46 protein-coding genes and 1 pseudogene (1 of these 47 cut by a window edge) are annotated in these 57117 nt (G+C 72.4%); 27 read left to right on the plus strand and 20 right to left on the minus strand.

Annotated features, from left to right (window positions below):
- From AC3ET3_RS23100 to AC3ET3_RS23110, 3 genes are all read left to right on the plus strand, one after another.
- A protein-coding gene (locus tag AC3ET3_RS23100) for a sensor histidine kinase (protein ID WP_432136339.1) crosses the window boundary here: on the plus strand, positions 1-755 show its 3' portion. It extends 499 nt beyond the left edge of the window; 755 of the gene's 1254 nt are visible here — the last part of the coding sequence; the start codon falls outside the window, past its left edge; the stop codon is at positions 753-755.
- A 394-nt stretch (positions 756-1149) separates the two neighbouring features.
- A complete protein-coding gene (locus tag AC3ET3_RS23105; RefSeq protein ID WP_003993510.1) occupies positions 1150-1446 on the plus strand; it encodes a DUF4193 domain-containing protein in 297 nt (98 codons plus the stop codon).
- Positions 1447-1459: 13 nt separating this feature from the next.
- Positions 1460-2503 carry a hypothetical protein gene (locus tag AC3ET3_RS23110; RefSeq protein WP_435612807.1) on the plus strand — a complete coding sequence of 348 codons (1044 nt, stop codon included), beginning with the start codon at positions 1460-1462 and terminating at the stop codon, positions 2501-2503.
- A 13-nt stretch (positions 2504-2516) separates the two neighbouring features.
- On the opposite strand, the gene AC3ET3_RS23115 is transcribed toward AC3ET3_RS23110, so the two are convergent.
- Positions 2517-2975: a DUF3093 domain-containing protein gene (locus AC3ET3_RS23115; RefSeq protein ID WP_432136341.1), complete on the minus strand. Its 459-nt coding sequence runs from the start codon at positions 2973-2975 to the stop codon at positions 2517-2519.
- Positions 2976-3087: 112 nt separating this feature from the next.
- Between AC3ET3_RS23115 and AC3ET3_RS23120 the strand changes: the two genes are divergently transcribed.
- From AC3ET3_RS23120 to AC3ET3_RS23145, 6 genes are all read left to right on the plus strand, one after another.
- The gene (locus tag AC3ET3_RS23120; RefSeq protein WP_435612808.1) at positions 3088-3672 is read left to right on the plus strand and encodes a PaaI family thioesterase; all 585 of its coding nucleotides are present in this window, start codon (positions 3088-3090) and stop codon (positions 3670-3672) included.
- Complete coding sequence (dut, locus tag AC3ET3_RS23125) at positions 3669-4220, plus strand: dUTP diphosphatase (RefSeq protein WP_432136343.1); 552 nt, start codon at positions 3669-3671, stop codon at positions 4218-4220. The genes AC3ET3_RS23120 and dut overlap by 4 nt, the downstream gene beginning before the upstream one ends.
- A 1-nt stretch (position 4221) precedes the next feature.
- Positions 4222-4983 (plus strand): DUF3710 domain-containing protein, encoded by a 762-nt coding sequence (locus tag AC3ET3_RS23130; RefSeq protein ID WP_432136344.1) that lies wholly within the window; start codon positions 4222-4224, stop codon positions 4981-4983.
- A 249-nt stretch (positions 4984-5232) separates the two neighbouring features.
- Entirely contained in the window at positions 5233-5931 is a 699-nt protein-coding gene (locus tag AC3ET3_RS23135) for an ABC transporter ATP-binding protein (RefSeq protein WP_435612809.1), read from the plus strand.
- 395 nt (positions 5932-6326) lie between these two features.
- Complete coding sequence (locus tag AC3ET3_RS23140; protein WP_432136346.1) at positions 6327-6725, plus strand: OB-fold nucleic acid binding domain-containing protein; 399 nt, start codon at positions 6327-6329, stop codon at positions 6723-6725.
- 3 nt (positions 6726-6728) lie between these two features.
- Positions 6729-7448, plus strand: coding sequence for a DUF3159 domain-containing protein (locus AC3ET3_RS23145; RefSeq protein ID WP_432136347.1), 720 nt, complete (start codon positions 6729-6731; stop codon positions 7446-7448).
- A gap of 143 nt (positions 7449-7591) precedes the next feature.
- On the opposite strand, the gene AC3ET3_RS23150 is transcribed toward AC3ET3_RS23145, so the two are convergent.
- The gene (locus AC3ET3_RS23150; protein ID WP_432136348.1) at positions 7592-8269 is read right to left on the minus strand and encodes a potassium channel family protein; all 678 of its coding nucleotides are present in this window, start codon (positions 8267-8269) and stop codon (positions 7592-7594) included.
- On the minus strand, positions 8269-8937 hold the full coding sequence (locus tag AC3ET3_RS23155) for a potassium channel family protein (RefSeq protein WP_432136349.1): 669 nt from the start codon (positions 8935-8937) through the stop codon (positions 8269-8271). The genes AC3ET3_RS23150 and AC3ET3_RS23155 overlap by 1 nt, the downstream gene beginning before the upstream one ends.
- Before the next feature lie 227 nt (positions 8938-9164).
- On the opposite strand from AC3ET3_RS23155, the gene AC3ET3_RS23160 reads away from it, so the two are divergent.
- The 6 genes from AC3ET3_RS23160 (at position 9165) to AC3ET3_RS23185 (ending at position 21363) form a co-directional block, all read left to right on the plus strand.
- Positions 9165-11216 carry an APC family permease gene (locus AC3ET3_RS23160; protein ID WP_432136350.1) on the plus strand — a complete coding sequence of 684 codons (2052 nt, stop codon included), beginning with the start codon at positions 9165-9167 and terminating at the stop codon, positions 11214-11216.
- A gap of 90 nt (positions 11217-11306) precedes the next feature.
- A complete protein-coding gene (locus AC3ET3_RS23165; protein WP_432136351.1) occupies positions 11307-12635 on the plus strand; it encodes a class I SAM-dependent RNA methyltransferase in 1329 nt (442 codons plus the stop codon).
- A 424-nt stretch (positions 12636-13059) separates the two neighbouring features.
- Positions 13060-14592 carry a TIGR02677 family protein gene (locus AC3ET3_RS23170; protein ID WP_435612810.1) on the plus strand — a complete coding sequence of 511 codons (1533 nt, stop codon included), beginning with the start codon at positions 13060-13062 and terminating at the stop codon, positions 14590-14592.
- Entirely contained in the window at positions 14589-15935 is a 1347-nt protein-coding gene (locus tag AC3ET3_RS23175) for a TIGR02678 family protein (RefSeq protein ID WP_432157285.1), read from the plus strand. The genes AC3ET3_RS23170 and AC3ET3_RS23175 overlap by 4 nt, the downstream gene beginning before the upstream one ends.
- Positions 15932-20074, plus strand: a complete 4143-nt coding sequence (locus AC3ET3_RS23180) for a TIGR02680 family protein (RefSeq protein ID WP_432157284.1) — start codon at positions 15932-15934, stop codon at positions 20072-20074. Before AC3ET3_RS23175 ends, AC3ET3_RS23180 begins: the two co-directional genes overlap by 4 nt.
- On the plus strand, positions 20071-21363 hold the full coding sequence (locus AC3ET3_RS23185) for a TIGR02679 family protein (protein ID WP_435612811.1): 1293 nt from the start codon (positions 20071-20073) through the stop codon (positions 21361-21363). The genes AC3ET3_RS23180 and AC3ET3_RS23185 overlap by 4 nt, the downstream gene beginning before the upstream one ends.
- A 214-nt stretch (positions 21364-21577) precedes the next feature.
- Here the strand turns inward: AC3ET3_RS23185 and AC3ET3_RS23190 are convergent, their stop codons facing one another.
- Together AC3ET3_RS23190 and AC3ET3_RS23195 are read right to left on the minus strand one after the other, a co-directional pair.
- Positions 21578-22696 carry a fatty acid desaturase family protein gene (locus AC3ET3_RS23190; protein ID WP_432136356.1) on the minus strand — a complete coding sequence of 373 codons (1119 nt, stop codon included), beginning with the start codon at positions 22694-22696 and terminating at the stop codon, positions 21578-21580.
- A gap of 7 nt (positions 22697-22703) precedes the next feature.
- The gene (locus AC3ET3_RS23195) at positions 22704-23759 is read right to left on the minus strand and encodes a ferredoxin reductase (RefSeq protein WP_432136357.1); all 1056 of its coding nucleotides are present in this window, start codon (positions 23757-23759) and stop codon (positions 22704-22706) included.
- Between the two features lie 87 nt (positions 23760-23846).
- Here AC3ET3_RS23195 and AC3ET3_RS23200 point away from each other — a divergent pair, with 87 nt between their 5' ends.
- Complete coding sequence (locus AC3ET3_RS23200) at positions 23847-24986, plus strand: PucR family transcriptional regulator (protein ID WP_432136358.1); 1140 nt, start codon at positions 23847-23849, stop codon at positions 24984-24986.
- Positions 24987-25390: 404 nt separating this feature from the next.
- Entirely contained in the window at positions 25391-27178 is a 1788-nt protein-coding gene (locus tag AC3ET3_RS23205) for an ABC transporter ATP-binding protein (protein ID WP_432157281.1), read from the plus strand.
- A 597-nt stretch (positions 27179-27775) separates the two neighbouring features.
- On the opposite strand, the gene AC3ET3_RS23210 is transcribed toward AC3ET3_RS23205, so the two are convergent.
- Together AC3ET3_RS23210 and AC3ET3_RS23215 are read right to left on the minus strand one after the other, a co-directional pair.
- Positions 27776-29050: a DUF418 domain-containing protein gene (locus AC3ET3_RS23210; protein ID WP_432157280.1), complete on the minus strand. Its 1275-nt coding sequence runs from the start codon at positions 29048-29050 to the stop codon at positions 27776-27778.
- 111 nt (positions 29051-29161) lie between these two features.
- Entirely contained in the window at positions 29162-29743 is a 582-nt protein-coding gene (locus tag AC3ET3_RS23215; RefSeq protein WP_432136361.1) for a TerD family protein, read from the minus strand.
- A 583-nt stretch (positions 29744-30326) separates the two neighbouring features.
- Between AC3ET3_RS23215 and AC3ET3_RS23220 the strand changes: the two genes are divergently transcribed.
- The 4 genes from AC3ET3_RS23220 (at position 30327) to AC3ET3_RS23235 (ending at position 34782) form a co-directional block, all read left to right on the plus strand.
- Entirely contained in the window at positions 30327-32054 is a 1728-nt protein-coding gene (locus AC3ET3_RS23220; protein WP_432157279.1) for a phosphatidylglycerol lysyltransferase domain-containing protein, read from the plus strand.
- 355 nt (positions 32055-32409) lie between these two features.
- Positions 32410-33090 carry a response regulator gene (locus tag AC3ET3_RS23225; RefSeq protein WP_432136363.1) on the plus strand — a complete coding sequence of 227 codons (681 nt, stop codon included), beginning with the start codon at positions 32410-32412 and terminating at the stop codon, positions 33088-33090.
- Complete coding sequence (locus AC3ET3_RS23230; protein ID WP_432136364.1) at positions 33087-34208, plus strand: sensor histidine kinase; 1122 nt, start codon at positions 33087-33089, stop codon at positions 34206-34208. Before AC3ET3_RS23225 ends, AC3ET3_RS23230 begins: the two co-directional genes overlap by 4 nt.
- 181 nt (positions 34209-34389) lie before the next feature.
- On the plus strand, positions 34390-34782 hold the full coding sequence (locus AC3ET3_RS23235; RefSeq protein WP_432157278.1) for a hypothetical protein: 393 nt from the start codon (positions 34390-34392) through the stop codon (positions 34780-34782).
- A 14-nt stretch (positions 34783-34796) separates the two neighbouring features.
- On the opposite strand, the gene AC3ET3_RS23240 is transcribed toward AC3ET3_RS23235, so the two are convergent.
- From AC3ET3_RS23240 to AC3ET3_RS23300, 13 genes and pseudogenes are all read right to left on the minus strand, one after another.
- Positions 34797-36113, minus strand: a complete 1317-nt coding sequence (locus tag AC3ET3_RS23240) for a phytase (RefSeq protein WP_435612812.1) — start codon at positions 36111-36113, stop codon at positions 34797-34799.
- Between the two features lie 186 nt (positions 36114-36299).
- Positions 36300-36389, minus strand: a pseudogene (locus AC3ET3_RS23245) (helix-turn-helix domain-containing protein); the annotation flags it as partial.
- Between the two features lie 145 nt (positions 36390-36534).
- Positions 36535-37326, minus strand: coding sequence for an ABC transporter permease (locus tag AC3ET3_RS23250; protein WP_432136367.1), 792 nt, complete (start codon positions 37324-37326; stop codon positions 36535-36537).
- A complete protein-coding gene (locus AC3ET3_RS23255) occupies positions 37323-38315 on the minus strand; it encodes an ATP-binding cassette domain-containing protein (protein WP_432136368.1) in 993 nt (330 codons plus the stop codon). The genes AC3ET3_RS23250 and AC3ET3_RS23255 overlap by 4 nt, the downstream gene beginning before the upstream one ends.
- A gap of 55 nt (positions 38316-38370) precedes the next feature.
- Complete coding sequence (locus tag AC3ET3_RS23260) at positions 38371-39213, minus strand: DUF4097 family beta strand repeat-containing protein (RefSeq protein WP_432136369.1); 843 nt, start codon at positions 39211-39213, stop codon at positions 38371-38373.
- A gap of 82 nt (positions 39214-39295) precedes the next feature.
- Complete coding sequence (locus AC3ET3_RS23265; RefSeq protein WP_432136370.1) at positions 39296-39811, minus strand: toxin-antitoxin system HicB family antitoxin; 516 nt, start codon at positions 39809-39811, stop codon at positions 39296-39298.
- Positions 39812-40394: 583 nt separating this feature from the next.
- Positions 40395-41555, minus strand: a complete 1161-nt coding sequence (locus AC3ET3_RS23270) for an acyl-CoA dehydrogenase family protein (RefSeq protein ID WP_435612813.1) — start codon at positions 41553-41555, stop codon at positions 40395-40397.
- Positions 41556-41577: 22 nt separating this feature from the next.
- Positions 41578-42711: a zinc-binding alcohol dehydrogenase family protein gene (locus AC3ET3_RS23275; protein WP_432136372.1), complete on the minus strand. Its 1134-nt coding sequence runs from the start codon at positions 42709-42711 to the stop codon at positions 41578-41580.
- An 81-nt stretch (positions 42712-42792) separates the two neighbouring features.
- Complete coding sequence (locus tag AC3ET3_RS23280) at positions 42793-43731, minus strand: ketoacyl-ACP synthase III (protein ID WP_432157275.1); 939 nt, start codon at positions 43729-43731, stop codon at positions 42793-42795.
- The gene (locus AC3ET3_RS23285; protein WP_432136374.1) at positions 43728-43976 is read right to left on the minus strand and encodes a phosphopantetheine-binding protein; all 249 of its coding nucleotides are present in this window, start codon (positions 43974-43976) and stop codon (positions 43728-43730) included. The genes AC3ET3_RS23280 and AC3ET3_RS23285 overlap by 4 nt, the downstream gene beginning before the upstream one ends.
- The gene (locus AC3ET3_RS23290; RefSeq protein WP_432136375.1) at positions 43973-44293 is read right to left on the minus strand and encodes a biotin/lipoyl-containing protein; all 321 of its coding nucleotides are present in this window, start codon (positions 44291-44293) and stop codon (positions 43973-43975) included. The genes AC3ET3_RS23285 and AC3ET3_RS23290 overlap by 4 nt, the downstream gene beginning before the upstream one ends.
- Positions 44290-45270 (minus strand): alpha-ketoacid dehydrogenase subunit beta, encoded by a 981-nt coding sequence (locus tag AC3ET3_RS23295; RefSeq protein ID WP_432157274.1) that lies wholly within the window; start codon positions 45268-45270, stop codon positions 44290-44292. Before AC3ET3_RS23295 ends, AC3ET3_RS23290 begins: the two co-directional genes overlap by 4 nt.
- Positions 45267-46106: a thiamine pyrophosphate-dependent dehydrogenase E1 component subunit alpha gene (locus AC3ET3_RS23300; RefSeq protein WP_488191837.1), complete on the minus strand. Its 840-nt coding sequence runs from the start codon at positions 46104-46106 to the stop codon at positions 45267-45269. Before AC3ET3_RS23300 ends, AC3ET3_RS23295 begins: the two co-directional genes overlap by 4 nt.
- 633 nt (positions 46107-46739) lie before the next feature.
- Between AC3ET3_RS23300 and AC3ET3_RS23305 the strand changes: the two genes are divergently transcribed.
- The 6 genes from AC3ET3_RS23305 to AC3ET3_RS23330 form a co-directional block, all read left to right on the plus strand.
- Positions 46740-46955: an MbtH family protein gene (locus AC3ET3_RS23305; protein ID WP_432136378.1), complete on the plus strand. Its 216-nt coding sequence runs from the start codon at positions 46740-46742 to the stop codon at positions 46953-46955.
- A gap of 51 nt (positions 46956-47006) precedes the next feature.
- The gene (locus tag AC3ET3_RS23310) at positions 47007-47774 is read left to right on the plus strand and encodes an LmbU family transcriptional regulator (protein ID WP_432136379.1); all 768 of its coding nucleotides are present in this window, start codon (positions 47007-47009) and stop codon (positions 47772-47774) included.
- A gap of 79 nt (positions 47775-47853) precedes the next feature.
- On the plus strand, positions 47854-49476 hold the full coding sequence (locus AC3ET3_RS23315; protein ID WP_435612814.1) for an amino acid adenylation domain-containing protein: 1623 nt from the start codon (positions 47854-47856) through the stop codon (positions 49474-49476).
- Complete coding sequence (locus AC3ET3_RS23320; protein ID WP_432136381.1) at positions 49473-49715, plus strand: phosphopantetheine-binding protein; 243 nt, start codon at positions 49473-49475, stop codon at positions 49713-49715. The genes AC3ET3_RS23315 and AC3ET3_RS23320 overlap by 4 nt, the downstream gene beginning before the upstream one ends.
- Before the next feature lie 50 nt (positions 49716-49765).
- Complete coding sequence (locus AC3ET3_RS23325) at positions 49766-50953, plus strand: NAD(P)/FAD-dependent oxidoreductase (RefSeq protein ID WP_432136382.1); 1188 nt, start codon at positions 49766-49768, stop codon at positions 50951-50953.
- A gap of 44 nt (positions 50954-50997) precedes the next feature.
- On the plus strand, positions 50998-57117 hold a 6120-nt coding region (locus AC3ET3_RS23330), incomplete at its 3' end, for an amino acid adenylation domain-containing protein (RefSeq protein WP_435612815.1).

Below are 57117 nucleotides of genomic sequence, written 5' to 3' on the forward strand. Positions count from 1 at the left end.
GCCGGATCGAGCTGGACGGGCCGGACGACGAGCTGAAGGAGCTGGCCGACACCTTCGACGACATGCTGGAGCGCCTTCAGCGGGCCTTCACCGCCCAGCAGCGCTTCGTCGGCAACGCCTCGCACGAGCTGCGCACGCCGCTGGCGATCAACCGCACCCTGCTGGAGGTGCACCTGTCGGACCCGAACGCGCCGGTGGAGCTGCAGCAGCTCGGCAAGACCCTGCTGGCCACCAACGAGCGCAGCGAACAGCTCGTCGAGGGTCTGCTGCTGCTGGCCCGCAGCGACAACCAGATCGTCGAGCGCAAACCCGTCGACCTCGCGGAGGTGGCCGGTCAGGCCATCGACCAGGTGCACGCCGAGGCGGAGGCCAAGGGCGTGGAGATCCGCGGGGAGCGCGCGACGGCCGTCGTCCAGGGCAACGGCGTCCTGCTGGAGCGCATCGCCCTGAACCTCGTGCAGAACGCCGTGCGCTACAACGTCCCCGAGGGCGGCTGGGTGGAGGTCACCACCGACATCCGGCACGGCCAGGCGGTCCTGGTCGTCTCCAATACCGGTCCGGTCGTGCCGGCGTACGAGATCGACAACCTCTTCGAGCCCTTCCGGCGGCTGCGCACGGAGCGCACCGGCAGCGACAAGGGCGTCGGGCTGGGGCTGTCGATCGTGCGGTCCGTCGCGCGTGCCCACGGCGGGCACATCGCGGCCCAGCCGCGCGACGGGGGAGGGCTCGTGATGCGCGTGACCCTTCCTCTCTGAGATCATGCCGCGACACACACGGGGCTGTTCGCTTTGGGCGGAATTTTCGGACCTGCCGACCCGCCTTCCCGTGTGTGATCGATCACAAGGGCGAATTTCCGGCCATCTACTCTCCGTGATCAAGCAGGCTGCCATAACGCCCGGAAAATCCGGGTTTTCGGGTGTCCTGATCACGGGAAGTACAGGGTGAGACGCCTTTGAACTGCGGCATTGGGACCGTGTACGGTCCGGTTCGCCATCCAAGCCGATCACTCTTGAGGGGTCCGGTTGGGTGTCGATTGAGTAACAGACCTTGATGTGAGGCAAAATCTCCGCCTCAGGTCGGGCACAAGTCCGGCCTCTCACGCGTTACGTGCGCTGGAGACACCGCATACACCCAGAGGGGGAGAGCGACATGGCTACCGACTACGACACTCCACGCAAGACCGACGACGACGTCGACTCCGACAGCCTCGAAGAGCTCAAGGCCCGGCGGAACGACAAGTCCGCCTCGGCTGTCGACGTCGACGAGTTCGAGGCCGCAGAGGGCCTCGAACTGCCGGGCGCCGACCTCTCGAACGAGGAACTGGCGGTTCGAGTGCTGCCCAAGCAGCAGGACGAGTTCACTTGCATGAGCTGCTTCCTGGTGCACCACCGCAGTCAGCTGGCCCGGGAGAAGAACGGTCAGCCGATCTGCCGCGACTGCGACTGAGGCCGGGTCGGCCGTGACTGGCTCGACCCCACCTCGGAAGCGCCGCTTCCGTCCGACGGGAGCGGACAACGGACCGTTCGGCGGTCCTCATCGCATGCGTGACGACGAGCGAGGCTCATCCGGCACGGGAACCTTCCCGGCGGGAGAGGCCTCGCTCGAATCGGTGGGCGGCCGGGGTGACCGCCCGGCACCGGAGGCGACGCCCGATCCCGTCGCCGCCGGGGAGCCCACCACCCACGAGAGGCAGACCGCCCGGGGCAAGGCCGCGGCGGTCCGCAGCACGGCCGCGAGACTGGCCCGGGAAGGCGTCCGCAAGGGCGGCAGCCGAGCCCGGACGGGGCTGACCCACCTCGTGGACCGGATCGTCGAGATCGCCCCCAGGATCCCCGTACGGGACCTTCGGACCTTGCGGGCCCAGTTCCCCGGCCTCACCCCGGAACAGCTCGCCGACAAGCTGGTGGCAGGTGCGGCCGCCGCCACCTCCACCGTGGGCGCCGGCGTCGGCGCGGCCGCGATGCTGCCCGTGCCGCCGGCCATGCCCACCGAGCTGGCCGCGGAGATCACCGGCGTCGCGGCGATCGAACTCAAACTCATCGCCGAACTCCACGAGGTCTACGGCGTACGCCCCGCGGGCAACCTGAAGGACCGCAGCACCGCCTATCTGCGCCAGTGGTCCGGCGAACGCGGGATCGACGTGCTCAAGCCGTCCTCGGTCAACGTCGCGCTGGGTGGCCGGATGAAGCGCGAACTGCGGCAGCAGATCATGAAGCGCATGGTGCGCGACCTGCCGACCCTGACGCCCTTCCTCGTGGGCGCGGCGGTGGGCGCGCTGGTGAACCGGCGCGACACCAAGCGGCTCGCCGCCAGGGTCCGCCGGGACCTGCGCGCCGTCCAGGTGCCCTGGGACGCGCTGCCCGAACTGCCGCCCCTGGAAGCCCCCGCCCACCCGGTGACCCTGCAGGAGATCTCCGGTCTGCCGCGGCAGGGCGGGCCCGACGGCGCGATGCCCGAGTCCGAGCCCGAGTCCGGGGACGCGGACATCGAGAGACCCCTCTGAAGCGGCCGGGGCCCTAGGACCTGCGGGCGGCCTCCAGCGCCTGCGCCAGCCGCTCCGGTTCCCGGGTCGACAGGTACAGGTACGGCGTCGGGTCGTCCGGATCGGTGACCTCGACGCGCAACGCCGTCGGGATGTAGGCGCGCAGCAGCAGGAACGCGCGCGTGTCCGCCTTGTACGTGCGCCAGGCGCGCGCCTCCTCGCCGCTCAGCACCTCGGTGGCACCCAGCGCGCGGACCGGGATCTTCGCCTCACCGGCGATCAGCGAGTCCCCCACCACGCGGATGCGGACCGAGCCGTACGAGCTGGCCACCACGGCCGCCGCCGCGGTCCCGCCGACCAGCCCGCCGAGCAGCGGCAGGGTGCCGAACGGCAGCAGGATCAGGGCGAAGGAGACGCCCACGAGGAAGGACACCAGCCACCACGAGCGGGGGGCGGTGAGGCGTTCTTCGTACGGGGTGGCGGAGAGCTGCATGAGGCCAAGCTTGGCACGGTGCCGGGACCGGGCCGGGACCAGGGCCCCGGCGCGAAGCACCGCCGGGTGGGGGCGGCGGTGGGAGCCGGGCGGGCGGGTAAGGTCTGCGCCTGTGAGTGGTACTTCCCCAGCTCTTCAGCCCCCGGCCGGCGCCGTGAAGCCGGTGCGGCACCCCGACGCTCCCGTACCCGGTGAACTCCTCGGTGCCCACTACGAACAGTGTTTCGGGTGCGGCGGCGGGCAGCCGCACGGGCTGCACCTCCAGGCGCGGGCCGGTGAGGGTGTCACCGTGACCGCCGAGTTCACCGTGCAGCCCGCCCAACAGGGTGCCCCGGGGCTCGCGCACGGCGGGGTGCTGGCGACCGCCCTGGACGAGACGCTGGGCTCCCTGAACTGGCTGCTGCGCACGATCGCCGTGACCGGACGGCTGGAGACCGACTTCGCGCGGCCGGTGCCGGTGGGCACCACCCTTCACCTGGAGGCCGAGGTCACCGCGGTGGCCGGACGGAAGATCTACTCGACCGCCACCGGGCGGATCGGCGGCCCTGACGGGCCCGTCGCGGTGCGCGCCGACGCGCTCTTCGTCGAGGTTGCGGTGGAGCACTTCGTCCACCACGGCCGCGAGGAGGAGATCCGGGCCGCCATGAGCGACCCGGACCAGGTCCGGCGGGCCCGCGCCTTCGAGGTGAACCCGTGAGCCGTGCCCCCCTCGATCTGCTCGTCCGCCGCGTCGACCCGGAGGTACCGCTTCCGACGTACGCGCACCCCGGTGACGCGGGGGCGGATCTGCGCACCACCGAGGCCTGCGAACTGGCGCCGGGGGAGCGGGCGGTGCTGCCCACGGGGGTCGCTGTGGCGTTGCCCGAGGGGTACGCGGCCTTCGTGCATCCCCGGTCGGGGCTCGCCGCCCGGTGCGGCGTCGCCCTCGTGAATGCCCCGGGGACGGTTGATGCCGGGTACCGTGGGGAGATCAAGGTGATCGTGGTGAATCTCGACCCGCGCGAGTCCGTGCGGTTCGAGCGCTTCGACCGGATTGCCCAACTGGTCGTCCAGCAGGTCGAGAGGGTCCGCTTCCAGGAGGTCGCGGAGCTTCCCGACTCGGCGCGGGCCGCGGGGGGCTTCGGGTCCACCGGCGGCCATGCCGCCGTGGCGGGAACGAACAGCACAAGCGGTCAGGCCGCCGAAGGCGGCACAGCGGGTGGGTATCGATACGCTTCGGTCGTATCAGACCGGGAAGGACAGTGACGTGTTCGGACGTCGCAAGAAGAAGGATGCCGCCGAGGGCGCGGCCGGCGAGGCCGAGCAGGTCGTCGACAGCGTCGACACCGAGGCGGACGACGAAGAGGGCGCGCGCGAGCGCGTGCGTCTGGAGCCCGAACCGCGGCCCGACGGGCCCTGGGACAGCTCGGAGGTGAGCGAGCCCGGCGAGGGCCGCGTCGACCTGGGTGGTCTCTTCGTGCCGGGAGTCGACGGCATGGAGCTCCGGGTCGAGGTCGCGGGCGACGCGATCGTCGCGGCGACCGTGGTGCTACGGGACAGCGCCATCCAGCTGCAGGCCTTCGCCGCGCCCAAGCGCGAGGGCATCTGGGGCGAGGTGCGCGAGGAGATCGGCTCGGGCATCACCCAGCAGGGCGGCATCATCGACGAGGTCGAGGGTCCCCTGGGCTGGGAGCTGCGGGCTCAGGTCCCGGTGCAACTGCCGGACGGCACGAGCGGCTTCCACGTCGTGCGGTTCGTCGGCGTGGACGGTCCGCGCTGGTTCCTGCGTGGTGTCATCTCGGGCCAGGGCGCGGTGCAGCCGCAGGCCGCCGGACTGCTGGAGCAGATCTTCCGGGACACCGTCGTGGTTCGCGGCGAGGGCCCGATGGCCCCGCGCGATCCGATCGTCCTGAAGCTGCCGAACGACGCACAGATGGTGCCGGAGGGTGTCCAGCAGGAGGAGGGCTCCCGCTTCTCCGGCGGTATGGGGCAGCTGCAGCGCGGGCCGGAGATCACCGAGGTCCGCTAGGACTGTCACAGCGAAAGCGTGGAGGGCCGCACCCCCGGGTGCGGCCCTTCTGCACGCCCGCGCCTCCGTGAACGGCACCGGTGCGCTGACCCTGCGCGACCGGCCGGCCTGCACCGCTCCCCGTCGTCGCCCGGAAGGCACTCACGCGCGGGGCGGCCCCGAGCAACAATCCCGAGTGGACGAACCATTGAGGGCCGGGCGGAAGATCGCGATACTGACGCCCGGCCACGGGGGAACAGGGGAGGACAGATGAGCCAGGTCGCCACCGAGACCATGGTCCGGGTGGACAACGTCCACAAGTCGTACGGGGAGGGAGCCGCCGCCGTCCACGCGCTGCGCGGGGTCTCCTTCGACATCCCGCGCGGGGAACTGGTCGCGCTCAAGGGCCGTTCGGGCTCCGGCAAGACGACACTGCTCAACCTCGTCGGCGGACTCGACACACCGGACGGGGGCCGGATCACCGTCGACGGCACGGACCTGTCCGAGCTCGGCGAGGACGGCCTGCTGGCCCTGCGCCGGGACCGCGTCGGCTTCGTCTTCCAGTCGTTCGGGCTGATCCCGATCCTCACGGCCGCCGAGAACGTGGGGGTGCCGCTGCGGATGCGCCGGGCCGACGTGCGCGAGCGCGAGGAGCGCGTCGAGCTGCTGTTGTCGCTGGTGGGCCTGGCCGATCACGCGGCACAGCGGCCCACCGAGCTCTCCGGCGGCCAGCAGCAGCGGGTGGCCATCGCCCGGGCCCTCGCCAACAGCCCGTCGCTGCTGATCGCCGACGAGCCCACCGGCCAGCTGGACGCGGAGACGGGCCACTCGGTCATGGAGCTGCTGCGCGCGGTCGTGCGCAGCGAACAGGTCACCGCCCTGGTCGCCACGCACGACGCGAACCTGCTCGACCTGGCCGACCGCGTTCTGGAGCTGCGCGACGGGGAGATCCGGGGGGAGGACGGGTAGGGCCCTGTCGGCTGCCGTCTCGTGGGCCGTGCGGAGCGGGGGGCGGGCGGCCGTGCTGGTCGTGCAGGCCGCAGGCGCCCAGGTCCTTCGCCGCGCCGTAAGGCGGCCGGGGCCGCGGGGGTGGGAGTACGGTGCGGAGGGCAGGCTTCGTCACCCGGGTGCTCCTGATCGGCCACGCGTCGCGGACCGTGCGCCCTGGTCTCCGGCCTTCGGGCACGCACGTACTCGCACGCGGGCGCCGATCCCGGTGCTGTCGGCCCGGCACTCCTCCGACGAGCAGGCGGCGGTGCTGGAAGGGCACCGGGCCGGGGGCGGGCCACCGCTTCGAACGTCAGCCCGTCCGGGGTGGTGACCGGGGCTACGGCGGGAGCGGTGCACCCCGGTACGCTTCAGATATGAGTGCCGTTCCTCGTTCCGACAAGCCGGCGGGTCGCTTCCGCCGCATGCTCGACCGGCTCTCCTCGTCGCAGGAGGACCTGGAGTCCGAGGAGCTGCGGGAGGACGCCGAGACGGCCGGCTGTACACGCATCGGTGACTGCCAGGACCGGCAGATAGTGACGGTTACTGGTACCTTGCGCACGGTCACGCTGCGGCCGCGCGCGGGAGTCCCGGCCCTGGAGGCCGAGCTGTTCGACGGTTCCGCCGCGCTGGACGTGGTGTGGCTCGGCAGGCGCTCCATCGTGGGGATCGAGCCCGGGCGGCGACTGATCGCGTCGGGCCGGATCTCGATGAGCAGAGGCCGCCGGGTGCTGTTCAACCCGAAGTACGAACTGAGACCCCTCGGTAGGGAGTAGCCGGTGACGTCGCTCGACAAGTCGACGCAGGACACGGAAGCGGACGACGCCCGGGCGGTGACGGAGGCCGCGCTGTTCGAGGCCTTCGGCGGGGTCCGGGGCATGGTCGAGACGGTGGTGCCCGGGCTCCTCTTCGTCACGATCTACACGGTCAACAAGGACCTGCACATGTCCGCGATCGCCGCGCTCGCGGTGTCGCTGGTCCTGGTCGTGGTGCGGCTGGCGATGAAGGACACCGTCAAGCACGCCTTCAGCGGGGTCTTCGGCGTCGCCTTCGGCGTCGTCTTCGCGATGATGACCGGCAACGCCAAGGACTTCTACCTTCCCGGCATGCTCTACACGCTGGGCCTGGCGCTGGCCTACATCGTCACCACGCTGTGCGGGGTCCCGCTGATCGGGGTGATCCTCGGCCCGGTCTTCAAGGAGAACCTCTCCTGGCGCACCCGCAACCCCGGCCGCAAGAAGGCGTACGCGAAGGCCAGCTGGGCCTGGGGCCTGATCCTGCTCGCCAAGTGCGCGATCCTCTTCCCGCTGTACTGGTGGGCCGACACCACCCAGCTCGGCTGGGTCCTGATCGCCCTGAAGATCCCGCCGTTCCTGCTCGCGGTCTGGCTGACCTGGGTGTTCCTGGCGAAGGCGCCCGCGCCCATCGACGTGTTCGCGGAGATGGAGGCGGCGGAGAAGGCCGAGCGGGAGGAGGCCGCGGCGAAGCCGGCCGAGTGAGCGTGGCCGGGTGAGCGTGGCCGGGTGACAGAGACCCGGTGACACAAGCCGGCCGACCGCGCAAACGCCGAGGGCGCCCTGGGAGACCAGGGCGCCCTCGGCGTCCGTCCGTCCGTTCGCACGGCGAGCGCCGCGGAGGTGTGTCAGTCGGTCGCGTCCGCGCGCCGGACCGACAGCAGGTCCTCCAGCTGCTCCTCGCGGGCCTGGGCGGCCACGAAGAGGAGTTCGTCGCCCGCCTCCAGGGAGTCGGCGGGGGACGGGGTGAGGACCCGGGTGCCGCGGATGATGGTGACCAGCGAGGTGTCCTCCGGCCACTCCACCTCGCCGACCTGGGTGCCGGCCAGGGCCGACTCCTCGGGCAGGGTCAGTTCGACGAGGTTGGCGTCACCGTGGCTGAAGCGGAGCAGCCGGACCAGGTCGCCGACGCTCACCGCCTCCTCGACCAGGGCGGACATCAGACGCGGGGTCGACACGGCGACGTCCACGCCCCAGGACTCGTTGAACAGCCACTCGTTCTTCGGGTTGTTCACCCGGGCGACGACCCGCGGGACGCCGTACTCCGTCTTCGCCAGCAGGGAGACGACGAGATTGACCTTGTCGTCGCCCGTGGAGGCGATCACCACGTTGCAGCGCTGCAACGCCGCCTCGTCCAGGGACGTGATCTCGCAGGCGTCGGCGAGCAGCCACTCCGCCAGCGGGACGCGCTCGACCGAGATCGCGGTCGGCGCCTTGTCGATGAGCAGGACCTCGTGGCCGTTCTCCAGCAGCTCGCCCGCGATCGAGCGGCCCACCGCGCCGGCTCCGGCAATGGCGACCCTCATCAGTGACCGCCTTCCTCAGGGCCCTTGGCGAACGCCGCCTCGACCCGCTCGACCTCGTCCGACCGCATCATCACATGCACCAGATCGCCCTCCTGCAGCACCGTCTGCGAGCTGGGCACGATCGCCTCACCGAGCCGGGTCAGGAACGCCACCCGGACGCCCGTCTCCTCCTGCAGCGTGCTGATCTTGTGTCCGACCCATGCGGTGGAGGTGTGCACCTCCGCCAGCTGGACACCCCCGGTGGGGTCCGTCCACAGCGGCTCGGCGCCGGACGGCAGCAGCCGGCGCAGCATCTGGTCGGCGGTCCAGCGCACGGTGGCGACCGTGGGGATGCCCAGCCGCTGGTACACCTCGGCGCGCCGGGGGTCGTAGATCCGGGCGGCCACGTTCTCGATGCCGAACATCTCGCGGGCCACCCGGGCCGCGATGATGTTGGAGTTGTCGCCGCTGGAGACCGCGGCGAAGGCACCGGCCTCCTCGATGCCCGCCTCCCGCAGGGTGTCCTGATCGAAGCCCACGCCGGTGACCCGCCGTCCGCCGAAGGAGGAGCCGAGACGGCGGAACGCGGTGGGGTCCTGGTCGATCACGGCGACCGTGTGCCCCTGCTGCTCGAGGTTCTGGGCGAGGGCGGAGCCCACTCTGCCGCAGCCCATGATGACAATGTGCACGGACTTACACCACACTTCCCGCAGGGCCTCTGACCTGGGCAAACGTCCCGCTCATTTTTCTCTTCCGGCTCGTCGGGCAACATGTGCGGCCGCCATGACGGCCGTCAGTGACCATCATGCCGGTGATGCCGCGTCATGGTCCCACTCGGGGGCGCCGGAGCCGGCGCGGGGACGGTGCGGGCGGGGCGGTGTGCCGCCGTCTGTTCGAAGGCTTACGATCCTCTGTTGTGTCCAAACTGACCGACGTGCCCAAGCGAATTCTGATCGGGCGCGCACTGCGCAGTGATCGGCTCGGAGAAACGCTCCTGCCGAAGCGCATCGCACTCCCCGTCTTCGCCTCCGACCCGCTGTCCTCCGTGGCCTACGCGCCCGGGGAGGTGTTGCTGGTCCTGTCGATCGCGGGCGTGTCGGCCTACCACTTCGCCCCCTGGATCGCCGTCGCGGTCGTCATCCTGATGTTCACCGTGGTGGCGTCCTACCGGCAGAACGTGCACGCCTACCCCAGCGGCGGCGGCGACTACGAGGTCGCGAACACCAACCTCGGCCCGCGGGCCGGACTGACCGTGGCCAGTGCCCTGCTCGTGGACTACGTGCTCACGGTCGCCGTGTCGATCTCCTCCGGCGTCGAGAACCTCGGCTCGGCCGTGCCGTTCTTCGTCGAGCACAAGGCGCTGTGCGCCGTCGCCATCATCGTGCTGCTCACGCTGATGAACCTGCGCGGCGTGAAGGAGTCCGGCAAACTCTTCGCCATTCCCACGTACGTCTTCGTCACCAGCGTGTTCCTGCTGATCGCATGGGGGGCCTTCCGCGGCCTGGTGCTGGGCGACACCATGCAGGCCCCCACCGCCGAGCTGCACATCGAGCCCGAACAGCAGGGCCTGGCCGGGTTCGCACTCGTCTTCCTGCTGCTGCGCTCGTTCTCCTCCGGCTGCGCCGCGCTCACCGGCGTCGAGGCGATCAGCAACGGCGTACCCGCGTTCCGCAGGCCGAAGTCGAGGAACGCGGCGACCACGCTGGCCCTGATGGGCCTGTTCGCGGTGTCCATGTTCTGCGGCATCATCGCCCTGGCCCTGGCCACTGACGTCCACATGGCGGAGAACCCGGCCGCCGACCTGCTCCGCGGCGGTGTCCCGGTGGGCGCCGACTACGTCCAGGACCCGGTGATCTCCCAGGTCGCCGCCGCCGTCTTCGGCAAGGGCAGCTTCTTCTTCGTCCTGCTCGCGGCGGCCACCGCGCTGGTGCTGTTCCTCGCCGCCAACACCGCCTACAACGGCTTCCCGCTGCTCGGCTCGATCCTCGCGCAGGACCGTTACCTGCCGCGCCAGCTGCACACCCGCGGCGACCGGCTCGCCTTCTCCAACGGCATCGTGCTGCTCGCGGGCGCCGCGGCACTGCTGACCGTCATCTACAACGCCGACTCCACCCGCCTCATCCAGCTGTACATCGTCGGCGTCTTCGTCTCCTTCACGCTCAGCCAGACCGGCATGGTCCGGCACTGGAACCGCCACCTGGCCGGCGAGACCGACCCGGGGCAGCGCCGCCGTATGGTCCGCTCCCGGGCCATCAACGCGTTCGGCGCCTTCTTCACCGGCCTGGTGCTGGTCGTCGTCCTGGTGACCAAGTTCGAGCACGGCGCCTGGGTGTCCCTGCTCGGCATGGTGATCTTCTACGTGACCATGACCGCGATCCGGAAGCACTACGACCGGGTCTCCGAGGAGATCGCGGCGCCCGAGGAGCCCAGCGACGACACGATCCGCCCCTCCCGGCTCCACTCCATCGTGCTGGTCTCCAAGATCCACCGGCCGACGCTGCGCGCCCTGTCCTACGCCCAGCTGCTGCGCTCGGACAGCCTGGAGGCGCTCAGCGTCAACGTGGACCCGGCCGAGACGAAGGCGCTGCGCGCCGAGTGGGAGCGGCGCGGCATCGACGTACCGCTGAAGGTCCTGGACTCGCCCTACCGCGAGGTGACCCGGCCCGTCATCGACTACGTCAAGAGCCTGCGCCGCCAGTCGCCGCGCGACGCGGTGTCGGTGATCATCCCCGAGTACGTGGTGGGCCACTGGTACGAGCATCTGCTGCACAACCAGAGCGCCCTCCGGCTCAAGGGCCGGCTGCTGTTCACGCCGGGCGTCATGGTCACCTCGGTGCCGTACCAGCTGCAGTCCTCCGAGGCCGCCAAGCGGCGCGCCCGCAGGCAGGCGGAGTGGAACGCGCCCGGCTCGGTGCGGCGTGGCCCCGCGACGGAGGAGGCGGCGAAGAAGCCGTCGTCGCGGAAGTAGACTGGTGGGCTGTTGTCGGTCCGTACGCCCTCGTCGCCGCGGTCCGCGTTCCCGGACGCCGTCCCCCTCTCGATCTGGAGTCACCCCGCCATGCAGGCAGAACCGAAGAAGTCGCTGGTGGGCGTGGAGTACGAGGTCGAGGTCGGTCCCGTCGCCCACGGCGGCCACTGCATCGCCCGCACCGAGGCCGGCCAGGTGCTGTTCGTGCGGCACACGCTGCCCGGTGAGCGGGTCGTCGCCCGGGTCACCGAGGGTGAGGAGGGCGCCCGGTTCCTGCGCGCGGACGCGGTGCGGGTGCTGGAGGCGTCCAAGGACCGCGTCGAGGCACCCTGCCCGTACGCCGGTCCGGGCCGCTGCGGTGGCTGCGACTGGCAGCACGCCAAGCCGGGCGCGCAGCGCCGGATGAAGGGCGAGGTCGTCGCCGAGCAGCTGCGCCGGCTCGCGGGCCTCACGCCCGAGGAGGCCGGCTGGGACGGCACGGTGATGCCGGCGGAGGGCGACAAGCTGCCCGCCGGGCAGGTGCCGCAGTGGCGTACGCGGGTGCAGTACGCGGTGGACGCCGAGGGCCGGGCCGGACTGCGCCGGCACCGCTCGCACGAGGTCGAGCCGGTCGACCACTGCCTGATCGCCGCCGAGGGCGTCAGCGAGCTGGGCGTCGAGAAACGGGACTGGACCGGCATGGAGACCGTCGAGGCGATCGCGGCCACCGGGTCCCAGGACCGCCAGGTCATCCTCACCCCGAAGCCGGGCGAACGGCTGCCGATCGTGGAACTGGACCGGCCGGTGTCCGTCATGCGCGTCGGGGAGAAGGACGGCGGCGTCCACCGCGTCCACGGCCGCCCCTTCGTCCGCGAGCGTGCGGACGGCCGTACCTACCGGGTCGGCAGCGGCGGCTTCTGGCAGGTCCACCCGAAGGCGGCGGACACCCTGGTGACCGCCGTGATGCAGGGCCTGCTGCCCCGCAAGGGCGAGACGGCCCTCGACCTCTACTGCGGCGTCGGCCTCTTCGCCGGCGCGCTGGCCGACCGGCTCGGCGAGAAGGGCGCGGTGCTCGGCATCGAGTCCGGCAAGCGCGCGGTCGAGGACGCGCGGCACAACCTCGCCGGCTTCCCCCGGGTCCGCATCGAACAGGGCAAGGTCGAGTCCGTCCTCCCGCGTACCGGCATCACGGAGGTCGACCTCATCGTCCTCGACCCGCCCCGCGCCGGCGCCGGCCGCGCCACCGTCGAACACCTGACGTCCCTGAGCGCCCGCCGCATCGCCTACGTCGCCTGCGACCCGGCGGCGCTGGCCCGGGACCTGGGGTACTTCCGGGACGGGGGGTACCGGGTACGGACGGTGCGGGTGTTCGATCTGTTTCCGATGACGCACCACGTTGAGTGTGTCGCGATCCTCGAACCGGCCGCGAAGCGCTCCTGACCTGCGCTTTCTTCCGTGCGCATTATGTGTGGTGTGGGTGTTACGGGCGATATCTTCACGCTGAAATCACGCTTGTGACGCTCAATTGACGCTCGTTCTGATGGTGTGTCACCTCACTGGTCGTGCAGATCCTGCTGGGTGGAAGACGTGCTCCCGAAGGCTGGCTTTGCGGGAACTCGAACGAAACGCAACCGATTTCCGGGCGATTTCGGCGAGCTGGGGGCGGAACCGGTGTCCACGGTCACGCTGGGCCACCGCCCGCGCCCGCGGGAGGCCGGTCACCGCCCATTCCCCGGCAGACCGGGGCGCACACCCCTCTTCCCGGACACGGCCCGTGATGTCGGTGCCACCCTCTACGGTGGAGATCACCGATGCCGCGGGGCGGTGGGGAGGGACGACGGGCGTGCGCAGGGTGCCACCGGAGATGTTCCGGTTCACGACGGGGGAGAAGGCCGACCTGAACGGGGCGGTGCTGGACGCCTTCGGCGTGGCCGGCGAGCACCTCGAAACCACACTGGGGCCCGACGCGGTACGCGAGCGACTGCGCCTGGTGGGCTGGGTGGCGGATGTCGACGACGCGGAACTGCACGACGCGCTCACCCGGCTCGTGAAGTGGGAACTCCTCGACGTCGTGCACAACCACGCCGAGAACTACCGCACGGCCGAGGAGTACGAGCGGCGCAACCTCCAGTACTCGCTGACCCGCCGGGGCGAGGCGGCTCTCGCCGGAGTGCGGCACGCCCTTGAGGTGCTGGCCTCCACCGGGGCGTTGCAGACGGCCGTGCTGGAGGCCATCGCCGACCGCCTGGACGACCTGTGCCTGCTGTCCGGCGAACCCGCCTCCGCCGACCGGCGGATCTTCAGCACGCTGCGCGAGCTGGAGGCGCATCTGGAGGCCCTGGTGGAGAACACCAAGGCGTTCAACGGCGAACTGCAGCGCCTCCTGCGCGCCGAGGGGGCGGACCTGGAGGTCTTCCGCGAGGTCAAGGCCGCCACCGTCGCCTATCTGCAGGAGTTCCTGGTCAACCTCGACCGGCGCGGACAGGCGGTCGCCGCCGCCGTGGCCCGGGTGGAGGAGCGGGGGACCGCCGTGCTGCGCGAGCGCGCCCTGCGCGGGGCCGAACTGCCCCCGGTCGCCGGTGAGGACCCCGCGGCCGGCTGGCTGGAGAGCAGACGGGCGCGGTGGGCGGGCCTGCGGGCGTGGTTCCTGCCGGACGACGGGGCACGCCCCCGGATCGAGCAGCTGCACGACATCGCCCGGCGCGCCATCGTCTCGCTGCTGCAGGTCCTGGAGCGGATCAACGAGTCACGGCGCCGCTCCTCCAGCGCCGTACAGGACTTCCGGGAGCTGGCGCGCTGGTTCGCCGCCGCCCCGGCGGAGGAAGACCTGCACCGGCTGTGGTCGGCCGCCTTCGGACTCGGCCCGGCGCGCCACGCCCACCTCGCCCACCCGGACCCGGAGTTGATCCCGTCGTCCCGTTCCTGGGCCGAGGCCCCGCCCGTGGAGGTGTCGGCTCTGCTGCGGACCAGCGGACGGACGGAGCGCTTCACCCGCACCGCCAGGGTGCGGGACGTCACGGCCGTCAGGGCCGAGCGCGCGGAGCGGGCCCGCGCGGAGCGGACGGAACTCGCCCGTGCCTGGCAGGCGTTGCGGACGGACGGCCCCGTGCGTCTGTCCTCCTTCGGCACCCTGGATCCCGCCGTTTTCGAGCGGCTGCTCGACCTGGTCGGCCGGGCCCTGGCCGCCCGGCCGGACACGACCGGCTCACGCCGCGCCACGACGGGTGACGGCCGGGTGGAGATCGCGTTGTCCCCGCCTCCCGACGAGCGCACCGCCGTGCTGCGCACCACTAAGGGCACACTCGCCGGACCGGACTACGTCGTACGCATCACAGCGGTCGGCGGAGCGAGCCCCCTCCCACGACCGGGCGCCGCGCGGCGGGAGGCAGCCGGATGAGCACCCTCGCCAACCAACTCGCCGCCGCGGAACGGGAGCAGGTGGCCCGCGCCATCCGCCTCCTGCTGGCCCGGCCGCTGCTGACCGAAGCCACCGACCCGGCCGGCTTCGAACTCGTACGCCGCCGCCGCGAGCCGCTGGCCCAGTGGTTCGACTACACCTGCGGCTGGAGCCTGGTGGTGGAACCGCGCCGCGGCTACGCCCGCCTCACCAAGGTCCGCGCCGACCCGGACGGCACCCGGCCGGCCCGCAGGGCCCGTTCCGGCCGGGCCCCGTTCGACCGCCGGCGTTACGTGCTGCTGTGCGTGACCGCCGCCGAGCTGCTGTCCATACCGATGACGACCATCGGCATGCTCGCCGACCGTGTCGTGCAGGCCACGGCGGCCGACCCGGCGCTGACCGCGTTCGACCCGGTGCACAAGCCGGAGCGGATGGCGTTCGTCGACGTCCTGAAACTGCTGGAGTCGTACGACGTGCTGCGCGCGGTCGACGGGACCACCGAGGCGTACGTCGAGTCGGCCGAGGCGAAGGTCCTCTACCGGGTGGACACCACGCTGCTGATGCGGCTGCCCGCCGCGCCCGTCGGCGCCTCCCGGCTCGCCGTACCCCCGGACGAGGTGCCCGCGCGGTTCGGGGAACTCCTCACCGGTCTGGTGCGGGAGCGCCGTTACGGCGGCGCGGTCGCCGACGGCACGGCGGACGAGGCGCACGGCGAGCGGGCCGCCACGGACGCGCAACGCAACCTGAGGCTGCGCCACTCGGTGCTGCGCCGCCTCTTCGACGACCCCGTGCTGTACCGGACGGACCTCACCGACGACGAGCTGGCGTACGTCACCTCCCTCACAGGACGCCAGATCCTGCGCCGCTCGGTCGAGCAGGCCGGTTTCCTGCTGGAGGAACGAGCCGAGGGCTTCCTGCTCGTGGACCCGGACGGGCTCGCCACCGACGTCCGCTTCCCCGACGACACGTCCACCGCCCGGGTCGCCGCGCTGCTCCTCCTGGAGCCGCTGTGCGCCGCGCCCGCCGGGCTGCTGCCCGAGCAGCTCGCCGAGGCCGGAGCGGACCTGCTGCGGCGCTTCCCGCGGTGGGCCAGGGCGTACCAGTCCGAGGACGGCGCGGCCCGGCTGTCCGACGACGCCGTAGGCGTCCTGCAGGACGTCGGCCTGGCCCGCCGGACCGGGGGGCGGGTCGTGGCGTGCCCGGCCGCCCACCGCTACCGCCTGACACGGACGACGAGTGGGGACCGGGACGACGAGCCCGGACCGGCAGCGGACGCCGCCGCCCCCCGGGCGGCGGTCGGCACGGCTGCCGAGGGCGTCGCCGCAGAAGGAGACCAGCAGTGAGCGTGACCGAGCTTCCCCTCCCCCGGCGGCCGGAGCCCACCGAACCGGCTCCGGCAGGGGCCGCCCGAGCGGCGGACGCCGCCGGCAGCCGTTGGCAGCCCCACCGCGCCGGCATCCTCAACGTCTGGCGCTACTACGACGAGACGTTCACCTTCCACCAGGGCCGCCTGCTGCTCCGCGGCCAGAACGGCTCGGGCAAGTCCAAGGCCCTGGAACTGCTGCTGCCGTTCCTCTTCGACGCCAGCCTGCGCCCCAACCGCCTGTCCACGTTCGGTGGTTCGGAACGCACCATGCACTGGAACCTGCTGGGCGAGGGCGCCTCCGGCAAGACCCGCGTCGGCTACGTGTGGATGGAGTTCCGCCGCGTCGGCGACGACGGCACCGAGCGGTGGTTCGGCTGCGGGGCGCGCCTTCAGGCCAGCGTGCACACCAGCACGGTGCACGCCGACTACTTCACCACCGGCTCCAGAATCGCCCACCCCGGCGGTGTGCTCCTCGTCAACGACGCGGGACAGCCACTGACCCGGGCCGCCCTCGCCGAAGCCCTGCGCGACCGCGGCGACGTCCACGCCTCGGCCACCGACTACCGCACGGCCGTACGGCGTGAACTCTTCGCGGGGATGGGGGAGCAGCGGTACGAGTCGCTGCTGTCCGCGCTGCTCCAGCTGCGTCAGCCCAAACTGTCGGAGCGGCTCGACCCGTCGCTGCTCTCCACCCTGCTGTCCCGTGCCCTGCCCCCGCTGGGCGAGGCGGAGATCGCCGAACTCGCCGAGGGCTTCGAGCGGCTCGACCGGCAGCGCGAACACCTCAAGCGGCTGGACGACGAGGTGACGGCCGCCGAGACCGTCGCGTCCCGGCAGCGTGCCTACGCGCGGCGGGTCCTGCGCGCGGGTTCCGCCGCGCTCATCTCGGCCACGACCGAGCTGGACAACCTCACCCGCGTCGCCCGCCGGAGCGCCGACGAACTCGAACAGGCGCTGGCGGAACGGCGGTCGACCCAGGACCGGCGCGAGGAACTGGAGTCGCGCTCGCACGCGCTGGACGAGATCGTCGAGGGCCTGCGCGAGAGTGACGCGTACCGGCAGGGCGAGGAACTCGACCGGCTCCGCCGCCGTACCGAAGACGTGGCAGCCGCCGCCGGGAGGCAGCGATCCGCCGCTCAGGCCGCTCAGGTCCGGTCGGAGGAGGACCAGCGGCACGCCGAGGAGGCGGCGCACCACGCCCGCACACTGGGCGAGCACGCGCGCGAGGCCGCCGGGGAAGCACACCGGGCGGCTCGGGCAGCAGGGCTGGAGTCCATCCACCACGAGGTGAGGACGGTCCTCGACGCGGCGGAGCCCGCGGTGGCCCTCCCGCCAACCCCGGGACGAGACCAGGGCGGCGTCCCGCGCACGGCGGCCGGGGACGCGGCGCGACAGGCCCGTCGACTGGTGCGCGGCGCGGACACCGCCCGACGGCAGCAGGTCACCCTCGTCACCGAGGCGATCGACGAGCACGATCGCGCCGTACGCGACCGGGGCGCCGCCGAGGAACTGCTGGACCAGGCCCGCACCCGTCTCGCGGAGGCGATCGCCCGGCGGGACGAGGCGTCCGCCGCCTGGGACGATGCCCTCGCCGCACAGGCGGAACGCCTGCTCGCCTGGGCCGAGGACTGCACGGAACTGCGCATCACCGACCTCGACGCACTCGCTGCCACAGCAGCGGCGGAGGCCGAGGTGACAGCCCTGACCGAAGCCGCCGCGCGCCCGCCGGAACAGGAGATCGCCGAGGCGGAGGCCACCACCCGGGCCGCACGCCAGGGCCTGCGGGACGAGCGGAGCCGACTGGAGGAGCAGCTACGACGGCTGAGCGGTGAAACCGACCTGCCGCCCGGGCCCCCGCCCACCCGCACCGCCGTCCGTACGGAGACGGCGGGAGCACCCCTGTGGCGCGTGGTCGCCTTCCGTGAAGGCGTCCCGCTGCCCGTCCAGTCCGCGGTGGAGGCCGCACTGGAGGCGTCGGGTCTCCTGGACGCCTGGGTCGGTCCCTACGACGGAATCACACTGCCGGGTCACGACACGCGCGCCGAAGCCGCCCTGGCCGCGACCGCCCCGGGGCCAAGCCTGCTGGAGGTGCTGCGGCCCGAGGAGGGCATCCCCGTCCCGGCCGACACCGTGACCCGCATCCTCGCGGGCATCGCCTACGGCCCCACTCTGCCGGGCGGGCACCCCGCGGCCGTCTCCGCCGACGGCGCCTGGCGTCTCGCGCTCGCCACCGGCACCTGGAGCAAACCGGAGCCGGCTCACATCGGCGCCCTGGCACGTCAGCGTGCCCGGCAGCGCATGATCGGCGAACTGACCGACCGTATCGGCGAGACGAACGCCTCCCTCGCCGCACTCGACGACCGGCTGCGTGGCCTCGCCGCTCGCCGCGCCCGGCTGGACGCCGACCGCGCCGCCCGACCCGACCACCGGGAACTCGACGCCCGGCGGCGTGACCGGGACCGCGCGGAGGACACCGTGGCGGCCCGGGACGACGCCGTGCGTGACGTCGCCGGACGACTGGCGCGGTGCGAGAGGGAGGTGGCGGCCGCTCTGCGCACGCTCGACCGACGAGCCGCCGAACACGGACTGCCCACCGATCGCGCCCGGTTGCGTACGCTCTCCGACGCCATCGACAGGTTCCGGAACACCGCCGACGGTTGGGTGGACGCCCGGCTCGCCGCGACCGCCGCCACCGACCAGTCCCGCCAGCGGGCCGCCCAGGCGGCCCGATCGCGCCGGACCGCAGAGGAACGCGCCGAGGACGCGGCCGCCACCGAAGCGGAGGCAACGGGGCTGAAAGCGCGCCTGGAGGCAGTGGAAGCCACCGTCGGCGCGGACTACCGGCAGATCGTCGCACGCCTCGCCGAGGCGCGCGCCGAGCTGCGCAGCTGCCGTGAGGAGGCCGGCCGGGCCGCCGAACTCCTGCTGCGTCTGGAAGGACAGGTCGGAGAACTGCGGGCCACCAGCGGCCAGGACGCCGAACGACGGGAACAGGCCGTCGCGACCAGGGACGCAGCGGCGCGCCGGTTCCGGCACCTGTGTCTGGCCGGGCTGGCCGAGGACGCCGGCATCACACCGGCACTCGACGCCGGGGACGGCACCAAGGCCACCCTGGAGGCCGCCCGCGCCACGGCGGCGAAGTGGCCGGACCTCCCGCACGCCCCACGCAACCTGGGCGACGCCGCGACCCGCCTGTCCGAAGCGGTCCACGAGGCCCGCCGGCGCCTCGGCACCCGTGCCGATCTGGACCTGGAACCCGACGACGACATCCAGCTCTTCACCGCCACCCTGGACGGCGTACGGGTGGGGGCGACGGGCCTGCTCAGCACGCTCACCCAGGAGCGCGACCGCAGCCGGGACGACATCACGGCCGCCGAGCGGCGCCTGTTCGACCAGATCCTCACGGGCGACATCCGCCGCCACCTCGCGGCCCGCATCCGCCAGGCCGGTGAACTCGTCGACCGCATGAACGGGCACCTGGAGCGGGTCCGCACCGCCTCCGACGTCGCCGTCCAACTCGTCTGGGACGTCCGCCCGGACCTTCCGGACAGCACCCGCACCGCCCGTCAGCTGCTGCTCAAGGACCCCGGCCGGGTCACCGAGAGCGACCGGGAGGCGCTGCACGTCTTCTTCCGTGCCCGCATCGAGGAGGCCAAGGGCAGTGAGACGGCCGCGAGCTGGGAGGAACAGCTCGGCGAGGTGCTCGACTACACCGCCTGGCACCGCTTCACCGTCCGCCTCGACCGGGCGAACGGGACCGGATGGCAGCCGCTGACCAAGAAGCTGCACGGCGCGCTCTCCGGCGGAGAGAAGGCCATCGCACTGCACCTGCCCCTCTTCGCCGCCGTCGCCGCCCACTACGAGGCCGTGCCCCTGGCACCCCGGCCGATCCTGCTGGACGAGGTCTTCGTCGGAGTCGACACGGTCAACCGCGGACAGGTCTTCGCGCTGCTCACCGCCCTCGACCTGGACCTCATGGTCACCTCCGACCACGAATGGTGCACCTACGGCGAACTGCCCGGCATCGCCGTCCACCAACTCCTCACCGGCGGGGACGACGACGCGGTCACCAGCGCCCGCTTCGTCTGGAACGGCGTCGACCTGGAGGTGGAATGACCAGCGCCGACGCGAGGATGCCCACGGAACCGGCCCCGGGCGAGGCCACCCTGCGCCGCCCCGAACTCCGCCCCCTCTGGGACACGCTCCACAGCCGCCTCTCCTCCGGCCGCCCCGTCACACGGGTGCGCCTCGGACCGCTCGACGACACCCAGCGCGAGGCGCTCGCCGACCTCCTGGGCCTCGACCGTCTGCCGGACGCACGTCCCTTTGTCCCCCTGACCCGCCTGGAGGAGGCCGTCACCGAACTCTCCGGCCGCACCGTACGAGACATCGTCAGCGAACTGGTCGGCCCCCTCGGCGACAGAGCCGGCGAGCGGCGCCGCCGGCAGGACGAGCGGGCCGAGCTGTGGACCTGGCTGGCCGGGCACGAGACGGTGAGGGCCCAGCCGGCGCTCTCCGACTGGGCCGCCGGCTGCCGGGCAGCCGGCGTGGTCGGCGGCTCGGTGGAGCAGACCCGTACGCTGCTCACGGACGCGCTCAAGGTGCTCGCCGAACTGCCCGGCCAGGCAGAACCCCTGCCCGTCTTCGCCGCCCGGGTCCTCAGCGGCCGGACGCACGCACTCGACGACGGCACACCCCTGTCCGCACTCGTCCTGCGCGCCCTGGCGACCCTGTACGACACCGTCCCGCCGCAGTCCGCCGCGCAGCGGCGCGCCCTGTGGGCCCGCGCGGGAGTCGCCGACGACGAGCTGTCCGCCACCGTTCTCGTCGGCGGTCTTCGCCCGGCCGGCGACGGACTGCTCGCCCAGGTGGCCACGGCGTGCGCGGAGGCCGGCCAGGCCGCCTGCCTGACCCTCGCCCACGTCCGGTACCCGGGCGAGTTCATCCTTTCCGCGGCCCCTGTACCCGTCGTCCACGTCGTGGAGAACCCCAGCGTCCTGGCACTGGCCCTACGCCGCTTCGGGCCCTGCTGCCCGCCGCTCGTCTGTACGTCCGGCTGGCCCAACAGCGCCGCGATCCAGCTCCTGCGCATGCTCGCGGACCACGGAGCGGCTCTTCGCTACCACGGCGACTTCGACGGAGAAGGCGTCCGCATCGCCGCCTACGTCCTGGACAAGACGCCGGCGCGTCCCTGGCGCATGACGGCAGCGGACTATCGTGCCGCGGTCGCCCTCAACCCAGGCGGTCCTCAGCCGGGACGCATCACCCAAGCGCCCTGGGATCTCGACCTGGCCGATGACATGGCGGAGCACGGCGTCGCCGTGGTCGAGGAGCTGGTGGCGGAGGTGTTGTTGAAAGATCTCGCTGGTGCGGCTCAGCAGAGGCGTCGGCCTGACTGGTCGTGACGCCTCTTTGACGCTCCAGGTGGACGAGTGGCCGTTCGGAGCGGCGGCGGACACACGCTGACCTGCGATTACTCGTCTCGCTTTTCATGTGACGAACTCGGCGTCGCGGACCACCCCGACAAGCCGCTCGGCCTGCACACGGCTTCCCCGGCGGATCTCGCCGTACCCGGCGGTGGCGCCGGTACGGCCGGAAGATCTGAACCAGTACAGGGAATCAGGCGGCGACGAGCTCCTGCTCGTGGTCCGGCGTTTCGGCCTTGGTCTTCTTGTTCGGCAGCGAGAGCCGGAAGACCTTGTGCCACGCGGAGAACACCTGCTTGGGCAGTGGCCCGGTGACGTACTCCAGCTCGTACTTCTCGAACAGCGCGCGCACCTTCACCGCGACCTCGGCGTACCGGTTGCTCGGCAGGTCCGGGAACAGGTGGTGCTCGATCTGGTGCGACAGGTTGCCGGTCATGAAGTGCATGGCCTTGCTGCCGCTGATGTTCGCCGAGCCCATCATCTGGCGCAGGTACCACTGGCCGCGCGTCTCGCCCTTGATCGACCGGCGCTCGAAGACCTTCACGCCCTCGGGGAAGTGCCCGCACATGATCACCGAGTGGGACCAGAGGTTGCGGACCAGGTTCGCGGTGAACGTGGCGGCGAGCGTGGGGAGGAACGACGGGCCCGACAGCAGCGGGTGGATCACGTAGTCCTTGAGTACCTGCTTGCGGATCTTGCGGCCCACGGCCCTGGCCCGCGCGCGGAACTCCGGGTTCTTGCGGCGGCGCTTGTTGAGGTTCTTGCCGAGCTCCAGGTCGTACGCCGCGATGCCGTACTCGAAGAAGCAGGCGTTGATGAAGTTCCACAGCGGCTGGCCGAGGTGGAACGGGTGCCACTTCTGGTCCTCGTCGACGCGCATGATGCCGTAGCCGAGGTCGTTGTCCTTGCCGATCACGTTGGTGTACGTGTGGTGCAGCTCGTTGTGCGAGTGCTTCCACTGGTCGGCCGGCGAGACGTGATCCCAGTCCCAGGTGGTGGAGTGGATCTTCGGGTCCCGCATCCAGTCCCACTGGCCGTGCAGGATGTTGTGGCCGATCTCCATGTTGTCCATGATCTTCGCCACGGACAGGCCGGCGGTGCCGATCAGCCACGCGGGCGGGAAGATCGAGAACAGGAGCACACCCCTGCTGACCAGTTCGAGCTTGCGCTGCGCCGAGATGACCTTACGGATGTAGGCGGCGTCTTTCTCGCCGCGGCCGGCGATCACCTCGTCGCGGATCGCGTCCAGCTCGCGGCCGAGCTCCTCGATCTGCTCCGCGGTCAGGTGGGCGGTGGGGTCGATAGCGGTCAAGGTGTTCCTACCGTTCGATGTCGCAGGGGCCCGCGGCGGCGGACACACAGGTCTGGATGAGGACACCCGGCTCGGCCTCGGTGATCTCGCCGGTGCGCAGGTCGCGGACGGCACCCGCCTTGAGCGGCGTGACGCAGCCGAAGCAGATGCCCATGCGGCACCCGGAGGGCATGAGCACGCCGGCCTCCTCGCCGACGTCCAGCAACGGCGTGGCGCCGTCCGCGTCGACGGTCTTGCCGGTGGCGCTGAACGTGACCTCGCCGCCGTCGCCGGCGACGACGATGCCGGGGCGGAAGCGTTCGGTGTGCAGGCGCTCTTGGACGCCGTGCTCTCTCCAGTGCTCTTCGGCGGCGTCGAGCAGGCCCGCGGGCCCGCAAGCCCAGGTCTCGCGCTCGGCCCAGTCGGGCACGAGTTCGTCGAGACGGGCGATGTCGAGCATGCCGTCTGTGTCGGTGTGCACCTCGGTGAGCCGCAGCTTCTTGTCCGCGACCAGGTCGTGCAGTTCGTCGCGGAAGATCACGTCTTGCGGCTGTGGCGCGCAGTGGACCATGACGACGTCGTCGAACTCGGTGTCGCGCAGCATGCCCATCACGGGCGTGATGCCGCTGCCGGCCGTCAGGTAGAGCACCTTGGCGGGCTTGGCCCGCGGCAGTACGAAGTCTCCGGTCGCCTGGTCGAGCTGGATCAACGTGCCCGGTTTCACCCTGCGGACCAGGTGGTTGCTGACCTTGCCGTCCGGGATCGCCTTCACGGTGATCGTGACGCGGCCGTCCGGGCGGTTTGTCGGCGATGTGAGGGAGTAGGCACGCCACAGGCGTACGCCGTCGACGTCGACCCCGATCCGCACGTACTGACCGGCTGTGTGGCCGCGCCAGCCCCGGCCCGGCCTGATCACGACGGTCGCGGCGTCACCCGTCTCGGGGTGCACCGCCTCGATACGTCCCCGCAGGTCAGCGCCCGCACGCAGTGGGCTGACCAGGTCGAGGTAGTCCGACGGCAGCAGCGGCGTCGTGACCATCTCCAGCAGTTTCCACGCCCCGCTGCGGAGGGCTGCGCTCGTCATGGCTCCAGCTTGCTGTGCCGCGAGGCGTAAAGTCCTGACCGCAGGACGTGAATCTGGTCGGATGAATTGTTCGCAAGGAACAAAGACGTGAGCCAAGCAATCCGGAGGGCCAGCGAACTGGCCTTGGACGAGACGACGGTCACAGCACTTCGGGCCGCGCTGAAGACCACCGCTGACGAGGTCGTCCAGGCCATCATCGACGAGGTCCCTCCCTACGCCAACGCCCTGTCGGGTCACATGGGCGCCACCATCCGCCGAGCCGTGCGCACCGCCCTGGGGCACTACCTGGACCTCGCGAGCGGGAACGCCACGGGCGGCGACGCCGGTGACGCGGCCTACGAGCTGGGCCGCGGTGAGGTGCGCGACGGCCGTTCGATGGACGCCCTGCTCAGCGCCTACCGCGTCGGCGCCCGCGTGGCCTGGCGATGCCTGGCAGCGGGTGCCGTACCCGCAGGTCTGCCCGCCGCCGAGGTCGCCAAGTTCGCCGAGCTGACCTTCGCCTACATCGACGAGCTCTCCGCCGCGAGCGCCGCGGGCCACGCCGACGAACTGGCTGCCCGGGGCAGGGCCCACGAGCTCCACCTGGAACACCTGGCCCGCGACCTTCTCGGCGGCGCGAGCCCGGATGTGCTGCTGGCCTCTGCCCAACGGGCCGGGTGGCAGCCTCCGGTTTCGCTGACCGCGGTCCTGCTGCCCGCCGCCCAGGCCCGGCCTGCCTACCGCGCGCTCGACCCGGGAACCCTCGTCCTCGACGATCTGCCGGACGCCACCGGTGTGCTGCTCGTACCCGATGCCGACCGATCACATCTCCTGCGGCAGCTGACCGACCGCACCGCCGTGGTCGGCCCGGCCCGGCCTTGGACTCGGGCGTCCGCCTCGTACGCACGAGCCGTACGCGCGCGCTCCCTCTCCGTCGATATTCGCGACACGGAGGACCACCTGCCTGAGCTGGTGCTGAGCGCCGACATGGACGCGTTCGCGGACCTGCGGGCCCGAGCCCTCGCACCGTTGCGGACCTTGCCCGTCGCGACCGCACGGCGGCTGGAGGAGACGTTGCGGGAGTGGTTGCTGCACCAGGGCAAGCGGGACGAGGTGGCGGCGGCGTTGTTCGTCCATCCCCAGACAGTCCGGTACCGGATGTCGCAGCTGCGGGAGCTGTTTCCGGATCTCGCATCGCCACACCGGGTCCTTGAACTGACGCTGGCGGTCGGTCTTCCGGTCAGCTGACGCGTGCTTCGACCGTCCATACACTCCCGGGCGGATCCCGGCGTCATGCGCGCGGTCGCCCGCGGGCACCGCGTCTCCGGGTTCGGCCTGGGGGCGGCTCTCGTGCCCAGGTGTCCATCCACCTGGACGGTCTTGAAGCCGGGACGGTCCGGGTGAGCGGGGCGATCATGGTGCAGCAGGCCGGCTGACGGAGACCGCTCCACCACGTCGGGCCAGCGCTGGGGTCCTCTGGTCACACCATGGGCCGGCTGTTCCAGCCACTTGGCGGGGGTCCACCCGTCGATCGCCGGATGGCCGACGGAGCGACCGAGGTTCCAGGCTGGGCATGACCCGTCGTACTCAGCGGGCCGATGCCGTCCCATCGCTGACCGTGTGCGGGGCAGGCCACGTAGAAAGGGAACTCTGTGAGCACCGCATCCGCCCCGGAGGCGACGGATGGCGAGTCCCTGCGCGTCCGTGCGACGCTCCGGGCGCTGTACGGCTATGTCCGCCCGCACCGCTGGACCGTCGTACTCGGTCTGCTGCTGGCGCTGGCGGGGGCAGTCGGCGGACTGCTCCAGCCGCTGGCCACGAAGACGCTGGTCGACCGGCTCTCGTCCGGCGGCACGCTCGCGACCGTACTGCTGGCGCTGACCGTGCTGGTGCTGCTGAGCACGGTGGCCGAGGCGTTCGGCGCCTATGTGCTGGAGCGGACGGCCGAGTCGGTCGTGCTGGCCGCTCGCCGCAGCCTGATCGGCCGGCTGCTGCGGCTGCGGCTCTCCGCTGTGGACCGGATGCAGCCGGGCGATCTGATGTCGCGGGTGACGTCCGACACCACGCTGCTGCGGGCCGTCAGCACCCAGGCGGTGGTCAACGCCGCGACCGGGGCGCTGACGCTGATCGCGGCGGTCGTGGTGATGGCGTTCCTGGACGCCGTCCTGCTCGGCGTCACCCTCCTCGTGGTCGCGGTCGTCGGGGCGTGCGCCGCCCTGGTGATGCCGAAGATCGGGCAGGCCGCCGAGCGCTCCCAGGCCGCGGTCGGGGAGATGTCCACCGGCCTTGAGCGGGTCTTCGGCGCGTTCCGCACGGTGAAGGCATCCGGCGCCGAGGCGCGGGAGACCGCCCGCGTCGAGGCGTCGGCCCGGCGTGCGTGGCGCCACGGCGTGCGGGGCGCGAAGTGGGAGGCCCTGCTGGGTACCGCGGACAACCTCGCCGTCGAGCTGGCGTTCCTCGCGGTGCTCGCGGTCGGCGGGGCACGGGTGGCGTCCGGGGAGATCCCCGTCTCCACGCTGATCGCCTTCCTGCTGTACCTGTTCTACCTGATGGAGCCGGTGTACAAGCTGGTCGAGGCCGCCTCCGCGTACCAGGAGGGCGCGGCCGCGATCTCCCGGATCGAGGAAGTCGACCGTCTGGCGGCCGAGCCGCCGGCCACGTACAAGCCGGTGCGGACCGAGGGGCGTCCGGCGTCGGTCCGCTTCGAGGACGTGTCCTTCCGCTACGGGCCCGGGCTGCCCGACATCCACCGCCGGGTGGACTTCGAGGTGCCGGGCGCCGGGATGACGGCCTTCGTCGGGCCCTCGGGTGCGGGTAAGTCGACGGTCTTCTCGCTCATCGAGCGGTTCTACGAGACGACCGGCGGGCGCATCCTGGTCGACGGCCAGGACATACGCCAGTGGCCGCTGTCCGAGCTGCGGTCCGTCATCGGGTACGTCGAGCAGGACGCACCGGTTCTGGCCGGCACGCTGCGGGAGAACCTGGTCTTCAGCGCGCCCGGCGCGACGGACGACGACATCCGCGCCGTCCTCGTCCGGACCAGGCTCGACACCCTCGTCGACCGTCTCCCGCACGGCCTGGACACCCTGGTGGGGCACCGCGGTTCGAAGCTGTCCGGCGGCGAACGCCAGCGCGTCGCGATCGCCCGCGCCCTGCTGCGCAGGCCCCGGCTGCTGCTCCTGGACGAGGCGACCTCACAGCTCGACGCGGTCAACGAGCTGGCGCTGCGGGACGTCATCGCGGAGACGGCACGCGAGACCACCGTCCTGGTGGTGGCGCACCGCCTGTCCACGGTGACGGACGCGGACCGCATCGTCGTCATGGACGCCGGCGCGGTCCGGGCGATCGGCACCCACGAGGAGCTGGTGGCCGAGGACGAACTGTACGCCCAGCTCGCCGCGACCCAGCTCCTGCTCCCCACCGGGCGTCCCGGCGGGTGAGCCGAGTGCACCACAGGCTGCCCCCGCCGCATGGCGGGGGCAGCCCTGCTGAGCGGCTGAGTGGCTGAGTGGCGCCGGACAGCCGTCGGATACCCGGCGCACCGGCGGCGCGTGAGGCTGAGGACAGTGCCGCGCGTCACCAGGCGGTGGTCCCGCGGAACAGGGCGGACGGCCGCCCGCTCAGCCCGATGCGGAAGGGCATCGGCCGGCGGTGTGTTCCGCGTCCCCGGACTGTCCGGTCATCCACTGCCTGCGATCGGCCGTGATCATCAGCCATGCGAGCGGGGAACCGAGGGCCACGTCCACCGCCAGTGCCTTCACGCCGAAGGGCACGGCGCTGCCAGGTGCCTGCGCGGGCCGGGCCCTGCCGGGCGGGAAGCACGCTCGACGGGGCTTCGTGAGCCCGGCCGGAGCGCCGCCGTATCCGACCCTGAGATCCGCCGTCCGTGGACGGCGGCGGCGCGCGCTCCCGTCCGAGCCGCTCCGGGCCTGTTTCAGCCGTCCGGCGGGTGCCAGAGGCCGGACGGTCGATGTGAGCGGCGGCGAGGGCCGTCGGAGCCGGGGCGGGCCATCGAAGACCGCCCGCCCCGGCCGGCGTCAACGCACGTACTTCGCCGGCTTGGTGGCGGCGTTGAGCAGCGCCTCCAGCGGTCCGCGGCGGAAGAACCGGGACCAGACCGCGGCGAACACGATCGCGCACAGGATGTATGTGAGCACGGGGACCCACGACGTCGTCGTGCCGGAGCCGGAAGCGGGCCACGCGGACTGTGCGAGGAAGTGACCGACGTACGCCGTCAGGGACATGGTGCCCACGGCGATGACCGGCTTCGCCAGACGGCGCAGACGCGCCACGCGGTCCATCAGCACCGTCGCGCCCACGATCACGAGGATCGCGACGCCCACGCTGCCGATGATGTCGAACGTGGTGCCGGTGTGCGGGCCGGCACCCAGGAGGTCCGAGGCGGACGACAGGAGCTGATCGCTGGAGCCGCTGCCGCCGGGCCCCGATCCGGAACCGCTGAAAGCGGCCCCGGAGCCGCCGGACCAGGACCCGGAGCCGGCGGACGACCCACCGGTTCCCGCGAACACCGCGTCCTTGCCCGCCAGCAGCAACGACAGACCGTACGCGGCCACGGTGAGGGCGGCGCCGAGGGCGGCCAGGCGACGCCGGACGGGGACGGCCGACAGGTCGAGGCGGGCCAGCGCCATACCGGCGATCACGAACGGCATCCACGTGATCGTCGGATAGAGGCCCGTGAGCAGCAGATCGATCACTCCCACGCCGTTGAGCTTCTCGAGCGGGTCGTAGGCGTTGACGCTCTGCTGGACCGATTCGCCCAGCCACGTGCGCAGCACGAACGCCAGCTGGGGTGTGACGAGCGCGAGCCCGGCCGCGGTGAGCGCCAGTGTCCTCGCGGACAGCCGCAGCAGGGGCAGGGCGAGGAGGAAGTACACGCCGTAGAAGCCGAGAATGATGACGTCCCCGTATTCGATCGCCAGCACGCTGCCCAGGGCCAGCAGGACCACGGCGCGGATCGCGACCCGGGCCTTCGCCTGCCGGCCGGCCAGGCCGGTCTTCGGCTCGCGGCGGCCGGCGATCAGCATCAGCGAGAACCCGGCGAGGGTGGCGAACAGGACCGACGAGTGCCCGTCGGCCAGGAACCGCACCCAGGTGCCGACCCCGGCCGTGGCCTCGAGCGGCGGGCCGATGTGCACGACGTACATACCGAACACCGCGAGCGCGCGGGCCAGGTCCACGCCGACCAGGCGACCCGTCGAAGGCTTCCCGGCGGACTCGGGCGAGGTGCGGAGTCCTGGTGGCGAGGTTCCCTGCGGAGTCGGCATCGCCTGCGACGGCTGCATCTGTGTCATACGAGGAATCTCCCGATGCGGTACGGACGGTGACCATCCGGCAGGCTTCGGTGGCATCCCCGCCGACCGGCCGGGACCACCCCCGCCGACCGGCGGGCCGGGACGGACGGATCAGAGGTGGCGGTCGATGGCGGGCAGGAGGTCCTGGAAGGTGGCCCCGGAGGCGGGTTCGCCGATGGCGGTCAGCTGCCACGCTCCGCTGACGCGGGAGATCTTGGCCATGATCCGGGCGGTGTGGGAGCCGCCGCCGGACAGGGTGTAGCGGGCGAGTTCGGCCCCCGTCGATTCGTCCACCAGGCGGCAGTAGGCGTTCTCGACCTCGTCGAAGGTCGCGCCGGTGAAGGAGTTCACGGTGAAGACGATCTGGTCCACTTCCGACAGCATCCGCGTGAAGTCGACCGTGATGGCCTCGTCGTCCCCCGGACCGTCGCCGCCGGTGCGGTTGTCGCCGGAGTGCTTCACGGCACCGAAGATGCCGGTCAGGTGCTGGAAGTAGACGACCTCCACGACTCGCCGGCCCGCGTACAGGACCGCGGAAGCGTCGAGGTCGATCGCCGTGGCGCCCATCAGTCTGCCGAGGAAGCCCGTACGCGTCCTCGCCTGCCAGCCCAGCCCCATCCGCACGTGGCTGAGGGGGGTCGTGTCGAGCTTGGTCAGGCTGATCCATTGGCCCTTGGTGAGATTGACGGACATGAAGCACTCCCGGTGTGGGTCGAGGCGAAGGACGTGGCCGGGCCCGAACGGGACGGCCGGCAGACAGGAACCGCCGCCCGCGCGCGGAGGGGATGTCCACGCGAGGGCGGCGGGGAGGGGGCGGGACCGGTGTCCTGGAGCCAGAGGCCGACGCCGAAGTCCTGGGCGGTACCGGCGAGGCCGGAGGCACCGCCTCAGGTCCGGCTGGTGGCCGACATGGGGTGCTCCTTGCCTCTGCTCCTGGCCGGCGCACGGCCACGGCGAGCGGACACGGGATCATCCGTCCGTCGGACAGGGCCGACGCTCACGGCGCCCCGGCTTGCGTATCCCCAACCTCGTCGACGCTTCGGCCCGGCGGCATCCGACGGGTGACCGGTCGCCCCCCGCCATGCGGCGGGAGGACCACCCGCCGCTCGGTGGCGGTCACAGACCGGGAACGTCTCCGCCGCGGCACCCCCGCCACCCGGCGGGGTACGTGTGGCCGGTTGCCGGGTGGTGAGTCCTCAGGATCCTCACGAGTGTCGTGGACGTGACTCCATCCACGACTCCGCCGACCGCCGCCGTGAAGCCTCACCCGACCGTGATGACACCACGGTGCCGGCGCGCGGCGGCCACAGCGAGCGTCTGGTACCTGCGTTTCATGGCTCTGCTCAATGTGCCGGCGGTGCTGTCCGTTCCCCTGCGCGACGGGGTGCGGGAACACAACGAGGGCGAGTACTTCACCCCGTACCTGCTCACCGCCGGTCTGGTGTCCGCGATCCTCGCCCTGTACCTGGCCGTCGCCATGCGCAGGCGCAAGCGCGCGGCCTGGATCTTCAACACGGTCCTCTCGGCACTGACCCTGTCGGTCATGGTCCTCTGGATGCTCCTGCCCGGTGAGGACCTCGGCTTCCGCCACCACTGGGTCAACTGGGCGTCCGCCGCGCTGACCGCCCTCTTCCTGCTGTCGCTGCTCGTGGGGCGTACGGAGTTCACGTCGAAGGGCGACCGTTCCAACCCGCGGACCGCGCTCGCGACCCTGGCCGGCGGTGTGGCGCTCGGCAGCGCGCTGGGGGTGGCGCTGGTGCAGGCGACCGGCACCGGGGTGGGAGCCGATCTGTCCGATCGCCTCGGCTACGTCCTGTCCCGCTTCGTCACGCTGGACCCGTCCGAGAAGGCCGCCCGCCTCATCCAGGTGCCCGGCTGGGTCGACGGGACGCTCAACGTGACGGCGGCGCTCGTGTTCCTGAGCGTGCTGTACGTGGCGTTCCGCAGCCCCCGGGGCCGGGTGATGCTGACCGAGGACGACGAGGCCCGGCTGCGCACCCTTCTCGACCGGCACGGTGAGCGGGACTCCCTGGGCTACTTCGCCCTGCGCCGCGACAAGGCGGCCGTCTTCTCCCCGAGCGGCAAGGCGGCCGTGACCTACCGCGTGGTCAACGGCGTCTCCCTGGCCTCCGGCGACCCCGTCGGAGACCCCGAGGCATGGCCCGGCGCCATCGACGCCTGGCTTGCCGACGCACGGGCGCACGCCTGGGTCCCGGCCGTGATGGGGGCGTCCGAGGAAGCGGGAGTGATCTACGGACGCCACGGTCTGAGCGCCCTCGAACTGGGCGACGAGGCCGTCGTGGAGGTCGCGGACTTCACCCTGGAAGGACGCGCGATGCGCGGGGTCCGTCAGGCGCACAACCGGGTCCGGCGCGCCGGCCACAGCGTGCGGGTGCGCCGCCACGAGGACATACCCGAGCCGGAGATGGCCCGTCTGGTGGCCGATGCCGACCGCTGGCGCGACGGGGCGACCGAACGCGGCTTCTCGATGGCGCTCGGCAGGCTCGGATCGCCGGACGACGGACGCTGCGTGATGGTCGAGTGCCACGACGCCCACGGCCAACTGCGCGCGCTGCTCAGCTTCGTTCCCTGGGGAAGCAAGGGGCTCTCGCTCGACCTGATGCGCCGGGACCGCGCCAGCGACAACGGCCTGGTGGAGTTCATGGTGATCGAACTGCTACGGCAGGCGGACGACGTGGGACTGGCCCGGGTCTCGCTGAACTTCGCGATGTTCCGGTCGGTCTTCGAGCGCGGAGACCGCCTGGGCGCCGGACCCGTCCTGCGGCTGTGGCGAACCACCCTGGGGTTCTGCTCCCGCTGGTGGCAGATCGAATCGCTGTACCGGGCGAACGCCAAGTACCGGCCGGTCTGGGAACCCCGCTTCGTCCTCTTCCAGAAGAGCGGCGAACTGCCGCGGATCGCGCTGGCCGCCGCCCGCGCGGAGGGCTTCGTCATGACGCCGGGACTGCCCGCCCTCTTCCGGCGGCGATCGCGCGCCGCCTGATGTGCGGCGCCTCGCTCACGGGCCGCCCCCTCACATCCCCTGGTCCCCGCGAGTGCTCCGGCCGAGGCTCGCCCGGCGAGGACGGCGTACCGTCCTCGCCCGCACCGGGCCGCCGCTCAGGCGGGCGCCATCCGCCGAGCCTCGCCCGCCGCCCCGCCGACCGGCCGGAGCGCACCCCCCGAACGGCCGGAGCCGACCCGCCGGGTGTCCACAGTCCGTGGGTGATCACTCCACCACGTACCCTGCCCGGCGTACGGTCGACGTCGGGCGGACCCGTACGCGCATGCGGGACCCCCGGATGCACGGGGCGCCGAGCAGCGGGACAGCGCAGACGAGAGTGTGAGGCGGGACGCCGGTGATCCGGGTAGTGGTGGTCGACGACGAGGCCCTGGTGCGGTCCGGTTTCCAGATGATCCTCAACGCGTCCGACGGCATCGAGGTCGTGGCGACCGCCGAAGGAGCCCGGGCGGCCGACGTGATCCGGCGCGAGCGGCCGGACGTCGTGCTCCTCGACATCCGCATGCCGGACGTGGACGGCCTGACGGTGCTGCGGCAGGTCCAAACGCTGCCCGAACCACCGCACGTGGCCATGCTGACCACCTTCGACACCGACGAGTACATCCTCACCGCCCTGCGCTCGGGAGCCGCCGGCTTCCTGCTCAAGGACACCGAGCCCGAACAACTCGCCCAGCTGGTCCGCACCCTGGCCGCGGGCGGCGTCGTCATGTCGCCGAAGGCATCACGCGCGCTGCTCCGCAACCACCCGGGGGGCGGAGCACCCCAGGACGCGGACGTCGCACGCGTCGGCCTGCTCAGCGACCGGGAACGCGACGTCCTCGTCCTGGTCGCCGAAGGACTGTCCAACGCCGACATCGGCACCCGCATCCATCTGAGCGCGGGCACCGTCAAGGACCACGTCAGCTCGATCCTGACCAAGCTGAGGGTCTCCAGCCGCGTCCAGGCGGCACTGCTCGCCGAGCGCGCAGGACTGCTCACCCACAACGACGACAACACGGCACGGGACAACGGACGATGAACACGGGCCGGGCGTGGTGGCGGCGTGTACCGCCCTGGGCCGTCGACACGGGGCTCGTGATGCCGGCCGCGCTCGACGCCTGGATCAACCTCCTGGGCGAGGGCACCCCTGTGATGTGGGCCTGCGCCGCCGTGGGCTCCGCCGGACTGTTCCTGCGCAGGCGCTTCCCGCTGACCGTCTTCCTGCTGACCCTGCCCATGACCCTGTTCATGGACGTCGCGGTCGCCCCGATCGCCGCCCTGTACACACTGGCCGCGTCCACCCGCAACCGCCCGCTGCTCGTCGGCTGCGCGCTGCTGAACGCCGCTGCGGGCACGCTCGCCTGGCCGTTGTCCGACGCGTTCGACGGGGACCGGACCTGGACGCTCGTCCAGTTCGTCTACACGCTGGCCACGGCCTTCGCCCCCGTCCTGTTCGGCCAGCTCGTGCAGGCCAGGCACGACGTGGCCCGCCAACTCGGCGAGGTCAGGGAGGCCCGGGAACACGAGCGCGCCCTCTACGCCCAGACCGTCCTCGCCCGCGAACGCGCCCAGCTGGCCCGCGAGATGCACGACGTCGTCTCCCACCAGGTCAGCCTCATCGCCGTCCAGGCCGGGGCCCTGCAGATGGCCGCCAAGGACCCCGACGTCCGCGACGCCGCCCGCACCATCCGCACCCTGAGCGCGAACACCCTCGACGAACTCCGCCACATGGTCACCCTGCTCCGCGCCTCCGGCGGCAAGGCGACCGAGCTCACCCCCCAGCCCACCCTCGCCGACCTCCGGCAGCTCATCGCCAACAGCGGCATCGAGACCACCCTGACCGGACAGCTCCCGGCCGACATCAGCACCACAGCCCAGCGCACCGTCTACCGCACGATCCAGGAAGCCCTCACCAACGTGCGCAAACACGCACCCGGAGCCCGCACCGACGTCCACCTGTGGCACGACGCACACCACTTCGGCGTCACCGTCACCAACACCGCCCCCACCCGCCCGACCGTCGCCCTCCCCAGCGCCCGTCACGGCCTCATCGGCCTGAAAGAACGCGCCGAACTCCTCGACGGCACCCTCCTCGTCGGACCCACCCCGGAAGGCGGTTACAAGATCGAGCTACGAGCCCCCGCCCGGCCCGACTGAACATCGGACGACGCGAGTTCCCGTAGCGCGCGTGGAGCACCAGACCGAGGCTGTCGTAACTCGATCCGGTCCGGGCCCGTTCGGCCAGTTCCGCGGCTCGTGCCGAGGGGCGGTGGCCAGGAAACCGACGCCGGCCGCCGCGGCGGCGCCGAGCAGCCGACGCCGACTGAGGTGCGATGTCATGGGCACGGTCGGGTGCCTCAAGACCACCGGCCGTCTGGTCCACGGGCGCCCGTCCACCCGGATGTGTGACGTCCGGACCGGGCGTCGCCTGCGGGCGGCGGCCGTGCGGGCTGTCGGCCCCACCTCGCCGAGCCCCGGGCCGGACTGCCCGTCGAGCGGGTCGCCAACGGCGCGCCCCTCCTGGTGGACGGGGCGCGCCGCCGGGTCGAGTTTCGACGAACCGGCCGTCGGCGACGACGACTTCCCCGCGGTGGGGGAGGCGTTCGCCGCACGGGCCGGACTGTGCCGTACCGGCTCGGAGGGCGGGGCGCGGGCCGTGCCGCTGCCCAGGCGCCCCCTGGTGGACCACGCGGCGCGGCGGTTCGGGGCGACGCGGAGCCGGACGGCGTGAGCCGGCGGGTGAGGTCAGTCCGCGTCGCGGGGGTCGAAGGAGTCGGTGTCGACCGTGAGCTGCTCGGGGAAGGCGCCGGCCACGGCGTCCCAGCGGGTGAACTTGAAGTTCGTGCCCTCACGGTCGCCGTCGGCCGGGGTCGCCTCGCCGTCGTGGGTGACCAGCAGGCCCTTGGGGAAGGACCGGCCCAGGGGGACGTTGACGACGGTGGAGCCGTCGGAGTGCTGCACGCCGTCGGTGGCGCCGTCGGTGACGGCGAACGAGCCGAGGTAGTCGTTGTCGCCGTCGCGCTCGTACACGGCGAAGGTGTTGTCGCCCTGGCTGGACGCGAGGACGTAACCGGCGCCGTCCTCGGCGTGGTAGACGGCGACGCCCTCCGCGTCGGCACTCAGGTGCTCACCGCCGAAGCCGGGGTCGTCGTCCGTGTCGAGGACGCACTCCTCCTGCTCGGCGTCGTACGTCCACGGCGTGCCGTACTCGCGGACGCGGTCGATCAGCTCGGGGTCCTCGAACTCCTCGTCGTCGAGCTCGATCCGCCACAGGCCCACGGTCTCCTGGGCGGCGTACAGAACGTGCTCCTCCAGGTCGACGGCCATGCCCTCGACCTGGGGGTTCTCACCGGGGTCCGCGCACGGGCGCCAGTCGGTGCCGTCGGGCAGGGTGAAGGTGTCCGGCAGGTCGAGGGTGTCCTCCGTCCTGAAGGCGACGCGCCCGTCGTCGTCCTTCAGCCGGAGCAGGCGCAGGCGGGTCTCCTCGCGCCGGGAGACGACCACGTAGGCGTCGTCGTCATCGCTGAAGGCCGTCAGGCCGTAGGAGGTGCGCTGGTCGTCGACCTCCGTCTCGTCGGCGGCGAAGACCGGTGCGGCGTCGGCGGCGGTGACGTCCTTCAGCGGCGGCTTGCCGGCCGCGACGGCGGCCGGGTCGATGGCGTACGCGCGGATGCGGTCGCGGCCCCGGTCGCTGACGAGGGCCAGGTCCGTCTCCTCGCCGTCCAGTTCGAAGCCGTAGACGATGTCGACGTTGTTGAACCGGCCGGGCTTGGCGTTCTCGTCCGGGGCCTGGGGCGCGGCCACGTGCTGCAGGCGGCGGCCGTCGAGTCCGTAGACGTCGAGGCCGGCCTCCTTCAGCGTGCCGATGACGATGCTGCGGCCGGGGTTCTCCGGGTCGACCCACACGGCCGGGTCGTCGGCGTCGGCGTTGCCGCCCGCCTCGTCGTCGTAGACCGCGGGGGTCTCCACGGCGGCCGTGACGGGCACCGGGGCCGCCGGGCCGGCGGTCAGGGTGAACGCGGTGGCGAGTGCGGTCAGGCTGCTGAGAGCGAAGACGCTCACGTTACTCCTCGGTAGAGGTGTGGACCCCGTGAACGCTACGGAGGGTTCGCGAAGCAGTGGCGACGCGATCATGAACGGGACGTGAGGGCGTGGTGCGGCGTGCCTGCGATCGGATGATCCCCTAACGGGCGGCGGCGAGCGCCGCTGGCCGAGGGTCGGTCTGGAGCGTGCTGGAACCGTGGTCCCGGGTGAGGGGATCCGCCGACCCTGCTCGTACGACGCGACCGTGGACGCCGCCGAGTATCCGATGCGCCGTCCGAACGCCTCGCGGTCCAGAGGTGTCCCGGCAGAGGGCCGCTGCCGGCGGACCGGGCGCCGTCACCGGCGGGCGGGCGGAACGCCGGAAGGGCGGCGCGCGCCGAGGTGGGCTCGGTGTGCGCCGCCCGGGAGCGGGGTGTGCTCGTCCGCGGAGGCGGCCCGGTTACCGCGGGTCGCGGTCGAAGAGCGACCTCGACCAGAAGTAGCCGAGGGCGGACAGGCCCACGCACCAGGCGATGGCGAGCCACCCGTTGTGGCCGATCTCGGTGCCGAGGAGCAGGCCGCGCAGGGTCTCGATGGCCGGCGTGAAGGGCTGGTACTCGGCGATCGGCTGGAACCAGCCCGGCATCGTGTCGGCCGGGATGAAGGCGCTGGAGATGAGCGGCAGCAGGATCAGCGGCATGGCCATGTTGCTGGCCGCCTCGGCGTTCGGGCTGGCCAGCCCCATGCCGACGGCGATCCAGGTGAGCGCCAGGGCGAACAGCGCGAGCAGTCCGAACGCCGCCAGCCACTCCAGCGCCGTGGCGTCGGTGGACCGGAAGCCGATGGCCGCGGCGACCGCGCCGACGAGGACCAGACTGGCGAGCACCTGCAGGACGCTGCCGACCACGTGCCCGATGAGGACCGAGCCGCGGTGGATCGCCATCGTCCGGAAGCGGGCGATGATGCCCTCGGACATGTCGGTGGAGACGGACACGGCGGCGCCGATCACGGTGCTGCCGATCGTCATCAGCAGGATGCCGGGGACGATGTAGGCGATGTACTCGGAGCGGTCCGCGCCACCGCCGCCGATGCCCGCGCTCATCACGTCGCCGAAGATGTACACGAAGAGCAGGAGCATCATGACCGGCGTGAGCAGCAGGTTCAGGGTGAGGGACGGATAGCGCCGGGCGTGCAGCAGGTTGCGGCGCAGCATCGTGTTCGAGTCGCGGACGACAAGGGTCAGAGCGCTCATCGGGCAGCCTCCTTGTGCTGGTCGGTGCCGCCGGTCAGGGCGAAGAAGACGTCGTCGAGGTCGGGGGTGTGCACGGACAGCTCGTCCGCCTCGATGCCGGCCGAGTCCAGCCAGTCGAGGATGGAGCGCAGTTCGCGCTGGCTGCCGTCGCTGGGGATGCGCAGGGCCAGCGCGTCGTCGTCCCGGGCCGCCTCGGTCAGGGTGGCCACGGCGGTCTGGTAGGTCGCCGGGTCGGTGAAGCGGAGCCGGATGTGCCCGCCGGGGATGAGCCGCTTGAGTTCCTCGGCGCTTCCCTCGGCCGCGATCTTGCCGTTGTTCAGGACCGCGATGCGGTCGGCGAGTTCGTCGGCCTCCTCCAGGTACTGGGTGGTGAGGAAGACCGTGACGCCGTCGGCGAGCAGCTCGCGGATGATCTGCCACATGCTGTGCCGGGAGCGCGGGTCGAGACCGGTGGTGGGCTCGTCGAGGAAGATGATCCGCGGGTTGCCGACCAGGGTCATCGCCAGGTCGAGACGGCGCTTCATGCCGCCGGAGTACGTCGAGGCGGGCTTCTTCGCCGAGTCGGTGAGGTCGAAGCGCTCCAGCAGTTCGGCGGCGACCCGCCGGCCCTCCTGCTTGGGCAGGTGCTGCAGGTCGGCCATGAGAAGCATGTTCTCCTCGCCGGTGATCAGACCGTCGACCGCGGAGAACTGCCCGGTGACGCCGATCGCGGCGCGTACGGCCTGCGCCTCGGTGCCGACGTCGTGGCCGCCGACGCGCAGTTCACCGGCGTCGGCGGTGATGAGCGTGGAGAGGATCTTGACAGCGGTGGTCTTGCCCGCGCCGTTCGGCCCGAGCAGGGCGAACACGGACCCGGTCGGGATGTGCAGGTCGATGCCGTCGAGAACGGTCTTGTCACCGAAGGACTTGCGCAGCCCGACGGCCGAGATGGCGGCCGGAGGCGGCACGCTCTCACCCTTCCTGGACGCGGGCATGACAGAAGAAGGCATGAAGCACTCCCTTTCGGAGGCTGTCGTGACGGGGATGAGCGGCGGGCGGTGGTGCTCAGCTCCGGGCGCGGCGGATGTCGATGTTGCCCCAGTTGGAGCGTGCGTGGACCCGGACGGTCTCCTCGGTCTCCTGCGGCGCGTCGGAGGTGGCGAGCGTGTTGCGTACCTGGCCGCGCTTGGAGCTGACGTCGAGCCAGGCGGCGGTGCCCTCGCGGATGCCGACCTCGATCGGGCCGTTGGCGGTCTCCAGGTGAACGGTGCCGCGGGCGACGTCGCCGACCCGGAGGTGGCCGTTGGTGGTGGTGCCGGTGACCGACGACTCGACGCGCGCGATGTCGACGCCGCCGTTGACGCCGTTCACCCGCAGCTCGCCGGTCACGGCGTCGACGGTGGTGGGGCCGTGGGAGTTCTTCAGCACGGCGGGGCCGTCCACGACTCCCACCCGCAGGCTGCCGGAGCTGGTCGTGATCTCGGCCATGCCCTCGACCCGTTCCACGGTGACCGAGCCGTGCGAGGCGGTCAGGTGGAGCGGCCCGGTGGTGTCGAGCCGGACGTCGCCGGCCGAGCTCTTGAGGCGGACCTCGCCGAGCCGGCCCTCGCCGAGCAGTCCCACACCGGCGCCGGAGACGTCGACGTGCGAGCCCGTCGGCAGCTCCACGGTCACGTCGACGGTGCCGGAGCGGCCGATGAGGTTGGCTTTGGGCGTCCTGATGGTCAGGGTGCCGTTCGCGCAGGAGATCTCGGTCTGCTCGGCCGCCCGCGCGTCCTGGTCGCGCTTGGGGTCGCGGGGTTCCACCGCGACCACGGTGTCGGTGCGGTCGCCGGCGGTGAACCGGATCGACCCGGAGTAGACGTGTGCGGTGACCGAGATGGGTTCGGGCGTGTCGAAAGAAGGCATGGCGGTACTGTCCTCGTGGGTCGTCGGGCCGTCCCTCCTGGCGGGACGTGGTGTGGGTGGTGCGGTGCGGACGCGGGTGGGGTTATCGCACCCAGCCCGTGAGACTCTGTCCGACCGTCCGGGTCTTCTCCGTCGTGCGCGCCGGGGCGCCGCCCTCGACGGCGCTCGCCACCGCCCGGACCAGCCAGGCGTTGACCGACAGGCCCTCGCGGTTCGCGGCCTCTTCGGCACGGGCCTTGAGGTGGGCAGGCAGGCGCAGGTTGATACGGGCGGGGCCGCCGCCCTCGGCGTCGGCCGGTGCCTGTGCCACGGGTGGTTCGACGGTCCTGACCGGCTCTGCCGGGACGTCGTGGGCGGGCGGGGGCGTCACGACGAAGTCGGGCTCCAGCCCGCGCAGCCGCACGTCGACCGAGCCGGGGGCGAGCTCGCGCGTGATCTCGTCCATCGCGGCGGACAGGACGTTGAGCAGGGTCAGGCGGGTCGCCGACTCCAGCGGTGCGGTGAGCCGGTCGGCGAGCTCGCGAGCTTCCTCCCCTCCGGCTTCGGCGGCCACCGCGAGTTCTCGGCGGAGTGTGTCGACATACGGGCTGAGGTCCATGCCGTCATCATGGCACCACTTTGATGCCGCGCGCAAGACAGAACGGCACTACGGGGCGGACAGGCCTCGGAGCGGCTGCTCTGCCCAGGGATAAAGGGCGAGGTGAGCGGCAGGGACGGTGTCACCGACCACTCCGGGCGCCGTGGCGCCGACGGGCCGTTCGGGTGGCCTCTGGTGGCTCCGAGTGGCGTCGGATGGCGCCGCATGATGCCGCCGGTGTCACCTGGTGATGTCAGAGCAGTGCGTGGCAGACGCCATCGGAGATGCCCGTCCGTCGGTGCGGGCAGCGGTGGCAGGGCCGCCGCTGCCCCGGAGGGGGGCGGTGCGCGGCACGCTCGGGCGGCCGGGGGCCGGTGAACGCCATGGCGGTCGGCCGGTGCGGCCATGGGCCGGACGTATGTCATCGCGGCCGGCCGAGGCCCCGTCGTGGCCGACCGAGCCGGCCGCGCACAGCACGCGGCGGACGCGGCGGACCGGTGCGACCGCGGGTCTGCGCGGTCGCACCGGTCCGGGCCGCCCTCCGGGCGACGGGCGCGCGGCGGGGAGAGCCCCGGCCGTCACCGGTGGCGTGGAGTCCCGCCGCTCACCGGCGCTTGCGGGCGGGGACCACGTAGCGGGCGTAGACCAGGTCCCGCATGATGTCCTCGCCGCCCTCGACGATGGCCACGTACCGCATGTCGCGGACGAGTTTGCCGATCGGATGGTCCTGCGTGTAGCCGAGTCCGCCGAACAGTTCCGAGCCGGTCGACACCACCTCCCAGCCCGCCTGGCCGCAGAAGAGCTTGGCGGCCAGCGCGGAGCGGAGCGTGCCGGCCCGGAGCAGACCGGTTCCCCCGCTCGCGGCCGCGACCAGCAGCTCGTCGAACTCCGCCGCGGCGGCCCGGCACTGGTTGCGCATGACGTCGATCAGCGTCTCCACCTGCCCGAGCTTCCCCGCGAACACCGCGTTCTCGGTGAGCGGGGCGCCCCTGAGCCGCTTCGCCGCCGCGTAGTCCATCGCCAGGTCCCTGACGCGCCGGGCGATGCCCACCGCGCAGGCCGCGATCAGGATGCGGCTCGCGTTCAGGCTCGCCTCCAGGATGCGCAGCCCGCTGCCGTGCAGGCGGTGGGCGGTGGGCACGGAGCAGTCCTCCAGGCGCACCCGGTAGGTGCCGGCGCCCCGGACGCCGAGCAGGTCCCAGCGCTTGACGATCTCGACCCCGGGGGTGTCGCGCGGTACCGCGACGACCGCGAAGTCCGCGGCGTCGTCGGCGGACCGGGCGAGGACCAGCAGCAGGCCGGCCGTGTCGGTGTTGGTGGAGAAGTACTTGTCGCCGCTGAGCACCAGCCGGTCGCCCTCCGTGCGGAAGGTGGTGGTGATCCTCACCAGCTCGCTGCCGGCCTCTTCCTCACTGCCGAGGACGGCGATCCGGCCGCCCTCGGCCACCAGGGCCTCCAGGGCGGGGCGGGCCAGCTCCTCGCCGCCGAAGTGCTGCAGCATGACGCCGCCCAGCACCGGCAGGAAGGCGCCGAAGGCGAACCCGGCGTCTGCGTAGGCGAGTTCGGACACGACGTCGACGCTGTCCGTCACGGACAGACCCACCCCTCCGTACTCCCGTGGCACCCACCAGTTGGCCAGGCCGAGATCGTGCAGCCGGGACGCCTCGACGGTGGGCTGCTCCGGCAGACCGTCGAAGTGCTCGTCCTTCCCGGCCAGCTCGGTCGCGGCGAAGTCCCGGACCCGGGCGAGCAGTTCCGCTGTCATGGCACCTTCTCCTTCGGGCCGGTCAGACCGGGTTCACGTGGTACATCGGGAAGTACGAGGCGATCCTGCCGTGGGCGTAGTCGTCGGCCAGTTCCGGCACCCGGTCGAAGTCGTAGACGACCTCCGAGCCCTTGGGCGCGATCCAGCCCTCGGCCTCCTGGAAGTCGCGGATGGCGGGCGACTCCTGCAACTGCCACACATGTGTGTTCACCAGGATGTGGCGGCTGATGGACTCGGCGCCTCGCAGATGGGTCAGGCGCATGCCCGCCTTCCACCCGCAGGTGGTGACGACCCCCGCGCGGGCCAGCGCGGCCAGGGTGATGTCGTACAGGGGCTCGCCGATGTTGTCCACGAAGACCGCTACCCCGTGGCCGTCGCTCAGCTCGTCGACCAGGCCGCGGAACCTCTTCACCGAGTCACGGCGCCGCTGGTGGCGTTCCCGGTCCGTGCGCTGCTCCCGGGTCGGCAGGGAGAGGTCGGGGAACTGACGGCGGTCCACCGGGGTGATGCCGTTCTCCCGCAGGAACGCGACGCGCTCGTCCGAGCCCGCCGTCATCGCCACCCGGAAGCCGGCCCGCTTGGCCAGCAGCAGCTCGGCGAAGGCGACCCCGCCGCCCCAGCCGAACACCAGGTGGTTCGCCGGGTCGTCGTCGGCCACCTGGGTGCGCCAGCAGCCGTACGCCTTGTGCCAGTTGTCCCAGGCGGTGAAGAAGCGCCCGTAGGTGGCCCACTGCGCCAGCGAGTAGGCCGTGCCGTCGGGGATGGGCAGCAGCACCCGCACGTCCATCTTCGACCGCTTGGCCAGCAGGCCGATGGTGTGGGGGGCGTCGTAGGCGTAGGCGAGTTCGGCGTAGCCGAAGCGGTCGGTCTTGCCGAACGGCATCAGCATGCACAGGTCGCCCTCGCGGACCCGGACGTCCCGGCCACCCGCGTTCACCCGCAGCACCCGGACCACTCCCATGTTGCCGACGACCACCGCGTCCTCACCGCGGCTGCTGCACACGTCGATCGGTGAACGGGCCAGCGCGTGGTCGACGTTGGCCTCCCAGGAGCCCAGGATCGGCTCCACCAGGGCCTCGCCCTCCTCCAGCGGGCCGAAGGTGAACACGTCGCGCCGCAGCGCGTTGCCGGGACTGCCGTCGTGAGGGCCGGTCACCGCGCCGGAGCGCAGGACCCAGGCATCGGGCGAGTAGATGACAACCTCCTGATTTCTAGTACGTGTCCGGGGCCGGAGCGGTCAGCGGACCGCGGGGTCCGGCACCCGGTAGTCCACCGCGACCCCGCCCCACGCCTCACCGGCGCCGTAGGCGACGGCGCCGAGCCGGCCCTCGGCGGGCAGGGAGCCGGAGTCCAGCTCCTCCGCGAAGGCCAGCGGGATGGAGGCGGAGGACGTGTTGCCGGAGTGCGCGATCCGGTTCACGAAGGGCACACCGAGCGGGGCGGTGAGGCCGCGCACCTGCTCCAGGATGCGGCCGTTGGCCTGGTGGCCGACCAGGACGGTCGGCGCCGGGCCGTGGTCGAAGAGGTACTGCGCCGACTCCGACATGCGGCGCACCGCACGGTCGTACACCTGCATGCCGTCGAGGTGGATGCCGCCCTCCCCGGTCTCCCGCATGAGGGCCTCCTGCGAGCCGTCGCAGCCGGCGAGCTGCCGGAAGGGCGCGAAGGACGCGCGGTCCTCCAGCAGGACGGCCGCGGCTCCGTCGGCGAAGATGCACGCCGTCTGCCGGTCCGTGCGGTCCACCAGCCGGGACATGGCCTCCACCGAGCACACCAGAACCGACCGCGCCCGTCCGGACTCGCACAGCGAGAGGCCGGCGACCAGTCCGTAGACGAACCCGCAGCAGGCCGCGTTCATGTCGAAGGCCAGCACGGCGGAGCCCAGGCCGGCCCGGCGCGCCACGCGCTGCGCGATGCCGGGGACGCGCTGCCGCACCGACGTGCTGATGACGACGAGGGCGCCGATCGTCGAGGGGTCGGACACGCGGGTCACGATCGGCGCGCACGCCTCCGCCGCGACGTCCGCCAGCGGCGTGCCGTCCGGCAGCCACGAGCGGGACGCGATGCCGCTGCGGCGCCGGATCCACTCGTCGGTGAGGCCGATCGACGCGAAGTCGTCGTTGGTGACCGTCCGGCCGGGCTTCGCCGTCGCGACCTCGACGATGCCCGCGCTCACCGCCCGTTCGCCAGCTTCAGGAAGTAGCCGCTGAAGTCGTCCAGGAAGGCGAAGGACGCCGTCTCCTGGAGGTCGCCCTTGACCTGGAGCTCGCGCTCCAGTTGCTGGTGCAGCTCGACCAGGTCGAGGGAGTCGAGATCGAGGTCGGCGACCGGCCGGCCGAGGTCGTCGGGTCCCATCGACGGGTCGCGCTCGCGCAGCTTGGCCAGCATCGTCTCGGTGATCCGGCTCTCGATGTCACTCATGCTTCTTCTCCGTTCCGGGGGGAAATTCCAGGGGGCTCGGGTGTCGGGGGCATCTCCGCGGCGCCGGGCGGGCCGGCCTGGAGCCGGTAGAGCGGATCACCGGACTTCAGGACCGTGCCGGCCGTCGCGCAGTGGTCCGTGACCCGTCCCGCGCGCTCCGCCACGATCTCCGTGCTGGCCTTGTCGGTCTCCACGACCGCGATGACGTCCCCCCGCTCGACCAGGTCACCGACGGCGGCGGCCCACTCGACGAGCAGGGCCTCGCCGAGGCCGTGGCCGAAGCGGGGAACGCGCATCTCCACCGAGGAATCGGTCACTTCGTCATCACCAGCACCTCGTCCGTGATCTGCTGCACACCGATCAGGTAGTCCTTCTCGAAGTCCGCCGGGGGATAGGCGCGACGGGCGGGTGCCAGCCGCCGGACCGGACCGCGCAGCGAGCCGAAGCCGTGCTCGGCGACGTGCGCGGCGACCTCGGCGCCGATGCCGACGTCCCTGGACCCCTCGTGCACGATCAGCAGCCGCCCGGTGCGGGCGACGGACTCCATCACCGTGTCCAGGTCGAGCGGGGCCACCCAGCGCAGGTCCACCACCTCGACGTCCACGGCGGGGCCGAGGGCGTGCGCCGCCTGCAGCACCTCGTGGGTGACCGCGCCGTAGGTGGCGATCGTCAGGTCCGTGCCGCGCCGCACCACCCGGGCCGCCGTCGGCGACGGCGCGGGCCGGGCGTCCCGGACGGGCGCGTTCCGCCGCCAGTACAGGCGGATCGGCTCGTACACCACCACGGGTGAGCCGAGCCGCACGGCGTACCGCAGGATCTGGTCGGCGTCCTCGCCCGTGGAGGGGCACGCCACCGAGAGCCCCGGGACGCGGGCGAACAGCGCCTCGTTGGACTCGCTGTGGTGCTCGACCCCGCGGACGCCGCCGCCGCTCGGAACACGCACCACCAGGCTCGGGCTGACCTGCCCGTTCCAGCGCTCGCCGATCCGGGCCGCCTGCGTCACCAGCTGGTTCACCGCCGGATAGGTGAACCCGTCGAACTGGATCTCGCAGACAGGGACCAGTCCGCTCATGGCCAGGCCGACCGCCTGGCCGACGATCGTGGACTCGGCGAGGAGCGAGTCGCGCACCCGGTCCGCGCCGAAGCGGTCCCGCAGTCCCCGGGTCACCCGGAAGACGCCCCCGAGCCGGCCGATGTCCTCGCCCAGCAGCAGCAGCGCCGGGTCCGCGTCGAGCAGGTCGGCGAGCGTCGTGTTGATCGCCTCCGCCAGGGGCACGGTCGCGGTACTCGTCACGCGTACTCCTTCATCAACTGCTCGCGCAGGTCGCGCACTTCCGCCGCCACGCCGTCGAACCACGCGGCGTCCACCAGGCCCGCACCGGTCAGCCGCGCCGCGTAGGCGGTCACCGGGTCCGCCGCCCTGGCCCGGTCGATGTCCTCGCGGGCCCGGTAGATCTCCTGGGCGTCGGAGCTGGAGTGGCCGTGCACGCGCGCCACCTCGATCTCCACCAGCCGGGGCGAGCGTTCCGCGCGGACCTGGGCGGCGGCCCGTGAACAGGCGGCGAAGACGCTCTCCGGGTCCTGGCCCGCGATCCGCACGGCCTCGATCCCGAAGCCCCGGGCGCGCTCCGCCAGCGAGGTGCGCATCTGCTCCCGGGCCGGCTTGGAGATGGCCCAGCCGTTGTTCTGGCAGACGAACAGCACGGAAGCCGACTCGACGGCGGCGAGGTTCATCGCCTCCGACATGTCGCCCTCACTGGTGGCGCCGTCGCCGATGTAGACGACGACGAAGTCCTCCCGGCCCTGCAGCCGCTGTCCGATCGCGTAGCCGACGCCGTGCAGCGTCTGCGCGGCCAGCACCAGGGTGTAGGGGAAGAAGCGGAGCCTGCGCGGCTCCCAGCCGCAGAACGTCCGGCCGCCCCACTGCGCGACCAGTTCGGCCGGCGTCACACCGCGCAGGAGGGCGACCGCGTGCTCGCGGTAGCTGGGGAAGACCGTCGGGGCCGGGCCGACGGCGAGGGCGGAGCCCACCTGCGCGGCCTCCTGTCCCTGGCAGGACAGCCAGAGGTCCAGGGCCCCCTGCTTCTGCAGTTGCCGGGCCTCCTCGTCGACGCCCCGCGCCACCAGCATGTGGCGTAGCAGCGACCGCCGAGTGTCGTCGTCTGGATCTGTCGTGTACTCGGATTCTGACGTCAAGTCCGATCACCAGTCGTAGGTCCGTCGAAGGGCTTTCTGCCGTCATACGTGCGGAACACGCCGGAGGGTCTCCCGGCGAAAGGGAAACGCGCGGCGCGGGTCGGAGGCGGAATACCAGTGAAAAGGGAAGGCGGTGCTCGCGCGCAGGTGGGGCGTACGTCGGTGCCATCCGCCCCGGTAGCCGGCCGGTGCGGAATTGCAGGAGAATCCAGAGGAATCCGAAGGGACCGCAGGAACGGAATGTGTTCGCCTGCCCGTCCTTGCGGACCCGAGGGGGCCGGCCCGCATGCGAGTGCGCCTGCCCCGGGCCGCTGATCGGTCATGGTGGCACAAGAACCCCGGCGGATACAGATTGCGGGGGACGACCGGGAGGCCGGTGTTCTGCCGCCCTTGTGGGGGCGGCGGCCGAGACCTAAGTTGGCGTCGGCATTCCAGGGGCGCCGCGGATGCCGGGATGTCCCGTCGACGGGACGACGCCCGTCGGTGAACCCGCCCCCGGCCCCTTTTCCAGAACTCGGCCCGGCGTTTATCCCTGCCGAGTCCCCCGCGACGTTCGAGGACGGTGGCATGAGCACGAACCCTTTCGATGACGAGGACGGCCGCTTCTACGTGCTGGTCAACGACGAGGACCAGCACTCCCTGTGGCCGGTGTTCGTCGAGACGCCCGCGGGCTGGCGGACGGTATTCGGCGAGGCGTCGCGGGCCGAGTGCCTGGAGTACGTCGAGCGGAACTGGACCGACCTGCGGCCGCGGAGCCTGCGCGAGGCGATGGCGGACGGCTGAACCCGGGCCCACGGACGACGGCGGCGAGACGAAGGCGGGGAGGGACGTCCTGTGACGACGGCCGGCCGGTACACGGCGGGAGCCGGCGGTGGAGGCGCGCGGCCGGCGGCGGCGCTGCCCTTCGCCGGCGGACAGGCCACGGTGGGCACCTCGGGGATGACCTTCCCGCAGGGCCTGTCGGAGCGGTCCTGGGAGCGGATCGGCACCGGTCTGCGCGAACTCACGAACTCCTCGGCGTGGTGGCTCGGCGACTGGCTGGTCCACGGACAGACCAGCTACGGGACGCGGCGCTACCGTGAGGCCGTCGAGCGGACCGGCCTGGACTACCAGACGCTGCGCAACTACGCCTGGGTGGCCCGCCGTTTCGAGCACCACCGCAGACGCGACAGCCTCAGCTTCGCCCACCACGCCGAGGTGGCCGGCCTGCCACCGGCGGAGCAGGACCACTGGCTGGGCGAGGCGGACCGGCTCAAGTGGTCGCGCAACGAGCTGCGCAGGGCGGTCCGCGCAGGTCAGGCTGAGCGGCGTGACACGGCCGGGACCTCCCTCCCCGGCGCATCCGCGGCCGGCTCGTGCCCGGACGGCACCCTGCCGGTGGCCGCCACCGCGGCCGGCGCTCTCCCGCCGGCCGGAGCGGCGGCGCCCCGGGCGGACGGCCCGGCGGACCCCGGCGGCCCGCGCGCAGAGGTCGCCACGCTCACCATCGAACTGTCCGCCGGCCGGCTGGACCACTACGCGCGGGTGGCCGCCGCGCAGGGGCTGCCCGTGGAGCAGTGGGTGACCCGGATGCTCGACGCCGCCGACCGGCGGACCGCCTAGTGGCACCGGCCCGGGCGCCGTCCCCGGCGGTGTGCGGCCGGCCGGACCACCCTCACCCCCCTCACATCGGAGGCAGTTGATGATCCTTCACGGCAAGCGGGTCGACCTGCCCCCGGAGCCCGTCGTCCACCGGCGGTTCGAGGCGCACGCCGAGGCCACCCCCGACGCCGTCGCCGTCCGCTGCGCCGGGCGCAGGCTGACGTACGCGGAGCTGGACGCGGCGGCGAACCGGTTCGCGCACGCCCTCGCGGCCCGCGGACACGGGCGGGGCGCGAAGGTCGGGATCTGCCTCGACTACTCGACCGACATGCTCGTCGCCGTCCTCGGCACGCTGAAGGCCGGGGCGGCCTACGTGCCGCTCGACCCGGCCTACCCGGCGGCGAGGCTGCGGCTGCTGCTCGGCCAGATCCCGGATCTCGCCGTGATCGTGGCGTCCGCGGAGACGGCCCCGCTCGTCGCGTCGTCCTCCGCCGAGGTCGTCGACCCGCGACGGCTGTCCGGCCCGTCGGCGGAGCACCCCGCGACCGCTCCCGACGTCCAGGTCACCGGGGACGACCTCTGCTACGCCGTCTTCACCTCCGGCTCCACCGGGACGCCGAAGCTCACCGCGATACGGCACGAGGGCTGGTTCAACCTGCTGAACTGGCTGACGGACGAGTACGGACTGCACCGCGGCTCACACCACCTGGTCGTCAGCGCCTTCGGGTTCGACCTCTCCCAGCGCAGCCTGATGGCCCCGCTGTTCTGCGGGGCCACCCAGCACCTGATGCCGAGCCGGAACGTCGACGCGATGATGGCCTACCGCACGCTGACCGAGCACGACATCCGCGTCGTGCACTGCGCCTCCAGCACGCTGTACCTCCTGGTGGACCGGGAGACCGCGCGGGGCGGCAAAGCGCTCGCCGGGCTGGACCACGTGCTGTTCGGCGGCGAGCCGCTGAAGACCGAACGGATCGCGCACTGGGCGGCGCGCGAGGACACCACCTGCACCCTCCTGCACCAGTACGGCGTCGCCGAGTGCACGGACGTCGCCACCTCCTACGACCTCGCCGGGTACCGGCCCGGCGACGGGCACCCGGCGCCGGTGGGCCGGCCCGCCCACAACACCGACATCCACCTCCTCGACGCGCGGCTGCACGGTGTCGCGCCGGGGGAGCGGGGCGAGATCTGCATCGCCGGCGCGGGTGTCGGCGCCGGCTATCTCAACGGCTCGGGCCCCGAGTCCGAGCGGTTCACGACCATCGAGGTCGACGGCGTGCCGCAACGGCTGTACCGCACGGGCGACCTCGGCTACGCGACGCCGGACGGGGACCTGGTGGTCCTGGGCAGGATCGACGCGCAGGTGAAGGTCCGGGGCATGCGCATCGACCCCGTCGACGTCGAACGGGCACTCGGCCGGCTGGACGGGGTGCGGGAGGCGGCGGTGGTGGTCACCCCGGCCGAGACGGGCGAGGCCGAACTGACCGCGTTCGTCGTGCCGGAGGGGGACGCCCTGGCCGAGGACGAGGTGCGCGAGCGTCTCCTGCGCACGCTGCCGCGGACCATGGTCCCGGCCCGGTTCATCGGCGTCACACACCTTCCGCTGAGCCCGCACGGCAAGGTCGACCGCGCGGCGCTGCTCGACGCGTTCCACGACCGCCCGGCCGGCAGCGGCACGGCGGCCGGCCGGCGGACCGCGACGACGACGAGGGGAACGCGATGATCACCGACGACGTGCGGGCCATCTGGTGCCGGGAACTGCGGCGCGAACACATAGCGGACGACCAGAACTTCTTCGCCCTGGGCGGCCAGTCCGTGATCATGGCCCGGATCCAGGGCGCGCTCGCCGACGAACTGGGCGTCGAGGTCCCGATGGACCGGCTGTTCCTCAACCCGACGATCGCCTCGATCTCCGCCTACATCGAAACCCTGGACCCGGTGCCCCCTGCGCACCGGACGTGAGGGGTTCCCGCGCCACCGAGGAAAACCGACCGCCTGGCAAGAGAGGCGCCATGTACGACGTGATTGTCATAGGTGCCCGTTGTGCGGGATCGCCGACGGCCATGCTCTTCGCGCGGCAGGGCTACCGCGTCCTGCTCCTGGAGAAAGCGCGCTTCCCTCAGGACACCCTGTCCTCGCACTACATCCACCAGCCGGGGGTGGCCCTGCTCGCCCGGTGGGGACTGCTCGACGAACTGCTCGCGGCGGGCTGCCGCCCGATCGACCACCAGAGCTACCAGGCACCCGGTGTCCGCCTCGACGGCTTCTCCCTGCCCGTCGACGGCCGGCGGACCACGTACGCCCCCCGGCGGTACGTCCTCGACCCGATCCTCGCGCGCGGCGCCGTGGCGGCCGGTGCGGAGTTCCGCGACGGCTGCGCCGTCACCGACCTGGTCTTCGAGGGCGACCGGGTGGCCGGCGTGCGGTACACCACGCCCGGCGGCGCCGCGGCCACCGAGCGGGCCGTGCTCGTCGTCGGCGCGGACGGCATGCGGTCGCTGGTGGCCCGCAAGACCGGCGCGCCCAACGTCGTCGAGCACCCGCGGCAGACGTGCACCTACTACAGCTACTGGGCCGGGGTGCCCGCCCACTTCGAGTCCTACGCGCGGCCCGGGCGCTGGATCGGGGTCATCCCGACCAACGACGACCTCACGCTGCTCATGGCCTACTTCCCGCAGGACGAGTTCTCCGGGGTGCGCAAGGCGGTGGAACCCGCCTACCTCGACGCCTTCCGCACCACCGCGCCCGAGCTGTACGAGCGGATGCGGGCGGGCGAGCGGGTCGAGCAGCTGTACGGCACGGGGCACCAGGAGAACTTCTTCCGCAAGGCCTACGGCCCCGGCTGGGCACTGGTCGGCGACGCCGTGAACCACAAGGACTCCATCACCGCCCGCGGTATCACCGAGGCCTTCGAGCAGGCGCGGACCCTCACCGAGCACATCGGGGACCGGCTGCACGACCCCGTGGCACTGGAGGCCGCGCTGGAGCGGTACGAGGAGGACCTGGAGGAGAACCACACCAGCTTCTACCAGGCGGCCCTCAACGTGGCCGAGCTCAAGCCCGAGGGGCGTACCGACATGCTCCGCAAGCTGGTCGGTCACCAGGACCTGATCGACCGGTACTTCTCGACCCTGTCCGGGGCCTGTTCCCTAGACGACTTCTACAACACCGGCCTCCTGACGCTGCTCGACCAGAGCTGAGCGACGGCTCGCTCCGTGGTGGCCCCGCCGATCTTGGAGAGACAATGATCCCCTTGTCGTTCGCGCAGCGTCGGCTGTGGTTCGTGCACCAGTTCGAGGGTCCGTCGTCGACGTACAACGGCGCCTTCGCCCTGCGGCTGACCGGTGACCTGAGCGTGGACGCCCTGGAGTCGGCGCTCCGCGACGTCGTCGACCGCCACGAGGTCCTGCGCACGGTGATCGCCGAGGACGACGAGGGCGTCCCGCACCAGCGGGTGCTGCCGCCGGCCCGGGAACCCTTCGCGCTGCCGGTCGTCGACGTCGCACGGGAGGACGAGCGGGCGGCGGCCGTGCACGACGCGGCCACCGCCCCCTTCGACCTGGCCGCCGACGTCCCGCTGCGCGCCCGGCTGCTCCGCTCCGGCCCGCGCGAGCACACCCTGGTGCTCGTCGTCCACCACATCGCGGTGGACGGGGAGTCGTTCGGCCCCCTGTTCCGCGACCTCGCCCTGGCCTACGGCGCCCGCCGCGAGGGCCGGGCCCCGGCGTGGGAGCCGCTCGCCGTGCAGTACGCCGACTACACCCTGTGGCAGCGGGACGTGCTCGGCGACGAGTCGGATCCCGACAGCCTCGCCGCCCGCCAACTCGCCTACTGGCGCCAGGCACTGGCCGATCTGCGGCAGCCGCTGCCGCTGCCCGCCGACCGGCCCCGCCCCAAGGCCGTCGGCCCGTGCGGCGACGTGGTCCGGTTCACCCTCGAACCCGGGCTGATCCGCTCCGTCGAGCAACTGGCCGCGCAGCGCGGCACCACGGTGTCGATGGTCATGCACGCGGCGCTCGCGGTCCTCCTGCACCACCTCGGCTGCGGCGACGACATCCCCATCGGCGCGCCCATCGCCGGCCGCACCGACGAGGAACTGCGCGACCTCGTCGGCTTCTTCGTCAACACCTGGGTGCTGCGCGTCGACCTGTCCGGCGACCCGGCCTTCCACGACCTGCTGGAGCGCGTACGGGACACCTCCCTGGCCGCCTACGACCACCAGGACATGCCGTTCGAGCGGCTCGTGGAACTGCTCAACCCCGAACGCTCCAGCGCCTACAACCCGTTCTTCCAGGTCATGCTCTCCTGGCAGCCGGCCGTGCCGGACCTGGAACTCCCCGGCCTCGGCGTCCGCGCCGAGCGGCTGGAGACCGCCACCGCCAAGTTCGACCTCTTCTTCGACATGCTGCCGGACGGCACCGGCGGGGCGGGGTGCCGTCTGGAGTACGCCACCGACCTGTTCGAGCGCACCACGGCCGAGTCCCTCGCGCACCGCTTCGTCCGGGTCCTGCACCGTCTCGTGGCCGACCCGGCCCGGCGCGTCGGCGCGGTCGACGTGCTCGACCCGGCCGAACGGGACCGGCTGCTGGTCCGGTTCAACGACACGGCGACCGCGGTGCCGGAACTGACCGTCCCGGGCCTGTTCGAGCGCCAGGCGGCCAGGACGCCGGACGCCCCGGCCGTCGTCTGCGACGACCGGACGCTGACCTACCGGGAGCTCGACGAGCGGGCCGACGGCATCGCCCGCGAGCTGACCCGACGCGGGGCCGGGCCGGAGGACCTGGTGGTCCTCGCCCTGCCCCGCACCGAGAACCTGGTCGCCGGCCTGCTCGGCATCCTCAAGTCCGGTGCCGGATACCTCCCGATGGACCCCCGGCACCTCGGCGGGCGGGCCGCGACCGTACTGGCCGAGGCGCGCCCCCGGTTCGTCGTCACGGACACCGCGACGGCGCACGCCCTGCCGGAACACACCATGGCCGTCGTCGACCTCGACCGCCGCGCGCAGTGGGACCCGTCCGGGCCGGCGTCAGACCCGGCCCGCCCGCCGCACCCGGACAACCTGGCGTACGTCATGTACACCTCCGGCTCCACGGGTACGCCGAAGGGCGCGGCCATCACCCACCGCAACGTCGTCAACGGCGTGCGGGCCCTGGCCCGCGTGCTCGACGCGCGGCCCGGGTTCCGGATGCTGGCCGGCACCTCGGTGAACTTCGACGTCTCGGTCTTCGAGCTGCTGTCCACCCTGTCCACCGGCGGCACGGCCGAGATCGTGCCGGACGTGCTGGCCCTCGGCGAACGCGACGGCTGGGACGGCCAGGTCATCAGCGCCGTGCCCTCGGTCCTCGCGGAACTGGTCGGCCACCTGAAGCGGACCGGCGGCGTGCGCACCGTCGTCCTCGCCGGCGACGTCCTGCCCGCCGCCCTGGTCGGCCAGATGCGCGACGCCCTGCCCGGCGTGCAGGTGGTGAACTCCTACGGCCAGAGCGAGAGCTTCTACGCCACGACCTACTCCCTCCCCGCGTCCGAGGAGGCACCGGCGGGCGACGTCGCCCCCATCGGCACCCCGCTGGAGAACATGCGGGCCTACGTCCTCGGCCCCGGACTCGCCCCGGTGCCCCAGGGCGTGACCGGTGAGCTGTACGTGGCGGGAACCTGCCTCGGCCGCGGCTACCACGGCCGCCCGGGCATCACGGCCGAGCGCTACGTGGCAAGCCCGTTCGGCCCGCCCGGCGAGCGGATGTACCGCACCGGCGACCTGGCCCGCTGGAACGCCCGGGGAGAGCTGGAGTGCCTGGGCCGGGCCGACGGCCAGGTGAAGGTGCGCGGCTTCCGCATCGAGACCGCCGAGGTCGAGGCGGCCTGCCTGCAGCACCCGGGCATCAGCCAGGCCGTGGTGATCAGCAGGGAGGCACCTTCGGGCGGGCGGCGGCTCGTCGCGTACGTGGTGCACACCGGCGAGGGAGCCGTCGGCGACGACGGAGCCGGCGGCATCGGCGACGTCGACGTGATGGCCGGCGCCTCGCCCGCCGAACTGCGCCGGTTCGTCGCGGCACGGCTGCCCGACTACATGGTCCCGTCGGCCTTCGTGGCGCTCGGCCGGATGCCGCTCGGGCCGACCGGCAAGCTGGACCGCTCCGCGCTGCCCGAGCCGGAGTTCACGGGGGAGACCTACCGGGAACCGCGCACCGAGGCCGAGGCCGTCATCACCGCCGCGTACGCCGACGTGCTCGGGGTGGAGCGGGTCGGTGCCGACGACGACTTCTTCGCGGTGGGCGGGGACAGCCTGCGGTCCATCCAGGTGGTGGCGCGGGCCCGGGCCCGCGGCCTGGACCTCACCACGCGGGAGATCTTCGAGTGCCGCACGGCGGCCCGCCTCGCCGAGGTCACCTCCGCCCGCCGGGAGCGCACCGGCGCCCTCGCCGAGGACGAGGACGGCGGCATCGGGCCGATGCCCCTGCCGCCGGTGGCCCGGCACGTCTTCGAACACGGCGGTGGCATCGACCGGTTCGCCATGGCGATGACGCTCGAGCTGCCCGACGGCATCGACGAGCGCGGGCTCGCCGCGACCCTCGACGCCGTGCTCGACCGGCACGACCTGCTGCGCGCGCGGCTGGTGCGCGGCCCCGAGACCACCCTGCTGGTGCGGCCCAGGGGCACCGTACGGGCGGCGGACCTGATCCACCGCGTGCCCTGCGACGGCCGCTGGGACGAGCCGGCCTCGCTCCGGTCGGCCCGGGCCGAGCTGGACGCCGCGGCCGGACGCCTCGACCCGGAGACCGGGCACCTGGTCGACGCCGTCTGGTTCGCCGCCCCGTCGGGAGCGGGCCGGCTGCTGCTCGTCGTGCACCACCTGGCGGTGGACGGCGTCTCCTGGCGCATCCTCATGTCGGACCTCGCCGAGGCGTGGCAGCGGGTCCGGACCGGCCGCACCCCCGACCTGCCGACGGTCGGCACGTCCGCCCGCCGCTGGTTGTCGGCGCTGCGGGAGGAGGCCCACTCCGAGCGGCGGGAGGCCGAACTCGCCTACTGGCTGGACCTGCTGGAGGCACCCGACCCACCGCTCGGCACCCGGCCCTTCGACCCGGCGGTGGACGTGATGGCCACCGTCGACCACCTGCGGGTGGAACTGCCCGCCGACGTCACCGAGGCGGTCCTGACCACGCTGCCCGCCGCATACCGGGGCACGGCCACCGATGTGCTGCTCGCCGCGCTGGCCCTGGCGGTCGACCGCTGGCGCGCCGCGGACCGCTCCACGCTGGTCCGGCTGGAGGGACACGGCCGCGAGGCGGAACTGGTCCCGGGAGCCGATCTCTCGCGGACCGTCGGATGGTTCACCGCCATGCACCCCGCCCGGATCGACGTCCGGGGCGTGGACTGGGCCGACGTGCTGGCCGGAGGCCCCGCGGCCGGAACCGCGATCAAACGCGTCAAGGAGCAGCTGCGCGCCGTCCCCGACAAGGGCATGGGGTACGGGCTGCTGCGCCACCTCAACGCGGACACCGCCGGGCAGCTCGCCGGCCACCCGGCACCGCAGATCGGGTTCAACTACCTCGGACGGATCTCCGGCTCCGACGTACCCGAGCACCTGCGCGCCGACGGCTGGGGACCGTCGTCCTGGTCCACCGAGCTGATCCCGGCACCCGACCCGGACCTGCCCGCACTGTCCGTGCTGGAGGTCAACTCGGTCGCCACGGACACCGAGGACGGCACCCGGCTGCAGGCGGCCTTCATGTTCCCCACGGGCGTGCTGCCCCGGGAGCGGGCCGCCGAGCTGGCCCGGCTCTGGGTCGAGGCGCTGCACGGCATGGCCGGGCACGCCGCCCGCCCCGAGGCCGGCGGCCTGACCCCCGCCGACGCACCGCTGGTCGCCGTGGGGCAGACCGAGATCGAGGGCTGGGAAGCCCGCTACGGCCGTCTCGCCGAGGTGTGGCCGCAGGCCCCGGGGCAGTCCGGCATCCAGTTCCAGGCCGCGCTCGCCGACGGCGCCTTCGACGTCTACCACATGCAGTTCGTGCTGCACCTCTCCGGCCACGTCGCCCCCGAGCGCATGCGCGCCGCCGGACAGGCCCTCCTCGACCGGTACCCGAACCTGCGCCCGGCGTTCCTCACCGCGGCCGGAGGCGACCCCGTCCAGGTCGTGCCGGAACACGTCCGGCTGCCCTGGCGGCACATCGACCTGACGGGCCGGGACCCGGCCGAGACCGATGCGGCGCTCGACACCGCCCTGGCCGAGGACCGGGCCGACCGGCTCGACCCCGCCCGGCCCCCGCTGTTCCGCCTCGCCCTGCTCACCTACGGGCCGCGGCAGGCCAAACTGATCATCACCGCCCACCACACCCTGTTCGACGGCTGGTCCTCCCCCGTGGTGATCACGGACCTGGTCCGGCTGTACGCCGGGACCGGGGAACTCGCCCCGGCCCGCACCTACGGCGACTACCTGTCCTGGCTGTCCACCCGCGACCGGGAGGCGGCGGCCGCCGAGTGGGCCACCGCGCTCGCCGGCTTCGAGCAGCCCACCCTCGTCGCCCCCCACGCCCCGCTCCAGCAGGACGTGTCCGCCCTCGGCCGGATCGAGGTACCGCTCTCGATCGACAAGGGCCGCGCTCTCGCCCGGCGCGCCGCGGAACTCGGGGTCACCCTCAACACCCTCCTCCAGACCGCCTGGGGGCTCCTGCTGTCCACGCTCACCGGGCAGCAGGACGTGGTGTTCGGCGCCGCCGTCAACGGCCGCCCGGCGGAGGTGCCGGGCTCCGACGGCATGGTCGGCCTGTTCATCAACACCCTGCCGACCCGGCTGACCATCCGGCCGGACCGCAGCGTGAGCGACCTCGTCACCGACCTCCAGCACCGGCAGACCGCGCTGCTCGACCACCACCACCTCGGCCTCGCCGACATCCAGCGCGGCACCGGACTGCCCGCCCTGTTCGACACGATCGTCGTCTTCGAGAACTACCCCGTCGACCGTGAGGGCATCGTCGACGCCAACCTCGCGGCCGGCTTCGCGATCGACGCCATCCGCCCCTTCGCGGGCTCCCACTACCCGCTCACCCTCAACGCGTCCGACCCCTACCTGCGGCTCTCCCTCGACTACCGGCACGACCTCTACGACCGCGCGGACGCCGAGGTGATCGCCGCCCGGCTGGTCCGGATCCTCGACCAGCTGCACGACGATCCGACGCTGCCGGTCAGCGGGGTGGAGGTGTTGTCGGTGGAGGAGCGTGAGTGGTTGGTGCGGGGGGTGAACGACACGGCGGTGGTGGTGGAGGAGGGGACGTTGCCGGGGGTGTTCGAGGCGCGGGTGCGGTGTGATCCGGATCGGGTGGCGGTGATCGCGGAGGGGGAGTCGTTGAGTTATGGGGAGTTG

It is taken from the genome of Streptomyces sp. bgisy159, from assembly GCF_057707805.1.

What these genes read in the sequence shown, in the direction of transcription:
- AC3ET3_RS23105 (WP_003993510.1), top strand. Translation starts at nt 1,150, where the DNA reads ATGGCTACCGACTACGACACTCCACGCAAGACCGACGACGACGTCGAC.
- AC3ET3_RS23115 (WP_432136341.1), bottom strand. Translation starts at nt 2,975, where the DNA reads ATGCAGCTCTCCGCCACCCCGTACGAAGAACGCCTCACCGCCCCCCGC.
- AC3ET3_RS23135 (WP_435612809.1), top strand. Translation starts at nt 5,233, where the DNA reads ATGAGCCAGGTCGCCACCGAGACCATGGTCCGGGTGGACAACGTCCAC.
- AC3ET3_RS23140 (WP_432136346.1), top strand. Translation starts at nt 6,327, where the DNA reads ATGAGTGCCGTTCCTCGTTCCGACAAGCCGGCGGGTCGCTTCCGCCGC.
- AC3ET3_RS23150 (WP_432136348.1), bottom strand. Translation starts at nt 8,269, where the DNA reads ATGAGGGTCGCCATTGCCGGAGCCGGCGCGGTGGGCCGCTCGATCGCG.
- AC3ET3_RS23165 (WP_432136351.1), top strand. Translation starts at nt 11,307, where the DNA reads ATGCAGGCAGAACCGAAGAAGTCGCTGGTGGGCGTGGAGTACGAGGTC.
- AC3ET3_RS23170 (WP_435612810.1), top strand. Translation starts at nt 13,060, where the DNA reads ATGTTCCGGTTCACGACGGGGGAGAAGGCCGACCTGAACGGGGCGGTG.
- AC3ET3_RS23175 (WP_432157285.1), top strand. Translation starts at nt 14,589, where the DNA reads ATGAGCACCCTCGCCAACCAACTCGCCGCCGCGGAACGGGAGCAGGTG.
- AC3ET3_RS23185 (WP_435612811.1), top strand. Translation starts at nt 20,071, where the DNA reads ATGACCAGCGCCGACGCGAGGATGCCCACGGAACCGGCCCCGGGCGAG.
- AC3ET3_RS23195 (WP_432136357.1), bottom strand. Translation starts at nt 23,759, where the DNA reads ATGACGAGCGCAGCCCTCCGCAGCGGGGCGTGGAAACTGCTGGAGATG.
- AC3ET3_RS23210 (WP_432157280.1), bottom strand. Translation starts at nt 29,050, where the DNA reads ATGACACAGATGCAGCCGTCGCAGGCGATGCCGACTCCGCAGGGAACC.
- AC3ET3_RS23215 (WP_432136361.1), bottom strand. Translation starts at nt 29,743, where the DNA reads ATGTCCGTCAATCTCACCAAGGGCCAATGGATCAGCCTGACCAAGCTC.
- AC3ET3_RS23220 (WP_432157279.1), top strand. Translation starts at nt 30,327, where the DNA reads ATGACACCACGGTGCCGGCGCGCGGCGGCCACAGCGAGCGTCTGGTAC.
- AC3ET3_RS23230 (WP_432136364.1), top strand. Translation starts at nt 33,087, where the DNA reads ATGAACACGGGCCGGGCGTGGTGGCGGCGTGTACCGCCCTGGGCCGTC.
- AC3ET3_RS23235 (WP_432157278.1), top strand. Translation starts at nt 34,390, where the DNA reads ATGGGCACGGTCGGGTGCCTCAAGACCACCGGCCGTCTGGTCCACGGG.
- AC3ET3_RS23250 (WP_432136367.1), bottom strand. Translation starts at nt 37,326, where the DNA reads ATGAGCGCTCTGACCCTTGTCGTCCGCGACTCGAACACGATGCTGCGC.
- AC3ET3_RS23255 (WP_432136368.1), bottom strand. Translation starts at nt 38,315, where the DNA reads ATGCCTTCTTCTGTCATGCCCGCGTCCAGGAAGGGTGAGAGCGTGCCG.
- AC3ET3_RS23260 (WP_432136369.1), bottom strand. Translation starts at nt 39,213, where the DNA reads ATGCCTTCTTTCGACACGCCCGAACCCATCTCGGTCACCGCACACGTC.
- AC3ET3_RS23265 (WP_432136370.1), bottom strand. Translation starts at nt 39,811, where the DNA reads ATGGACCTCAGCCCGTATGTCGACACACTCCGCCGAGAACTCGCGGTG.
- AC3ET3_RS23270 (WP_435612813.1), bottom strand. Translation starts at nt 41,555, where the DNA reads ATGACAGCGGAACTGCTCGCCCGGGTCCGGGACTTCGCCGCGACCGAG.
- AC3ET3_RS23285 (WP_432136374.1), bottom strand. Translation starts at nt 43,976, where the DNA reads ATGAGTGACATCGAGAGCCGGATCACCGAGACGATGCTGGCCAAGCTG.
- AC3ET3_RS23300 (WP_488191837.1), bottom strand. Translation starts at nt 46,106, where the DNA reads ATGCTGGTGGCGCGGGGCGTCGACGAGGAGGCCCGGCAACTGCAGAAG.
- AC3ET3_RS23305 (WP_432136378.1), top strand. Translation starts at nt 46,740, where the DNA reads ATGAGCACGAACCCTTTCGATGACGAGGACGGCCGCTTCTACGTGCTG.
- AC3ET3_RS23315 (WP_435612814.1), top strand. Translation starts at nt 47,854, where the DNA reads ATGATCCTTCACGGCAAGCGGGTCGACCTGCCCCCGGAGCCCGTCGTC.
- AC3ET3_RS23320 (WP_432136381.1), top strand. Translation starts at nt 49,473, where the DNA reads ATGATCACCGACGACGTGCGGGCCATCTGGTGCCGGGAACTGCGGCGC.
- AC3ET3_RS23325 (WP_432136382.1), top strand. Translation starts at nt 49,766, where the DNA reads ATGTACGACGTGATTGTCATAGGTGCCCGTTGTGCGGGATCGCCGACG.